50 protein-coding genes are annotated in these 56,981 nt (G+C 70.6%); 19 read left to right on the forward strand and 31 right to left on the reverse strand.

The genetic code is table 11. From position 1 onward, the window contains the following. The 6 genes from G5C60_RS03615 to G5C60_RS03640 all read right to left on the reverse strand — a co-directional run. Positions 1–1,630: DUF2264 domain-containing protein (locus tag G5C60_RS03615; RefSeq protein ID WP_165254697.1), on the reverse strand; the 1,630-nt coding region annotated here is incomplete at its 3' end. A gap of 34 nt (positions 1,631–1,664) precedes the next feature. After that, the gene (locus G5C60_RS03620; RefSeq protein ID WP_165254698.1) at positions 1,665–2,735 is read right to left on the reverse strand and encodes a LacI family DNA-binding transcriptional regulator; all 1,071 of its coding nucleotides are present in this window, start codon (positions 2,733–2,735) and stop codon (positions 1,665–1,667) included. 47 nt (positions 2,736–2,782) lie between these two features. Beyond that, a complete protein-coding gene (locus G5C60_RS03625; protein ID WP_165254699.1) occupies positions 2,783–4,432 on the reverse strand; it encodes a type 2 periplasmic-binding domain-containing protein in 1,650 nt (549 codons plus the stop codon). Positions 4,433–4,500: 68 nt separating this feature from the next. Beyond that, entirely contained in the window at positions 4,501–5,388 is an 888-nt protein-coding gene (locus tag G5C60_RS03630; RefSeq protein WP_165254700.1) for an ABC transporter permease subunit, read from the reverse strand. After that, complete coding sequence (locus G5C60_RS03635) at positions 5,385–6,239, reverse strand: ABC transporter permease (protein ID WP_165254790.1); 855 nt, start codon at positions 6,237–6,239, stop codon at positions 5,385–5,387. The genes G5C60_RS03630 and G5C60_RS03635 overlap by 4 nt, the downstream gene beginning before the upstream one ends. 262 nt (positions 6,240–6,501) lie before the next feature. After that, complete coding sequence (locus G5C60_RS03640) at positions 6,502–7,215, reverse strand: MerR family transcriptional regulator (RefSeq protein ID WP_165254701.1); 714 nt, start codon at positions 7,213–7,215, stop codon at positions 6,502–6,504. A 151-nt stretch (positions 7,216–7,366) separates the two neighbouring features. On the opposite strand from G5C60_RS03640, the gene G5C60_RS03645 reads away from it, so the two are divergent. Beyond that, complete coding sequence (locus G5C60_RS03645) at positions 7,367–7,558, forward strand: hypothetical protein (protein ID WP_165254702.1); 192 nt, start codon at positions 7,367–7,369, stop codon at positions 7,556–7,558. Positions 7,559–7,755: 197 nt separating this feature from the next. On the opposite strand, the gene G5C60_RS03650 is transcribed toward G5C60_RS03645, so the two are convergent. After that, the gene (locus G5C60_RS03650; RefSeq protein WP_165254703.1) at positions 7,756–8,208 is read right to left on the reverse strand and encodes a protease inhibitor; all 453 of its coding nucleotides are present in this window, start codon (positions 8,206–8,208) and stop codon (positions 7,756–7,758) included. Between the two features lie 333 nt (positions 8,209–8,541). Between G5C60_RS03650 and G5C60_RS03655 the strand changes: the two genes are divergently transcribed. After that, positions 8,542–9,117, forward strand: a complete 576-nt coding sequence (locus G5C60_RS03655; protein ID WP_165254704.1) for a hypothetical protein — start codon at positions 8,542–8,544, stop codon at positions 9,115–9,117. Between the two features lie 58 nt (positions 9,118–9,175). Here G5C60_RS03655 and G5C60_RS03660 read toward each other — a convergent pair whose 3' ends face one another. The 3 genes from G5C60_RS03660 to G5C60_RS03670 form a co-directional block, all read right to left on the reverse strand. Further along, positions 9,176–10,798: a ricin-type beta-trefoil lectin domain protein gene (locus tag G5C60_RS03660; protein WP_165254705.1), complete on the reverse strand. Its 1,623-nt coding sequence runs from the start codon at positions 10,796–10,798 to the stop codon at positions 9,176–9,178. 350 nt (positions 10,799–11,148) lie between these two features. Further along, positions 11,149–11,526, reverse strand: a complete 378-nt coding sequence (locus G5C60_RS03665) for a toxin Doc (RefSeq protein WP_165254706.1) — start codon at positions 11,524–11,526, stop codon at positions 11,149–11,151. A gap of 3 nt (positions 11,527–11,529) precedes the next feature. Further along, positions 11,530–11,775, reverse strand: a complete 246-nt coding sequence (locus G5C60_RS03670) for a hypothetical protein (RefSeq protein ID WP_055617648.1) — start codon at positions 11,773–11,775, stop codon at positions 11,530–11,532. A gap of 186 nt (positions 11,776–11,961) precedes the next feature. Here G5C60_RS03670 and G5C60_RS03675 point away from each other — a divergent pair, with 186 nt between their 5' ends. From G5C60_RS03675 to qcrB, 4 genes are all read left to right on the forward strand, one after another. Next, entirely contained in the window at positions 11,962–12,474 is a 513-nt protein-coding gene (locus G5C60_RS03675; protein ID WP_165254707.1) for a methylated-DNA--[protein]-cysteine S-methyltransferase, read from the forward strand. Positions 12,475–12,564: 90 nt separating this feature from the next. Beyond that, positions 12,565–13,287 carry a 2OG-Fe(II) oxygenase gene (locus G5C60_RS03680; RefSeq protein ID WP_165254708.1) on the forward strand — a complete coding sequence of 241 codons (723 nt, stop codon included), beginning with the start codon at positions 12,565–12,567 and terminating at the stop codon, positions 13,285–13,287. A 144-nt stretch (positions 13,288–13,431) separates the two neighbouring features. Beyond that, positions 13,432–14,403 carry an RNA polymerase sigma factor SigJ gene (gene sigJ / locus G5C60_RS03685; RefSeq protein ID WP_165254709.1) on the forward strand — a complete coding sequence of 324 codons (972 nt, stop codon included), beginning with the start codon at positions 13,432–13,434 and terminating at the stop codon, positions 14,401–14,403. Further along, on the forward strand, positions 14,400–16,109 hold the full coding sequence (gene qcrB / locus G5C60_RS03690) for a cytochrome bc1 complex cytochrome b subunit (protein ID WP_165254710.1): 1,710 nt from the start codon (positions 14,400–14,402) through the stop codon (positions 16,107–16,109). Before sigJ ends, qcrB begins: the two co-directional genes overlap by 4 nt. Here the strand turns inward: qcrB and G5C60_RS03695 are convergent. Beyond that, on the reverse strand, positions 16,081–19,173 hold the full coding sequence (locus tag G5C60_RS03695) for a glycoside hydrolase family 2 TIM barrel-domain containing protein (RefSeq protein ID WP_165254711.1): 3,093 nt from the start codon (positions 19,171–19,173) through the stop codon (positions 16,081–16,083). The genes qcrB and G5C60_RS03695 overlap by 29 nt on opposite strands. A 274-nt stretch (positions 19,174–19,447) precedes the next feature. Between G5C60_RS03695 and G5C60_RS03700 the strand changes: the two genes are divergently transcribed. Next, positions 19,448–21,859 (forward strand): SpoIIE family protein phosphatase, encoded by a 2,412-nt coding sequence (locus tag G5C60_RS03700; protein WP_165254712.1) that lies wholly within the window; start codon positions 19,448–19,450, stop codon positions 21,857–21,859. A gap of 43 nt (positions 21,860–21,902) precedes the next feature. On the opposite strand, the gene G5C60_RS03705 is transcribed toward G5C60_RS03700, so the two are convergent. Next, positions 21,903–23,822 carry a ricin-type beta-trefoil lectin domain protein gene (locus tag G5C60_RS03705; RefSeq protein ID WP_165254713.1) on the reverse strand — a complete coding sequence of 640 codons (1,920 nt, stop codon included), beginning with the start codon at positions 23,820–23,822 and terminating at the stop codon, positions 21,903–21,905. A 304-nt stretch (positions 23,823–24,126) separates the two neighbouring features. Next, the gene (locus tag G5C60_RS03710) at positions 24,127–25,059 is read right to left on the reverse strand and encodes a helix-turn-helix domain-containing protein (protein ID WP_165254714.1); all 933 of its coding nucleotides are present in this window, start codon (positions 25,057–25,059) and stop codon (positions 24,127–24,129) included. A 64-nt stretch (positions 25,060–25,123) separates the two neighbouring features. Between G5C60_RS03710 and G5C60_RS03715 the strand changes: the two genes are divergently transcribed. Beyond that, a complete protein-coding gene (locus G5C60_RS03715; RefSeq protein ID WP_165254715.1) occupies positions 25,124–25,954 on the forward strand; it encodes a phytanoyl-CoA dioxygenase family protein in 831 nt (276 codons plus the stop codon). A gap of 139 nt (positions 25,955–26,093) precedes the next feature. Here G5C60_RS03715 and G5C60_RS03720 read toward each other — a convergent pair whose 3' ends face one another. From G5C60_RS03720 to G5C60_RS03735, 4 genes are all read right to left on the reverse strand, one after another. Continuing rightward, the gene (locus G5C60_RS03720; RefSeq protein ID WP_165254716.1) at positions 26,094–26,741 is read right to left on the reverse strand and encodes an HAD-IA family hydrolase; all 648 of its coding nucleotides are present in this window, start codon (positions 26,739–26,741) and stop codon (positions 26,094–26,096) included. A gap of 22 nt (positions 26,742–26,763) precedes the next feature. Further along, a complete protein-coding gene (locus G5C60_RS03725; RefSeq protein ID WP_165254717.1) occupies positions 26,764–27,780 on the reverse strand; it encodes an NAD(P)-dependent oxidoreductase in 1,017 nt (338 codons plus the stop codon). Between the two features lie 83 nt (positions 27,781–27,863). After that, positions 27,864–28,385 (reverse strand): flavoprotein, encoded by a 522-nt coding sequence (locus tag G5C60_RS03730; protein WP_165254718.1) that lies wholly within the window; start codon positions 28,383–28,385, stop codon positions 27,864–27,866. 48 nt (positions 28,386–28,433) lie between these two features. Further along, positions 28,434–28,892, reverse strand: a complete 459-nt coding sequence (locus G5C60_RS03735; RefSeq protein ID WP_165254719.1) for a nuclear transport factor 2 family protein — start codon at positions 28,890–28,892, stop codon at positions 28,434–28,436. Positions 28,893–29,025: 133 nt separating this feature from the next. Between G5C60_RS03735 and G5C60_RS03740 the strand changes: the two genes are divergently transcribed. From G5C60_RS03740 to G5C60_RS03755, 4 genes are all read left to right on the forward strand, one after another. After that, positions 29,026–29,595: a TetR/AcrR family transcriptional regulator gene (locus G5C60_RS03740; protein WP_165254720.1), complete on the forward strand. Its 570-nt coding sequence runs from the start codon at positions 29,026–29,028 to the stop codon at positions 29,593–29,595. Positions 29,596–29,760: 165 nt separating this feature from the next. Beyond that, complete coding sequence (locus G5C60_RS03745; protein WP_165254721.1) at positions 29,761–31,221, forward strand: aldehyde dehydrogenase family protein; 1,461 nt, start codon at positions 29,761–29,763, stop codon at positions 31,219–31,221. 213 nt (positions 31,222–31,434) lie between these two features. Beyond that, on the forward strand, positions 31,435–32,067 hold the full coding sequence (locus G5C60_RS03750) for a LysE family transporter (protein WP_338145677.1): 633 nt from the start codon (positions 31,435–31,437) through the stop codon (positions 32,065–32,067). A 134-nt stretch (positions 32,068–32,201) separates the two neighbouring features. Continuing rightward, a complete protein-coding gene (locus G5C60_RS03755) occupies positions 32,202–32,663 on the forward strand; it encodes a carboxymuconolactone decarboxylase family protein (RefSeq protein ID WP_165254722.1) in 462 nt (153 codons plus the stop codon). On the opposite strand, the gene G5C60_RS03760 is transcribed toward G5C60_RS03755, so the two are convergent. After that, positions 32,660–33,118, reverse strand: coding sequence for a nuclear transport factor 2 family protein (locus G5C60_RS03760; protein WP_165254792.1), 459 nt, complete (start codon positions 33,116–33,118; stop codon positions 32,660–32,662). The two genes, G5C60_RS03755 and G5C60_RS03760, sit on opposite strands and share 4 nt — an antisense overlap. 324 nt (positions 33,119–33,442) lie before the next feature. On the opposite strand from G5C60_RS03760, the gene G5C60_RS03765 reads away from it, so the two are divergent. After that, entirely contained in the window at positions 33,443–33,892 is a 450-nt protein-coding gene (locus G5C60_RS03765; protein WP_165254723.1) for a nitroreductase family deazaflavin-dependent oxidoreductase, read from the forward strand. A 564-nt stretch (positions 33,893–34,456) separates the two neighbouring features. On the opposite strand, the gene G5C60_RS03770 is transcribed toward G5C60_RS03765, so the two are convergent. Next, the gene (locus G5C60_RS03770) at positions 34,457–35,449 is read right to left on the reverse strand and encodes a cation diffusion facilitator family transporter (protein WP_165254724.1); all 993 of its coding nucleotides are present in this window, start codon (positions 35,447–35,449) and stop codon (positions 34,457–34,459) included. Between the two features lie 101 nt (positions 35,450–35,550). Between G5C60_RS03770 and G5C60_RS03775 the strand changes: the two genes are divergently transcribed. The 3 genes from G5C60_RS03775 (at position 35,551) to G5C60_RS03785 (ending at position 37,471) form a co-directional block, all read left to right on the forward strand. Beyond that, the gene (locus G5C60_RS03775; protein WP_165254725.1) at positions 35,551–36,573 is read left to right on the forward strand and encodes a glutathione S-transferase family protein; all 1,023 of its coding nucleotides are present in this window, start codon (positions 35,551–35,553) and stop codon (positions 36,571–36,573) included. 70 nt (positions 36,574–36,643) lie between these two features. Next, positions 36,644–36,946 (forward strand): DUF4235 domain-containing protein, encoded by a 303-nt coding sequence (locus G5C60_RS03780; RefSeq protein ID WP_165254726.1) that lies wholly within the window; start codon positions 36,644–36,646, stop codon positions 36,944–36,946. Positions 36,947–37,009: 63 nt separating this feature from the next. Further along, complete coding sequence (locus tag G5C60_RS03785) at positions 37,010–37,471, forward strand: redoxin domain-containing protein (RefSeq protein WP_165254727.1); 462 nt, start codon at positions 37,010–37,012, stop codon at positions 37,469–37,471. Positions 37,472–37,542: 71 nt separating this feature from the next. Here G5C60_RS03785 and G5C60_RS03790 read toward each other — a convergent pair whose 3' ends face one another. Both G5C60_RS03790 and G5C60_RS03795 read right to left on the reverse strand, forming a co-directional pair. After that, the gene (locus G5C60_RS03790; protein ID WP_165254728.1) at positions 37,543–37,935 is read right to left on the reverse strand and encodes a VOC family protein; all 393 of its coding nucleotides are present in this window, start codon (positions 37,933–37,935) and stop codon (positions 37,543–37,545) included. Between the two features lie 79 nt (positions 37,936–38,014). Next, positions 38,015–38,470, reverse strand: a complete 456-nt coding sequence (locus G5C60_RS03795; protein ID WP_165254729.1) for a pyridoxamine 5'-phosphate oxidase family protein — start codon at positions 38,468–38,470, stop codon at positions 38,015–38,017. A 232-nt stretch (positions 38,471–38,702) separates the two neighbouring features. Here G5C60_RS03795 and G5C60_RS03800 point away from each other — a divergent pair, with 232 nt between their 5' ends. Continuing rightward, on the forward strand, positions 38,703–39,734 hold the full coding sequence (locus tag G5C60_RS03800; RefSeq protein WP_165254730.1) for a 7-epi-alpha-eudesmol synthase: 1,032 nt from the start codon (positions 38,703–38,705) through the stop codon (positions 39,732–39,734). Between the two features lie 116 nt (positions 39,735–39,850). Here the strand turns inward: G5C60_RS03800 and G5C60_RS03805 are convergent, their stop codons facing one another. The 9 genes from G5C60_RS03805 to G5C60_RS03845 form a co-directional block, all read right to left on the reverse strand. Then, the gene (locus G5C60_RS03805) at positions 39,851–41,092 is read right to left on the reverse strand and encodes a cytochrome P450 (protein ID WP_165254731.1); all 1,242 of its coding nucleotides are present in this window, start codon (positions 41,090–41,092) and stop codon (positions 39,851–39,853) included. After that, positions 41,089–41,709, reverse strand: coding sequence for an ATP/GTP-binding protein (locus G5C60_RS03810; protein WP_165254732.1), 621 nt, complete (start codon positions 41,707–41,709; stop codon positions 41,089–41,091). The genes G5C60_RS03805 and G5C60_RS03810 overlap by 4 nt, the downstream gene beginning before the upstream one ends. Then, positions 41,690–42,061, reverse strand: a complete 372-nt coding sequence (locus G5C60_RS03815) for a DUF742 domain-containing protein (RefSeq protein WP_165254733.1) — start codon at positions 42,059–42,061, stop codon at positions 41,690–41,692. The genes G5C60_RS03810 and G5C60_RS03815 overlap by 20 nt, the downstream gene beginning before the upstream one ends. Further along, positions 42,058–42,468 carry a roadblock/LC7 domain-containing protein gene (locus tag G5C60_RS03820; protein WP_165254734.1) on the reverse strand — a complete coding sequence of 137 codons (411 nt, stop codon included), beginning with the start codon at positions 42,466–42,468 and terminating at the stop codon, positions 42,058–42,060. The genes G5C60_RS03815 and G5C60_RS03820 overlap by 4 nt, the downstream gene beginning before the upstream one ends. A gap of 5 nt (positions 42,469–42,473) precedes the next feature. Then, positions 42,474–44,162 carry a sensor histidine kinase gene (locus G5C60_RS03825; protein ID WP_165254735.1) on the reverse strand — a complete coding sequence of 563 codons (1,689 nt, stop codon included), beginning with the start codon at positions 44,160–44,162 and terminating at the stop codon, positions 42,474–42,476. Between the two features lie 244 nt (positions 44,163–44,406). Beyond that, positions 44,407–45,699 (reverse strand): crotonyl-CoA carboxylase/reductase, encoded by a 1,293-nt coding sequence (gene ccrA / locus G5C60_RS03830; protein ID WP_165254736.1) that lies wholly within the window; start codon positions 45,697–45,699, stop codon positions 44,407–44,409. Positions 45,700–45,783: 84 nt separating this feature from the next. Further along, the gene (locus G5C60_RS03835) at positions 45,784–46,746 is read right to left on the reverse strand and encodes an alpha/beta hydrolase (RefSeq protein ID WP_338145678.1); all 963 of its coding nucleotides are present in this window, start codon (positions 46,744–46,746) and stop codon (positions 45,784–45,786) included. Positions 46,747–46,882: 136 nt separating this feature from the next. Beyond that, on the reverse strand, positions 46,883–51,136 hold the full coding sequence (locus G5C60_RS03840; protein ID WP_165254737.1) for a type I polyketide synthase: 4,254 nt from the start codon (positions 51,134–51,136) through the stop codon (positions 46,883–46,885). Next, on the reverse strand, positions 51,133–52,866 hold the full coding sequence (locus tag G5C60_RS03845; RefSeq protein ID WP_165254738.1) for a fatty acyl-AMP ligase: 1,734 nt from the start codon (positions 52,864–52,866) through the stop codon (positions 51,133–51,135). The genes G5C60_RS03840 and G5C60_RS03845 overlap by 4 nt, the downstream gene beginning before the upstream one ends. 225 nt (positions 52,867–53,091) lie before the next feature. Here G5C60_RS03845 and G5C60_RS03850 point away from each other — a divergent pair, with 225 nt between their 5' ends. Both G5C60_RS03850 and G5C60_RS03855 read left to right on the forward strand, forming a co-directional pair. Beyond that, a complete protein-coding gene (locus G5C60_RS03850; protein ID WP_165254739.1) occupies positions 53,092–54,621 on the forward strand; it encodes a DHA2 family efflux MFS transporter permease subunit in 1,530 nt (509 codons plus the stop codon). 67 nt (positions 54,622–54,688) lie between these two features. Beyond that, positions 54,689–56,005, forward strand: coding sequence for a PucR family transcriptional regulator (locus tag G5C60_RS03855; RefSeq protein WP_338145679.1), 1,317 nt, complete (start codon positions 54,689–54,691; stop codon positions 56,003–56,005). Here G5C60_RS03855 and G5C60_RS03860 read toward each other — a convergent pair. Then, complete coding sequence (locus G5C60_RS03860; protein WP_165254740.1) at positions 55,958–56,944, reverse strand: GlxA family transcriptional regulator; 987 nt, start codon at positions 56,942–56,944, stop codon at positions 55,958–55,960. The genes G5C60_RS03855 and G5C60_RS03860 overlap by 48 nt on opposite strands. Positions 56,945–56,981: the final 37 nt, after the last annotated feature.

Raw genomic sequence — 56,981 nt, forward strand, 5'->3', positions numbered from 1 at the left:
CCCCGGTCGCCTCCTCCAACGGCCCGCTGTCGTCGGCAACGGCCCACCCCCCTTCCCGTACGACCGCGCCGTGCGGCCCTTCGACGCGGTGGACCCGTACCTCCCAGGGCCCGCGCACCACGCTGGTCGTCTCGATGCGGTGTCCCTCGTCGGTGTCCGGGAGGACGGCGCGGTGCCAGGACGCCGCTTGCCGTCCGCTCGCGCCCAGGGGGTGGATCCGGCCTCGCTGGGACGCCGTCGTGCCGTCGGCCGTGAGGAGCGCGATGTGGTTGTCGGGGCCGATCCCGGGCTCGGCCGGCGGGGTCTCGGGGGCTGCCGCGCTCGCGTACGCGAACTTCGCGTAGTGCGGGCTGTCCTCGGTCTCGGCCGGGGGCGGCGGCAGTCGGTCGCTGCCGTGGTTGACCAGCCGTACGATGCCGTCGGCCGCCGTCGAGTGCAGCAGCCAGCCGGGGGCGGGCAACGCCAGACAGGCGTCGGCCGTGTCCACCGGGCCCGGCTCCTCGGGCGCCGTCCACACGGGATGGTCGGCGGGCAGCAGCAGACCCAGGAACGCCTTGCTCGCCCAGTACGGCGACGCGGGCCCCGAGTACCGCTGGGTCACCGGGAGAAAGGGCCGGTACCAGCCCAGGCTCAACAGCCCCCGCTCATCGGGGACTCCGCGCTCGGCGAAGTGCTTCAGCGCCCCGGAGGCGAGGCGCCTGGTGCGCCCCGGAGGCAACGGGGTGGCGCCGGCGAGCGCTCCGGCCCACAGCGGGGCGGCCGTGGCGAACCGGTATGTCAGGGAGCGGCCCTGGTGGACGGGCGCGCCGTCGGAGCCGAAGAAGTACTGGTGGGCCGTGAGGAACTCGCGCATGCGGGAGCGGTGGACGGCCACCCGGGCGGGGTCCGCGCGGGGTCCGGCGATACGGGCCCACAGGACCGGATACAGGTGCAGGGCGAGGGCGTTGTAGGAGTCGAACTTCCGGCCGTCTCCGTCGGTGTACCAGCCGCCGCCCCGGTACCAGTCCTCGAGCCGGGCGAGGCCGCCGTCGATGTCGGCCCGGCTGTGCGGGGCGTCCACGGAGGCGAGGAACTCCTCCGTGATCACCTGGAAGAGCCGCCAGTTGGAGTCGTTCACCCGGGCCCCGACGAACCCGCCGAGCCAGGCGGCCACCCGCTGGCGTACCCCGTCGTCGAGCCGGTCCCAGATCCATGGGCGGCTCTCGTGCAGGGCGATCGCGATGGACGCGGCCTCGACCATCGGCTGCGCCCGGTCGGTGATGGGCGGCCAGCGGTCGGGGCCCTGCGGGTCGGTGCCCGCGGTGAGCCCGGCCGCATACCGCTCGATGAGGGCCTCGGAGACCCGTCCGCCGGAGCCGGCGATGCGGAAGGCGGCGAGCAGGAAGGAGCGGGCATAGCCCTCCAGGCCGTCCGACCAGTCTCCGGAGTGACTGGCCCGGCCGGGCAGCCGGTAGTGCGCCAACTCCTTTGACGCGTAGGGCAGCAGACCCTCCAGGAGACGGTCGGCGATCGTCTCCCAGTGCGCGCGGGTCCAGCCGGTGACGGGCGAGCCGACGGGGTCGGTGGGTGGCAGATGCGGAAGGTGGGGAAGGTGCGTCGGGTCGGGAAGCGACACATGCGGCGCGGTCATACGGGGGCGGATCCTCCGTCACTTGAGGCAGCTGTCATCCGTCTGCGCGCCCCGGCGGGGGCGGCGAGACGCTGTCGCGTACGACGATGTGGGTGCCGAGCAGATGGTGGGCGCCCGCGGCGTGCTCGGGGTCGCGCAGGGCGATGCGCACCGCGGCCCGGCCGAGTTCCTCGGCGGGGGTGCGCACGGTGGTGAGCGGGGGGCTGAAGTCCTCGGCGAGCGGGATGTCGTTGTAGCCGACGACGGAGATGTCGCCGGGCACCCGCAGCCCGGCGTCGGCGATGGCCCGCAGGGCACCCGCGGCGACCATGTCGTCCCCGGCGAAGACGGCGGTGAACTCCCCCGTGGTCTTGTCCGCGGTCTTGAGGAGTTCGGTCATCGCCCGGTGACCCGCCGCACGCCCGAGGCCGCAGTCGACGACATGCGCGGCCTCGGGCGGCAGTCCGTGCTCGGCGAGCGCGGCGCGGTATCCGGCGACGCGGGCGTCGAGGGCCGTGTTGCCCGGAAGTCCGCCGAGGAAGGCGATGCGGCGGTGGCCCGCCGAGAGCAGATGGCCGGTGATGGCACGGGCCCCGGCCTCGTTGTCGAACTCGACGACCAGGGCCGGGATGTCGGGGTCGGGCGCGGGCCGTCCGCACAGCACGAGCCGCGCTCCCGACGAGTCGAGGGCCTGCGCGTAGTGCGCGACGCGCTCCCGGTAGGCGTCGTCCTCGACGACCCCGCCGACCAGGATCACCAGACCGGCGCCCTCTTCGCGCATGAGCTGCACGAAGTCCATCTCCCGCTGCGGATCCCCGCCGGTGGCACCGACCACGCAGAGCCAGCCGCGCTCGGCCGCCTCCGCCTCGACGCCCTCGGCGACCTGGGCGTAGAAGGGGCTGGTGACCTGGCGCAGCACGACGGCGACCATCTTGCGGCCCGCGCCGACCAGGGCGCGGGCGTGCGCGTTGGCGACGTAGTCGAGCGCTCGTGCCGCGTTCAGCACCCGGGTTCGGGTGGCCGGCGGGACCGGGTAGTTGCCGCTGAGCACACGCGAGACCGTGGCCACGGACACGCCCGCCCGCTCCGCCACCTCGCGGATCGTGACCCGCCCCTTTGCCGCCATGTCGTTCCCCGTTTCTCTTTGCCCGTGGCCTGTGGGTCCCTGCCGCCTCAGGTGTTGGCGGCGTAGTCCTTGGCGTATTCCTCGGCCATTCTGTCGCCGCCGCCGGAGCGCCATTTCTTGACGGCGGCGTCGTATTCCGACATCGGCGACCGTCCGGCGATCACGGCGGTGATCGTGTCCTCCATCAAGGCCTTGAGGGTGGTGCCCTGGCTGGTGTCCGTGCGGGACTGCAGCCCGTACGAAGCATCGCGGATGGCGTGCGGTACCACCTTCTGCTGCCAGGCGTGCAGGGCGCGTACGGCCTCGGGCCTGCCCGGCACGAACAGGACCTGCGGGCCTTCGGCGAGGTACTTCCACGGCAGGTTGCTGTTGTTCTCGATCTCACCCAGCTTGGTGGCGCCCGGCGAACCGTCCTTGGCACGCGTGAAGTGGGTGCCCTCAAGGCCGTAGTGGACGAGCTCCCACTCCTTGCTGCCGAAGGGCGCGGCCAGGTAGTCCAGGATGCGCAGCAGCAGCTCGATGCGCTCCTTCTTCGCCTTCTTCAGGATGGTGTAGCCGAAGGAGCGCCGGGCCGCGACGATCCCGCCGGGCGTGCCGTCCACGCTGTACGGGAGGGCGGCGGCCGGGGTCAACAGGCCCTCGGAGTCGAGGTACTTGGGCAGGTAGCCGCCGAATCCGTCCTGCAGCGAGCCGACAGTCCCGTTGAGGAAGAGGGTGTTGAGGTCGGGCTGCGAGATCGAGGTCGCGTCCGGGTGGTAGCAGCCGTTCTTGCGCAGCTGTGCCTGGTAGGCGACGGCCGCCTTGTAGCGCTCGTCCGGGAAGTTGGCGTGGAAGGTGCCGTTCTTGTCCACCGCCCAGCCGTGCGGGGCCTTGTGGGCCGCGGCGTGCACGGCGTTGCCGAAGTTCGAGCCGGTCGCGGCGCCGAGCGCGTACTTCTTGCCGCTCGTGCCCCGCTTGGCGACGGCGGCGAAGTCCTGCGAGGTCCAGCCCTCCTTCATCCCGGCATCCGTGAAGAATTCCTGGTTCACCCAGAGCGTGGAACCGGGTACCGGGCGCTCCAGCGGGACGCCGTAGATGCGGCCGCCGATGCGGCCCATGTCCCGCCAGGCGTGCGTGGGGATGCCCGCGAGGTTCGGGTAGTCCTCGATCGCGTCACCGGACAGGAACGGGGTGAGATCCTCGGCCCTGCGCTGCACGAACTGGGCCTCGCGGGGCAGCTCGAAGCCGGAGAAGACGTTGAGGATGTCGGGGAGTTCGCCGGGGTCGCCGGCCATCACCGTGGCCATCTTCTTCTGGTAGTCGGTCTGGGGGATCACCGTGTACTCGATCTTCACGCCGAGCGCCTTCTCCACGGCGGCCCAGAACTTGTTGGCCGAGGCCGGCTTGGGCGGCGTACCGAAGGTCACGGACATGACCTTGATGGTGGAGCCGTCCCCCGGGGTGCGCTTGACCGAGGTGACCAGGTCGGAGGGGTAGGAGGTGTAGCCGGGCTGCACGCCCGCGTCGGTGGGGGCGAGGTCCGGCTTCGGCCCGGCGGCCGCCCGGTAGGCGGGCCAGGGGGCGAGCTTCTTGCCCGCGCTGGAGACGTCGCCGTCGTCCGAACCGGTCGAGCACGCGGTCAGCAGACCTGGGACGGAGACTGCGGCGCCCCCCGCGGCCATGGAACGCAACAGGGTGCGTCGGGACATGCTGGGCATGGGCGAGTGACCTTTCTGAGTGCGGCTCTTGATGGGGCGTCAGCTATTGACGCGTGTGTCAGCTCGTGTCAGCTCTTGATGGCGCCGGTGAGCACGCCCTTCGTGAAGTACTTCTGCAGGAAGGGGTAGACGAGCAGGATCGGTACGGTGGCAAGGACGAGGACCGCCATCTGCACGGTCTGCGGAGCGTTGACGGTGGCCTCGCCGGTGGTCGTGTCGGTGAGGCCCGAGCCGGCGATCACATAGGTGCGCAGCACCTGCTGGAGCGGCCAGTGGTCGCTCTCCAGGTAGAGAGAGGCGAAGAACCAGGAGTTCCAGTACGCCACCGCGTAGAACAGGCCGACCACGGCGAGTGCGGCCTTCGACAGCGGAAGCACGACCGACCACAGAACGCGCCAGTCACCCGCGCCGTCCAGGCGAGCCGCTTCGTACAACTCCTCGGGGATGCCCTGGAAGAAGCCACGCAGGACGACCAGGTTGAAGACGTTCACCAGCACCGGCAGGATGAGCGAGGAGTACGAGTCGAGCAGGCCGAGTTCCTTGACCACCAGGAAGCTGGGGATCATGCCAGGCGGGAAGAGGAACGTGAACAGCACCAGCAGCAGGACGGGTTTGCCACCGAAGACGCCGGGGCGGGACAGGGCATAGGCGAGGGTCACCGTGCAGGCGAGGCTCAGCAGGGTGCCGACTACGGTCACTCCCGCGCTCACGCCGAGAGCATGGGTGACGATGCCGCCTTCGAGGATGTCCTGGTACGCCTTGAGGGTCGGGTCCTGCGGCCACAGCACCCATCCGCCGTTGGCGACCACCTCGCGCTGAGAGGCCAGCGAGGTCGACAGGATCACCAGGAACGGCACGCAGACCAGCAGGACGACCACGATGAGGGCCACCGCCTTGGCGGCCTGGGTGGCGGGCTTCGGCTTCTCCATCCAGCCGGGCCGGACGTGGGCGCTCACTTGTAGACCCCCTGTTCGCCGAGGCGGTGGGCGACCTTGTTGGCCGCGTAGACGAGCACGGCTCCGATGACGCCCTTGAACAGGCCCGCCGCCGCGGCGAACCCGTAGTCGCCGCCGATGATGCCCCGGTAGTAGACGAAGGTGTCGATGATCTCGGCGGCCTGCGGGCCGACCGCGTCGCGCTGGAGGAGCATCTGCTCGAAGCCGACGGAGAGGATGTCGCCGAGCCGCATGATGAGCAGCAGGACGATCACCGGGCGGATCGCGGGCAGGGTGACGTGCCAGAAGCGCCGCCAGGGTCCCGCGCCGTCGATGGCGGCGGCCTCGTACTGCTGCTCGTCGACCTGGGACAGCGCGGCGAGGAAGATGATCGTGCCCCAGCCTGCGTCCTTCCAGATGACCTGGGCGACGGTGAGCGGTTTGAAGGCGTCGGGGTTGCCGATGATGTCGACGGTGCTCAGCCCGGCGTCGCCGAGATAGCTGTTCACCAGGCCGGTGTCGCCGAGGACCTGCTGGAACAGGGCGACGACGATCACCCATGAGATGAAGTGCGGCAGATACGCCACCGACTGCACGAACCGCCGGACGGTGCTCCAGGTGAGGCTGTGCAGGAGCAGGGCGAGCGCCAGAGGGACCGGGAAGTAGAAGACGATCTGCAGAACCGCGATCCAGAGCGTGTTGAGGACCGCGTCCCAGAACTCGGTGTCCTGGAACATCCGCTGGAAGTTGTCCAGGCCGACCCATGGACTGCCCCAGATGCCGTCGAAGGGCACGTAGTCCTTGAACGCGATGACGTTGCCCACCAGCGCGCCGTAGTGGAACACCAGGAAGTAGCCGAGCCCGGGCAGCATCAGCAGGAACAACGTCCGGCTTCTACGGCTGTGAAAACCTTTTCGCTTCGTACGCGCATCAGGCGGACGGCGGCGAGAAGGGCTCACCGCCTCCCTGCCTGTACGCTCCCGCAACACCGCGGCCACGGAGCCTCCTCACTCTGGCTGTCGGGGTGCCGAGAAATTAAAACGTTTCCAACGCGGCGTCAACACTTCTGACATCAACGGGTGGTCGCCCGTGGTGCGGCTTGCGCTCCGACCTGCGTCGATGCCTGAAAACGTTTTAGGTGCGATGCTGGAGATGCGCATGGATGTACGCGTGGAGGGCCGCCGAGCCCCGCAGCCGGCGCAGACTCCGGCGGTTCAACTCGGCCTCACGTCTGGCGAGTTCGGCGCGAACGCGCTCAGGGCTGCCCGTGATCCGCAGCTCGGCGAGGACTGCCTCGATCGTGGCGAAGGGAACGTTGCCGCCCCTCAGGAGCGCGACGACCTGCGCCATCCGCACCTCGGACGCGGAGTAGAGCCGGTACCCGGTGGCCTTCTCGCGCGTGGGCCGCAACAGGCCGCGCGCTTCCCACAGCCGCAGGACGGGTGTCTGTACGCCGACGACGTCGGCCACCTCGCCGATACGCAGACCGCCGCGCTCAGTGGGCGCGGCCTCGTCCGCGAGCAGCGTGTCCACGGCGTCGAGGACTTCGGCGAGCCGGGTCCGTTCCCGGTGGAGTTCGGCATGGCTCTCGTCGAGGACGGCGAGCGCGGTGTCCAGTGCTCCGTCGTGCAGGGCGCGCATGATCGCGCCGGTGGTCGGCCAGCCGTGGCCGGCGGCCAGCTCGCGGGCCGCGCCCAGCGCCTCGGCGTGTGCGGTCGTGAAGACGCGATAGCCGCTGTCCGTGCGCTCGACGGGCGGCAGGATGCCCGACTCCACGTAGTTGCGGATCTGCTGCGTCGAAAGGCCCGCGGCACGCGCGAGATCGACGGCCCGCAGTCGGTCGCCCACCGTGACTCCCTGCCTCGATTTGAGGGTTTCAGGGTATGTGAGGGCGCTGAGGTGGCCCGCATCGCGCTCAAGTCTCAAAAAGCACTTCAATGAAACGATTGAAGGAGCAGCACAGCGAGTTGCACACGACAGGGAAGGGGAGGACGCCGACGTGAAGTTCGTGCTCGAGGTCGACATGGGGGACACCGGCTGGGACGGGAACGCCGTCAAGGAGCTGGGGCGGATCCTGCGGTACTGGGGCGGGAATCTCCAGCACTACGAGCTGAAGCCGGGCGACGGTTCGGTCATCTACGACTCCGAGTACCGCGAGGTCGGAGGGTGGAGCATCACCGGGGCCGAGTGAGCGGGAGGTGCGGGGGCCCGCTGATATCAGGGGTCGGCTGATGCCGGGGGGGCAGCTGATGCCGGGGGTCGGCGGGACGGCCCCACTTCCGTCGCCGCCGACCCCCGGTGCGAGATCGCGTGGCACCCGCGACAGGGCCCGCACTCCCCAACTACAGACCCTGGTCGAGGTTCACGGGCGTCGCGCGACCCCGGTCCTCAGAACGCGAAGACGGTCATCCCGTAGGAGTTCTTCACGCACTCGTTCGGGAAGGTGCGCTCGTACGAGACACGCCGGCCCTGCCAGACGCCATCGACCGTGACGACCACGGGGCGGTACTCACGGGTGCACATGCCCTTGCCTCTGCCGGCCAGCGAATCGAAGTCCCCGCCGGACATGCGCAGTTCGGCACAGGCCTGCGCCGCGGCCGGGTGCGTACCCGAGGCAGTCGGCGCACAGGTCAGGGTGACCGCGCGTTCGGGAGCGGCGGTGGTCGCCCTCTCGCCGTGGCCCACGGTGAGCACGAGGGCCGAGGGGGCGTGGAGCGAGGACGAGGACGGGGACGGGGACGGGGCAGGCTCGGGGGCGGCGAGGGCGGCTCCGGTGAGGGGTCCACAGACGGCGGTGGCCGTCAGGGTGAGGGTCGCTGCCCAGCGTGCGGTGTTCGGCATTGTGTGCATCCTTCCGCTTGGGTGACGTTCCGGAACGTTTGCGTTCCGGAACGTTCGGGGCCGGGTCCTGTGTGCCGGACCGGCGAGCGCGAGTCTGCCGAGTCCGCGGCGGAAACTCACGTCGGCCCCACGTGTTTCAGTAACGTTGTGTGTTGAATCAGTGGCGTGAAGTAACGGAATTTGAGCACACCCATGCCGTAACTGAGCGGGCGCCGCTCCGCGCAAGGGGCGGCCTGGCCGGATATGCACCGCTCAGCAATAGGCCTGAAACATTCCGCTACGAGCTGACGCGGATCCCTTGTGATCGACGCACGAGGGAGTAACTTTCATTACATGATTACATCGGAGCAGCACGAGAAACTGCGCGGCTGGTTCGCCGGCCGTCTGCCCGACGCTCTCTTCGAAAGCCTCAGTGAAGTGACGGTCGACCGCGAGGAGATCACCGTCATCGGCCGCATAGCCGAGCCCCGGCTCACCGAGGGCGCCTCGGCCGCCGAGAAGGAGGCTGCCGTCCAGTCCCGTATCCAGGAGTTCCGGGAGCGCACCCGTGACGACCGGGTCGCGGTGGCCCGCGAGGCCGAGCACCGCTTCCGCAAGAAGGTCTCGTGGGGCGTGGAGTGCGGGGGCGAGCGCGCGCTCTTCACGCATGTCGCCGCGCCCGTCATGACCCGGCTGCGGCAACCCCAGCGGCAGGTGCTGGACACCCTGATCGCCGCCGGTGTCGCCCGCAGCCGCAGCGATGCGCTCGCCTGGTGCGTACGCCTCGTCGAACGCCACACGGACGACTGGCTCGCGGAGCTCCGGGACTCCCTGGAACACGTCCAGCGGGTTCGCGCACAGGGACCCGACGCCCCGGCTCAGGAGACGGAACCGGAGGACACGCCGCGCGACGAACCGACCGACGAGTGACCGGAGTTGACCGCGCTTGCGCTCACCGTGGCCCGCATGCGCACTTCCGGCGGAGCGCTCAGCCGGTGTCGCTCACGGGTTCCGCGATCGACAGGGACTCGGGGCTCGCCGTGGAGGTGGCATCGGTCCGCCACCGCTGCTCGTCGGACCTGTCGCGGACCTTGACGACCACGTCCGCGTTCGGGTCCTTGGACGCAGGCGTGACCGCGAGGCCTTCGCGCCAGCGCGGCAGCAACTCCCCCCGCACCGTGAGGTCGTAGCGCACGTCGTCGCCCCGCTTGGAGTCGGCGTCCGCACATCCGCCCAGGACGACCACGCCGGCGTCCACGTGGGAGTCGAGGCACAGGTCGGGGTTCGCGACACTGCGCAGCAGTCCGTCCTCCTCGTAGGACCACTGCTGGGTCTGGACGGAGGAGCACACCGCCAGCTTGCCCGCGGCACCGGACTTCGCCTTGCCGTCCTTGATGTCGAGACAGAGATCCGCGGCAAGATTGCGCAGCCGGGTCTGCACGGGAGGCGTGGCGACTCCGGGAGGCGGGGACGTCGACCCGGCCGGCGGGGCCTGAGGGCCGGGGCTCGCGCTCTGTCCGGGGCCGGTGGTGCCGGAGGCGGAGGGGTCGCCGGCGCCGTCGTCCTGGGACCAGAGGGTGGTGATCAGGACGGTCGCCAGCAGTGCCCCGGAAACCACTCCCGCTCCGGTGAGCAGGGCCTTCGAGTTCATCCTGCCCTGCGGGGACCGTCGGCTCCCGGTGGGGAACTGGGGCAGCAGGCGTTGGCGATGGCGGCCGCCGCCCTGCCGCCTGCCGCCGGAACGGCCCGACCGCGCCACGGACTGGCCCCGGCCCGGACGTGAGTCGAGATAGCGGCGGGCACCCCAGCCGAGCACCGATTCGGCGAGCAGCACACCAAGACCGCTCTGGCCGCCCTCGAAATGGCTGAGCTGCTCGGCCGCGTAACGGCAGAAGCGGCACTCCAGCAGATGCTGCTGGACATCGGGAAGCAAGGCGCCGCCGCGCCGAATCGGGACGTCCAGGAGACGGTTGTAGTAGCGACAATCCTTGTTCGGTGCGAGTTCACGATGGGCCCGTACGCAGCCCTCGCGGAATTGCTCACGCGCCTGGTCAAGGGCAGCCGAGGCGATACCGACATCCATTCCCAACAGACCGGCGGGTACGGATATGTGCTCGGCCTCGACCTCGGTGTGCCACAGCACGCACTGGGCGAGTCCCGGGAGAGCCTGGAAAGAGCGTTCGGCGAGCTTGCGATTTTCCGGCGTCATCGACTTCGTGGCGCGCATGCCACGGCCTCCGGCGGGTTTCCGGAGTTCCGGCAGAACGCCGGATATATGGTCCGCGGCGGACCATGTCGTGACCGTGTCCCGTACGGTCACGAGGAGTTGGGGACGCAGCGCGGCAGCGGACCCGGCGCGCCTGAGGCGGTCGAGGACCTGCTGGAAGGCGGCAGCGGTCACCATCGAGGAGACATCCGTCGAGGTGGCGAGGCAGATGACCGCGTAGTCGTGCGCCGGCTGCCAGTGCCGCGCCATCAACAGCGCGATCGAGTGGGTGAGTTCGCCCTCCGGCTGCGCCCGCAGGAGGGCGGCGAGGCTCTCGTCCGACACCCCGGAAGCGGCTCCGGGGCCGGGGGCATAGGTGGGACGAGGTGGGTGGGGGGTGTGCACTGAGCGGGGTCCTTCCAAGGCACAAGATGGCACACAGAAGTTATGGCCGCCGAAAAGGTGCTCCTGATTGGTGCATACCTTTCTGGCTTGGCGCCTGGAAAGCAGCCGGACGGTGACCGGTCGTGCCGTCGGCCGACAGCCTTTTGAGCAAAATCGGCAGAACTAAAACCCGGACATCGAATCAGACCCGGCCATTAACCATGCGCGAGGAAGTTCACCCTTGCACAAATCTCTCACACCCAACAAGCCACTTGGGCGACTTCAGCAACATCCGAGGTCTGAAGGAAAGTCAAGGCTGGTCAGGCCAAGTGGCCACGCTCGCACCGATTTTCGAGAATGCCGAGAGGTCTTCAGATCTGCCAGGAGCGCAGGCGGTCGGCCGCCCCGAAGACGTCCGCCTTTCCGGACATCAGGTCACGCGCGAGGTCCACGAGAGCCCCGTAGGGCGGGTCGATTCCGACACCGCTGACGAACATGTACGAGACCGCCGTCGCGCAGGCGAAGCGGGCGTTGGCGGACGGCAGGGGCTTGAGCATGGCCAGGGTGTGCAGCAGCGCGGCGGCGCGCCAGGCCGGGTCCGAGTCCACGCCGAGCCGGGGCGGATCCACGCGGTGCCTGGCCACCGCGGCCACGAGTGCGGAGAAGTCGTTCACCGTGGGCTGGTCGGGCAGCACCTCTTCGTGGCGCTGGAGCAGCCACGGAACGTCGATATGAATGACGGGGGCCATGGGTCAGGCGGCCCGCCCCTCGCCCTTGGTGGGTGGTTCGTCGTCGGGGAAGGCCGCGGCGAACTCGTCGGCGTGCGCCGCGAAGAACCGGCGGAAAACGTCCGCGCCTTCCTGCAGTGCGCGGTGCCGCACGATGTCGGCCGCCGCCGCTTCGCGTACCAGGGCCTTCATCGACGTACCGCGCTCCTTGGCGATCTGCCGCAGATCCTCGAGCTCGCGCTCGCTGAATTCCACGTTGAGAGCTGGCATACCCTCACGGTACCGCGCGGGTACTTACTCGTAAATAGCCGCAGGTCAAGTACGGTGCTCGGCGGTACCTGGCGGGTGGGAGCGCGATGTCCGATTCCCGCCGGTGATACGGCGCTCGCGGCACCAGACTCGTACGTGCCGAAAGAACGTGCCGAAAGATACGTGTTGAGGGAAAGGAATGGATCCATGCCGACGTACACGACCATCCACAGCCCATTGGGCGAGCTGCTCCTCGTGGGCGAGGAGTCGGCCACGGCACCGGGCGGCATCGCTCTCGCCTCGCTGTCCGTCCCGGGACAGAAGAACGCCCCGGTCGTCGGGAAGGACTGGCGGCGCGACGATGCCGCGTTCGGCGAGGCGGCCCGCCAGTTGTCCACATACTTTGCGGGGCAACTCCACGCGTTCGAGCTGGAGTTCGCCGACACCGGGACCGAGTTCCAGCGGCGGGTCTGGCGGGCGCTCGAGGACATTCCCTACGGCGCCACGACCACGTACGGCGCGCTCGCCGAGCGGCTCGGCGCGCCGAGGGCCGAGGTCCGTGCGCTGGGCGCGGCGATCGGGGCCAATCCCCTGCTCGTCGTACGCCCCTGCCATCGCGTGATCGGCGCGGACGGCTCGATGCGCGGGTACGCGGGCGGCGTCGAGCGCAAGGTACAGCTGCTGACGCTCGAGGGCGCGCTGCAGCCGATGCTGGCCTGACCCACAAGCCACTGACCCACAAGTCACTGACCTATGAATCCCTGACCTATAAGTCGCTGACCCAGCCCTGATCACCACGGAGGGACGCTGATGACCCCCACCCCGGCTCAGGCCCGCCGCCGCGTGGACGCCGCCGACTGGCCTGCCCTGACCGAGGAGCTGGACGCGTTCGGCTGCGCGCTCACTCCCCCGTTGCTGACGCCCGCCGAGTGCCGTGAGCTGGCCGCGCTGTACGAGAAGCCGGAGCTGTTCCGCACGACCGTCGACATGGCCCGGCACCGCTTCGGCTCCGGCGAGTACCGGTACTTCACCCACCAACTGCCTCCGCCCGTGGCCGCGTTGCGCGCTGCCCTCTACCCGCGGCTGCTGGCGGTCGCCCGCGACTGGGCCGACCGCCTCGGCCGCCCGGCGCCCTGGCCGGACACCCTGGAGGAGTGGCTGTCCCTGTGCCACGAGGCGGGACAGGACCGCTCGGCGCAGATCCTGCTGCGCTACGGGAAGGGCGACTGGAACGCCCTGCACCGCGACGTCTTCGGCGACATGCTCTTCCCGCTCCAGGTCGTCATCGGCCTGGACGAGTACGGCAGCGACTACACGGGCGGCGAGTTCCTGCTCGTCGAGCAGCGCCCGCGCGCCCAGTCCCGGGGCACGTCGACCGTGCTGCGGCAGGGGCACGGCCTGATCTTCACGACACGTGACCGGCCCGTACGTACGAAGCGCGGCTGGTCCGCGGGCGCCATGCGGCACGGCGTGAGCACCGTCCGCTCGGGCCGTCGGCACGCGCTGGGCCTGGTCTTCCACGACGCTTCCTGACGGCTCGCGGCAACGGCGACACGGTCCGCCCGACACGTACGACACATACGCCGCTGAGACGTACGTCACATTGCCCTGCCGGATGTCACATTCCGGACCCCCGGAGCCCTCGAAGTAGTGAGGCGCGCTACGGGAGGCACAGGCATGTCCGAAAGTCCGGCACTGGAGACCCACAAGGCCCTGAACACGGCGACCCACGTGTTCATGGACCATCGCGAGCTGCTGTTCGCGATCGTCTACAACATGCTCGGCAGCGTCGCCGATACCGAGGACGTGCTGCAGGAGACCTGGCTGTCCTGGTCCGGCAGCCGCAGCCGGTCACCGCTGAAGGAGATCGGCAACCCGCGCGCGTATCTCGTGCGCATCGCGGTGAACCACGCGCTGAAGCGCCGGGCCGTGCTCAGCCGACGCCGTGAGACCTACGTCGGCCCGTGGCTGCCCGAGCCGCTCGTCGCGGAGGCCGTCGACGAGCCGCCGCCGGATGCCGCCGACCGCACCCTGCGCGCCGAGTCCGTCTCGATGGCGATGCTGGTGGTCCTGGAGTCGCTGACCCCGCTGGAGCGGGCGGTGTTCGTCCTGAACGAGGTGTTCGGCTACGCCCACACCGAGATCGCCGACGTCATCGACCGCAGTCCCGCTGCCGTACGCCAGCTCGCGCACCGTGCCCGGCAGCATGTGCACGCCCGGCGCCCGCTGTACGAGGCGCATCCGCGGGTGCGGAGGGAGGCGACCGAGCGGTTCGTGGAGGCCGCGCTCGGCGGTGACATCGGTGCGCTGATGGAGATTCTCGCGCCGGACGTCACGGTGTGGTCGGACGGCGGCGGCAAGACCCGCGGGGCGGGGCTGCGGCCGGTGCGGGGCCGGGACAAGGTCGTACGGCTCCTCACCGCGAACGCGTCGCGGGGCAGGGCGGGCCTCGACATCAGCTACCGGCGCGTCAATGGCGACGACGCGGCCGTGCTGTTCGACGGCGATTCCCCGTACGCGGTGATGGTCATGGACCTCACGCCGGAGGGCGACCAGGTGTCCGGCGTCTACATCGTCGGCAACCCCGACAAGCTCACGCACGTGCGCAAGTACGACAAGGGCGGGGCGACGGAGGGCAAGGGCGTATGACCACGTTCGAGAAGACATCGCCCGGCCGGCCGGGAGCCGACAAGGCCTCCTCCGGGCAGCGCGTGGCCGACTGGTTCGACGGCCGCCTGGGCACCCACAGCCTCGGCAAGAAGTATCTGCGCAAGGTCTTCCCCGACCACTGGTCGTTCCTGCTCGGGGAGATCTGCCTGTGGAGCTTCGTCGTACTGATCCTCACGGGCGTCTATCTGACGCTGTTCTTCCATCCGTCGATGAACGAGGTGACGTACCAAGGCAGTTACGTCCCGCTGAAGGGCGTGCGGATGTCGGAGGCGTACGCCTCGACGCTGGACATCAGCTTCGACGTACGGGGCGGTCTGCTGATCCGGCAGATGCACCACTGGGCGGCGCTGATCTTCATCGCCGGGATGCTCATGCACATGATGCGGCACTTCTTCACGGGCTCGTTCCGCAAGCCCCGTGAGGTCAACTGGCTGTTCGGCTGGACGCTGCTGTTCCTCGGCCTGTTCGAGGGGCTCTTCGGCTACTCGCTGCCCGACGATCTGCTGTCCGGCACCGGGATGCGGTTCGTGGAGGGCGCGACCCTGTCGGTGCCGGTCGTCGGGACGTATCTGTCGTTCTTCCTGTTCGGCGGCGAGTTCCCGGGGGACGACATCGTCGCCCGCTTCTATTCGCTGCACGTCCTGCTGATACCCGGCATCATGGCGGCGCTGGTGGTCGCCCATCTGATCCTGGTCTTCTACCACAAGCACACGCAGTTCCCGGGGGCCGGGAAGACCGAACGGAACGTCGTGGGCGCGCCGTTCATGCCGGTCTACATGGCGAAGGCGGGCGGATTCTTCTTCCTGGTGTTCGGGGCGATCACGCTCATCGCGGGGATCGCGACGATCAACCCGGTCTGGGCGTACGGGCCCTACCGCTCCGACCAGGTGTCCACGGGAGCCCAGCCGGACTGGTATCTGGGCTTCGCGGAGGGCCTGGTGCGCATCATGCCGGGCTGGGAGATCAACATGGCCGGACACACGCTGGTCCTGGGCGTGCTGATCCCGATCGTCGTCTTCCCCCTCCTCCTGATCTTCATCGGCGTCTATCCGTTCCTGGAGTCCTGGGTCACGGGCGACAAACGCGAGCACCATCTGCTGGACCGCCCGCGCAACCGGCCGATCCGCACCTCCATCGGCACGGCGTGGATCAGTCTCTATCTCATCCTGCTCGCGGCGGGCGGCAACGACATCGTGGCCACCCGCCTCCATCTGTCGATCAACACGGTCACCTGGGCCGCCCGGATCGCCGTGTTCGTCGTGCCCGTACTGGTCTTCATCGCCACCCGGCGCATCTGTCTGGGGCTGCAACGCCGGGACCGCGACCTCGTCCTGCACGGTCGCGAGACCGGCGTCATCAAGCGCCTCCCGCACGGCGAGTTCGTCGAGCTGCACCAGCCGCTCTCCCCCGCCGAACTGCACGTCCTGACCCAGCACGAGCAGCCTCGGCCGCTCGAACCCGGCCCCGCCCAGGACGCGAACGGCGTGCCGAGTCCGAACGGCTCGAAGCTGCGGCTTCGGGCCCTGCTGTCCCGCGGTCTGTACGGCGCCGGTACGCAGGTGCCGAAGCCGACGGCCGAGGAGCACGGCAAGGCCCATGCGGTCGAAACAGTCGAAGCGGCAGAAGCGGTCGAGGAGCCGCAGGCAGCCCCCGCGGTCAGCGAGGCGGGACCTCCAGACGGCTGATCCGCTGGGCGCCCCGGGCCTCGCCCGGATGGCGGCTCGCCATGGTGAGCCGGAGCCGGCTGCTCCGTACCGCGTCGAAGGTGATCACCGTCGGCGCGTCGGACGCGGTGGCCCAGTCGACTTCGGCTCCCTTCACGGGCACGTAGCGGTGGCCGTCCCAGTGGGCGACCTCGACCGTGGCGGGCAGGGTGTGCGTCGCGTCGACGGAGAAGGAGACCTCGACGCGGTCGATGGTGCGGGTGCGTCCCACGTCGACCGAGACCCAGTCCTGCGGGCGGGCGCCGTTGAAGGCGGGCAGCAGTGCGGTGGGCGCCTTGTGGAAGGCGTTCGACCAGCCGGTGGCCGGATCGCCGTCGAGCATCGCGGCGGGCAGGGTGTCCGGACGGCCGGAGTAACTGGCGTCCGCCACAGGGGAGTTCGGGGCGCCGGGACCTGGGTCGGGCTTGAACTCCGGCGCCGGGGTCAGGATCTTCGCGTTCGCGGGCGTCGTGCGTACGGTGACGGTGGCGCTCCGCAGCCCCTCCGCGCGCGCCCGGACCGTGAGGCGCCCGGCCCGGCTGCCGGAGCGGACGATCGCCAGGGCCTTTCCGTGGAAGGCGGTGCGGGTACTGGCCTGATAGCGCTCGGCGCTCTCCTCGCGTCCGTTGTCGAGCCCGGCCAGGGAGCCGCCCTCGACGTCGAAGGCCAGCAGGTGCTCGGCGCCCGGCACCACCACACCGCGGGCGTCCACCACCTCCGCGGTCACGAAGCACAGCGAACGGCCGTCCGCCGGAAGGGACTTGCGGTCCGCAGTGAGGCGCACGGCCTGCGGCTTCCCGGCGGTGCGCAGCACGTCGGTGGCGATGGTCCGGCCGTCGCGGCGGGCCACCGCCTTGAGCTCACCGGGCGCGAAAGGCACCTTCCAGGTGAGGTGGAGCTTGCCCGCGCTGCCGTTGGGGCTGGTGTAACTGCCGGGCCAGGGACCGCCGGTGACGGTCTTGTCGTCTCCGGTCGCCTCGGTCGTCTCCAGGTAGGTGCGTCCGTCGGTGGTCTTCTTCTCGTCGAACTTCCTTGTGCCCAGCGACTTTCCGTTGAGGAAGAGCTCGACGGTGTCCACGTTCGAGTAGGCCCAGACCTCGACAGTCTCGCCCTCCTCGTGGTTCCAGCTCATCGGCACCAGATGGACCATGGGCTCGTCGGTCCACTGGCTCTTGAAGAGGTGGTACACGTCCTTCGGGAACCCGGCCGTGTCGGCGGCCCCGAAGAACGACGCCTTCACCGGGAACACGTCGTACGGCGTGGGCTCCCCGATGTAGTCGATGCCCGACCACAGGAACTCCCCCGTGAACCACTTCCGGTCCCGGTCCTTCTTCAGCCCGTACTCGCCGCTCATCGTCCAGGACGCGAGGTTGTTGTCGTACGAGGAGGTCGCGCGCTTGCCGGGGGTGTAGTTCTCGCCCGTGTTGAGGTGCTCCGGCTCCTGGTACGTGCCGCGTGTGGAGGTCGAGGACGAGGACTCCGACTCGAAGAGGAAGAGGTTCGGATAGCGGGCGTGCAGGGCGTCGACGGAGGCGGCGGTGTTGTAGTTGAGGCCGAGCCCGTCCAGCTTGGCGAGCATCAGGTCGGCCGGCGAGCCGACGGCGGGCAGGCCCCGGTACTTGTCGGAGCCGATCACGATCGGGCGGGTGTCGTCGAGCTTCTTGATGCCGTCGATGAGCCGGTCCGCCATGGCCAGTCCGGCGGTTGTGGTCGAGTCGGGGACTTCGTTGCCGATGGACCACATCAGGACGGCGGGCGAGTTGCGGGCCGCGAGGACCATCTCGGTGATGTCCGCGTCACTGTGCTCGTCGAAGAAACGGCCGTAGTCGTACGGGTTCTTGCCGCGCCGCCAGCAGTCGAACGCCTCCACCATCATCACGATGCCGAGCCGCTCGCAGGCCTCGATCACCTCGGGCGCGGGCGGATTGTGCGAGGTGCGCAGGGCGTTGATCCCCATGTCCTGCATGATCTTCAGCTGCCGCTCGACGGCGTCCGCGTCGACGGCGGCGCCGAGTGCGCCCAGGTCGTGGTGGAGGTTGACGCCGCGGATCTTGGTGGGGACGCCGTTCAGGGTCATTCCGTCGACGGGGTCGAAGATGGCGCGCCGTATGCCGAAGGGGGTGCGGTAGGTGTCGGTGATCTCACCGTCGACACGGAGTTCGGTGAGCAGGGTGTACCGGTCCGGGTTGTCGGAGGACCACAACCTGGGCTTGTTCACCGTCAGTTGCTGAGTCTCGGTGGCCGATTTCCCGACCTTGAGCGTCGAGGTCTCGCGGGCCACCGTACGGCCGTCGGGGTCGACGACTCTCGATCTGACCTCGACCAGTCTGACGGCGCCCGAGGCGTTCTCGACGCTGGTCTCCACCCGTACGAGCGCGTGCCCCTCCTCGATCTCGGGCGTGGTCACATACGTCCCCCACCGCCGGACGTGCACCGGCTCCGTGACGACGAGGCGGGCCTCGCGGTAGATCCCGCTGCCGGAGTACCAGCGGCTGCTGGGCAGTTGGTTCTGGACCTTGACGGCGATGACGTTCGCGGTCTTGCCGTCCGTGTGCAGCAGATCGGTGAGGTCGAGGGCGAACCCCGTGTAGCCGTAGGGGTGTTGGCCGACGAGCTTGCCGTTGCAGTAGACGGACGAGTCCATGTAGACGCCGTCGAACTCGACGGAGACACGCTTGCCCGCGTACGCGGACGGCAGGGTGAAGGAGATGCGGTACCAGCCGAGGCCGCCGGGAAGGAAGCCGGTGCCGCTGGTGGTGCCGTGCTCGGTGGTGGGGGTCTGCTCGATGCTCCAGTCGTGCGGCACGGCGACGTGCCGCCAGTCCGAGTCGTCGTAGCCGGGCTCGGCGGCCCGGGCGTACGCGCCGGTGGGGTCGGTGATGCCGGACGGGTTGACCAGCGCGAAGCGCCAGCCGTCACGTAACGGGACGGTCCGCCCTCCGACGGCGGTGCGGGCCCGGGGTGCGGCCTGTGCATCGGTGGCCCCCGCAAGGACCACGGGTGTCGCCGTTCCTGCGATCAGTACCGATCTGCGCGTCACCGTCATGACAGGTTCCCTTTCGCCAAGCGCTCACAATTGCTCATAACTGCTCGCGAACAAACAGATTCTGACGGTGCGACACTCAGGACCGTCAAGACTCCGGCAGCCCTCTTCTGTCCGTCACGTCACATCGGCCTGAAACCCCCGGTGGCGGGACGGCCTGGAACGACGGCCGGTGCCGGTGGGCCGCAGGCCGTGTGCGGACCCCCTGCACGGACTACTCTGGGACCCGAGTGACGCATCTGATCACTGTCAGTGTCCGCAATGGAGAGTGGCGACGATGAGGAGCCACGACGACACACCGCCGGACGGTCCGGACTACCCGTTCGACGAGACCGCCACGGCACGGGCTGTCCTCGACGCGGACGGCATCCTCGTCCAGTGGAACGAGGGCGCCCGTCGCCTGCTCGGCCATGCCCCGGCCGACGTACTGGGCCGCCCCGCCGTGGACCTGGTGGCCCCGGGCGGCGAGGTCGGACGGCCCGAGCCGACGAGCCGGCGCTGGAGCGGCCGCCTCACGCTGCGCCACCAGGACGGCAGCCCCCGGAACGTATGGCTGCTCGCCCATCGGCTACGGCCCGAGCGGGGCGACCGCAGCGACTGGCTGGTCGTCTCCCCTCTCACCGCCATGGACCCGCTGTCCGACGACGACCCCCTGACGACCGCGCTCCTGGACCACGCACCCTGCGCCACGGCGATCTACGACGAGCGGCTGCGGCTGCGCCGGATCAACGAGGCGATGGCCGACAACATCGGTCTCCCCGAGGAGCGGATCCGCGGGCTGCGGCTTTCCGAGATCGGGGCCAGGCCGCAGAGCGAGGACCTCGAGCGGCACATGCTCCGGGTGCTTCTGTCCGGGCGACCGGAGGAAGTGCAGACGTACATGCGGGCCGGCAGCGAGGAACAGCCGCACGCCTGGCTGGCGCGGATCGCGCCGCTCACGGACACCGAGGGCAGGGTACGCGGCGTCTGTCTGGCCGCACACGACTTCACCGAGCAGTACCTGGCCCGCGAGCGCCTCCAGCTCGTCAACGAGGCGAGCATCCGCATCGGCACCACCCTCGACGTCAGACGCACGGCCCAGGAGCTGGCCGACGTGTGCGTGCCCGCGCTCGCCGACTTCGTGAGCATCGATCTCATGGACCCGCTGGACCAGGGCGGCGAACCGTACTCCGGGCGTCTGTCCGCCCCCGTCAGCCTGCGCCGCGCCGCCCACCGGTCGGTGCACCCCGGCACCCCCGAGGCCGTGGTCAAGCCGGGCCAGGTCGACGTCTATCCGGCGTCCTCGCCCCAGGCCGACTCCCTGGTGGCCGGCCGGCCCATCGTGGCCTCGGACCTGGCGTCCACGCTGTCGGAGTGGCTCGCCTGGGACCGGCCGCGCTTCGAACGCGTCAAGGAGTACGGCATCCACTCGACGATGTCGGTACCCATCCAGGCCCGCGGCACGACCCTGGGCGTCGCCGTCTTCACCCGGTTCCGGCGGCCCGACCCCTTCACGCCCGACGACGTCCTGCTGGCCGAGGAGGTCACGGCCAGGGCGGCCGTCTGCATCGACAACGCCCGCCGCTACACCCGCGAACGCGCGACCGCGCTCGCCCTGCAGCGCAGCCTGCTGCCGCGGACGCTGCCGCGCACGGCAGCCCTCGAAGCGGCGTCGAGTTATCTGCCCGCGGCGCAGGCCGGGGTCGGCGGCGACTGGTTCGACGTGATCCCGCTGTCGGGCATGCGGGCCGCCATGGTCGTCGGGGACGTCGTCGGCCACGGAGTCCAGGCGTCGGCCACGATGGGGCGGCTGCGGACGGCGGTACGCACGCTCGCCGACATCGACCTGGCGCCGGACGAGCTGCTGACCCACCTCGACGACCTGGTCGTCCGGCTCTCCGAGGAGGCGGGCAGCGACGGCACGACGGGCGAGGTCGGGGCCACCTGCCTGTACGCCGTGTACGACCCGGTCAGCCGCCGCTGCACCCTGGCGCGGGCCGGCCATCCGCCACCGGTGATGCTCCCGCCGGACGGCCCGCCCGAGGAGATCGACGTACCGCCCGGGCCTCCCCTGGGCGTCGGCGGGCTGCCGTTCGAGTCCGTCGAGCTCACGCTCTCCGAAGGCACCGTGCTCGCCCTGTACACCGACGGCCTGATCGAGAGCCGCGACCGGGACCTCGACGTCAGTCACCGGATGCTGTACCAGGCACTGGCCCGGCCCTCGAGCTCCCTGGACGACACCTGCCACCACATCCTCCAGTCGCTGCTCCCACCGACCGGCGTTCCCGACGACGTGGCCCTGCTCCTCGCCCGTATGCGCGGACTTCCGGCCTCTCAGGTCGCGACCTGGGACATCCCCGCCGATCCAGCCCTCGTCGGCCCGGTCCGCAAGCAGGTCGTCCAGCAGCTGGGCACCTGGCAGCTGGATGAGGCGGCGTTCACGACCGAGCTCGTGGTCAGCGAGCTCGTCACCAACGCCATCCGGTACGGCGACCGTCCCATCCGGCTACGCCTCATCCATGACTCCGCGACGCTGATCTGCGAGGTGTCGGACGCCAGCCACACCGCCCCGCACCTGCGCCGCGCCAAGACCTTCGACGAGGGCGGGCGCGGCCTGCTCCTGGTCGCCCAGCTCACCCAGCGCTGGGGCAGCCGGCACACGCCCGAGGGGAAGACGATCTGGGCGGAGCTGACCCTGGACGGGGAATGACCTCCGGCAGCTCGTTTCGTGACCTCCGGCCGCGCGCTTCGGTTCAGCGTCGGTCGCCGAACCCGCCGCCTCCGGACCAGCCGCCGGACCAGCCGCCGCCCGACCAGCCGCCTTCGTAACCGCCGCCGGAGCCGTCGTGCCCGCCGTCCCAGCAGTAGTAGCCGTAGCACGCCTGGCCGCGGTCGGGCGTGGGGATCGCCGGCGGTGGAGCCGAGGACGACTCGGGCGGTGCGGGCTTCGGTGTGGGGGACGGTGTGCGGGTGGGCGTGGGAGTGGCGCCGCGTGTCGGCTTCGGTGAATCGCCGTCCGTGTAGGCGTTGATCCACTCCATCTGGAGCGAGTCCACCGAGGAGTCGAACTGCCAGCGCTGGGATTCGCTGTCGTCCCGGGTCTTGAGGACGAGGGCCGTCTCACCCTCTGGCGCGGCGGGTGTCAGGGCCAGTTCCTGGCGCGCGAGCGGCACCAGGTTGTCCTGGAGGGTGAAGTCGTACCGCACGTTCTTGGTGTCTCGCACGGTGCTGCCCTTGCACGGGCCCAGCCGGACCGACGAGGCGAGGCGGGAGTCGAGGCACAGCTCGGGGGCGTCCAGGCTGCGGAGCGACCCGTCGCTCTCGTACGACCATTGCTGCCGGGCGGAGGAGGTGCAGGTGGTGAGCACGGCCTCCGCGCCTTTGACCGCCTCGCTGCCGGCGATACCGACGCACAGATCGTTCGCGGCATTGCGCAGCCGGCCGCGCGGTGTGCCGGACGACGAGTCGCCCGAGCCGGCCCTGGACGGCCCGGCACTGGGTGTCCTGCCGTCGGGCGTCCTGGACGCCGTTCCGGTGCCGGCGTCGGAGGGGGACTTCGCGCCGTCCCTGGCGCCGGCCCACAGGAGGAGCGGTACGACGACGCACGCGCTTACTGTGAGCACGGCCAGGGCGAGGGTTCTCCGGCCGCGCGAGCGCCTTCTGGGCTCCGCGGGGTCGCGCTCCACGGGGGGCAGGTCGGGGTACGCGGGGATGTTGTCGGGGTACGGGAGGCGGTTGTCGAGGTGCGTGGGGGCTTGCGCCTCATGGCGGTGGGCGTCATGGGGATGGGCGTCATGGGGATGGGCGTCACCCGCCGGGGCGGCGGTCCAGGATTCACCCGAGGTCGCGGCCACGACCGGGCCCGTGTGTGCGTCGCCCACGATTGGGCCTGTGGGCGCCTGGGCCACGACCGGGCGAGCCTGCGCCTCCTCGATCCGGGCGCGGCGGCCGGGCCGGGAGTCGAGATAGGTCCGTGCTCCCCAGCCGAGCACCGCCTCGGCCAGCAGCACGGGCAGCCGGCCGCCGGACTGGTCCAGTTGGTCGGCCGCGTACCGGCAGTACCCGCACTGGTCCATGTGCCGTTGCAGATCGCGCGAGGTCTTGGTGCTGCTGTGCCGGAGCGACGCGTCCAGCAGTCGGTTGTAGCGACGGCACTCGTCCCTGGGCGCGAGTGCGCTGTGCGCCTCCAGACAGCCCGCGCGTAAGAGTTCACGAGCCCGCTGCAGCTGGAGGGGAGCGTCCTCGGCGGTCAGGCCGATCAGGCCGGCCGGTATCGCGAGGTCCTCCGCCTCGACTTCCACGTGCCACAGAATGCAGCGGGCGTTCTCCGGCAGGTCCTGGAAAGCGCGGGACACCAGGCGCCTGTTCTCCGGCGGAAGAAGCCGTTCCACGGCGCGGTCACCGTCGTCGGGGCCGGACTGCAGTTCGGGGTGAAGCTGTGATCGCCGTTTGTCCGCGTCCCATTCCGCCGCGATACGGCGCACGGTGACCAGCAGCCGTGGCCGCCATGCCGCTGTCGATCCCGTCCGCCGTTCGTATTCCCCGAAGAGCCGGGTGAATGCGGCGGTGGTGAGCATCCCGGCGTACTGCGCACCGTTCGTACAGAGCCGCGCGTACGAGTGGACCGCTGCCCAGTGCCGCGCCAGCAGTTGCTCGTCGGTGGCGTCGCTCACGTGCACTTTCCTCCAAAAGCCGTGCGGAATGAGCCCGTACCATTGGGTACGGAATTGTCCACACGCTGACAAGCGCACCCTTGCACAGCGCATCGGTCCCGTTCAAGTGAATCCCCTCAATGCCCGTTTCTGTCCGGGTACTTGGAGGTGACAAACTGTCAGCAAATGTAGTTCGCAAAGTCATTCGGATTTCGTCTCCCGAACTTACCTGAAGTAAGTACCGATTTGCCGTGCAGAAATGGGAGTCCGCTCATCGCCGCGTCGGCACTCCGCGCGGGAGATCGGGCTGCTGTGTAACTGACTATCAGCGCCGCAGCCCCGCCCTGTACGCGCCGGGAGGCGTCCCATAGCGCTGCCGGAAGACCCGGTTGAAGTGGAATGGGCTGGTGAAGCCGGAGGCCGCCGCCACCCGTTCCACCGGCAGGTCGGTGGCTTCCAGGAGCCGGGCGGCGTGCAGCAGCCGCGCGGCGAGCAGCGCCCGCATCGGGGACTGGCCGAGCTGCTGGCTGAAGAGGTGCGCGAACCGGGAGGGCGAGAGCGAGACGCCCGCGGCCAGCGACTCCACGGTGTGCGGCGCGCCCGGGTCGGCGGCGATCAGCGCCTCGGCCCGGCGGACGCGTACGTCGACACCGGACCGCTGCGGCTCCGGGCGCGCGGTGGCGGCCGCGAGCAGGACGATCGATTCCAGGGAGCAGAGGGCCAGTTCGCGGGCGGCCGTTCCGTGGGCGACGGCCACCTGGCCGTCCTCGGAGGTGCCCGGCGCGGCGATCCGGCCGGGCGGGGCGCCCTCCCCCGTCCACCGCGCGTCGGCCAGCATCCGCCGGAACGCCGACTCCACGCGTTCGTGGACGCTGCCGGGGACCGGCGTGACGGCGTACAGCCGGTCACCCCGTGCGTACGGCCGCAGCCAGCCGGCCCAGGACGGCCTGGCCTGGCAGTGCACCCACCAGAACGCCCAGTGCCGCGCGCCCGGCGCGACCGCGTAGCGGTGGGGAACGTCAGGTCCGAGGACCACCAGATCGCCCGCGCCCGCGCGCGTTTCGACGGCACCCTGGCTCAGTCGCCCGCTCCCGCCCGTGGTCCAGGTGAACAGCCAACTGTCCGCGCCGTGTGGCCGGTTGACGCTGTAGCCGGGCCGCTCGTCGAATCGGCCGACGGTGACAAGACCCGGCGGCGGGGACGGAGCGGCAGGCTCCGGGGCAGCAGGCTCGGGCAATCCCTCAGCGTTCACGGGCATCCTCCCGATATCCGCGGCGGCCTAGCGTGGCAGGTACGGAGCTTCCGTCTGAAGGGGTGAACGCATGACAGTCACGGACATCGGCGCCTCCCGTGAGCCCATCCTGCCCGAGGCCGGCCACCGCCAGTTCGAGGAGGAGGGCTTCACGGTGCTGCGCGGCCTGTTCGGCCGGGACGAGGTCGACGGGCTGAACGCGGAGTTCACGGCCCTGCACGCCGCCGGTCCGGTGCCCGGCCACTTCGAGCCGCGCGCCTCGGAGACCCACGGTCCCGCCGATCCGCTGCACCGCTACCCCCGTGTGATGCATCCGCACCGCATCAACGACCTGGCGCTGCGTTTCCTCCTCGACCCACGCCTGCGCGGCGTTCTGGAGACGTTGTTCGGCGAGGAGGTCCTGGCGGCCCAGAGCATGTTCTACTTCAAGCCGCCGGGCGCCCGGGGCCAGGCCCTGCACCAGGACAACTTCTATCTCCGGGTGGAGCCCGGCACCTGTGTGGCCGCGTGGATCGCCTGCGACGTGATCGACCGGGACAACGGCGGCCTGGAGGTCGTTCCCGGCACGCACCGCATGGACCTGTTCTGCCCCGAGGAGGCGGACGCCGGGGTGTCCTTCGCGCGGGAGTACGTACCGCCGCCGCCCGGCCTGGCCGCCGTGCCGGTCGACATGGAGCCGGGCGACGTCCTGTTCTTCAACGGCACCCTGGTCCACGGCTCGCAGCCGAACCACAGCGCCGACCGTTTCCGGCGTTCGTACATCGCCCACTACGTGGGCCGGTCGGCCGAGCGCATCGGAAGCCACTACCGCACTCTGTCGATGAGCGGTGATCCCGTTCCGCTGCGGGAGAGCGAGGGTGCGGGGCCTTGCGGCACGGAGTTCGCGCCGGGCCCGCACTAGCGCTCCGCTGGAAGTGCGGTGCTGCTGAGGGTTCGTTGGACGCTGCGGGTCCGTTGTGGCTGGTCGCGCAGTTCCCCGCGCCCCTAAAAAGGGGCGCGGTGTACCGCACCCGACTTCGGCAGGTCCACTTACGTAGGGCTCAGGACCGCATGAGCCGCGCCCCGGTGAGGTCGAGTACACCCTCGTGCCAGGTCAGTCCCCGCAGATCAGGTACGACGACAGGGGCGTCGGTGGCCAGGCCCCGTTGTCCGACCCCGATGACGTACGCGCCTGCCGCCGCCCCCGCCTTCGCCCCGGCGACGCTGTCCTCGAAGACCACGGCCGTCGCGGGGTCGATCCCGAGTTTCCCGGCTGCCGCGCGGTAGCCGTCGGGGGCCGGTTTGCCGTGGCTGACGTCGTCCGCGGTGATGAGCACGGGCGGCAGCGGCAGGCCGGCGGCGGCGAGGCGGGCCCGGGCGAGTGCGGTGACGCCGGAGGTGACGACGGCCCACTTTCCTTGCGGCAGGCTCGTGAGGAGTTCGAGCGCGCCGGGCAGCGCGGTCGTGAGGGCGGCGGCCTCGATCTCCAGGCGGTCGATCTCGGCGAGCGCCGCGGGCCGCTCCGCGGGGTCGGCGACGAGCAGCGCGACGGTGTCGGCCGAGCGCCGCCCGTGCACCATCGCGGTGACCTCCTCGGCCGGCAGGCCCCGGTCGCGGGCCCATCGGCTCCATGCCTGGTCGACGCCCGGATCGGAGTCGACCAGGACGCCGTCGTTGTCGAAGAGGAGGCCCTGGCAGGGAATGTTCATTCGGGATCCTTCTCGGGATCGTTCAGGTGACGGGGCGGTTGCGGTAGCGGCCGACGAGTTCGCGTGCGGCGACCTGCATACGGGTGGGCGGCAGGCCCCGGGCGATCAGCGTCAGGTCGTCGACCACCATGTCACCGATGGTCAGGAATGCCTCCGGGATGCCGCCCGCGCGGTGGGCGGAGAGCACCAGTCCCTCCAGGCCGCGAGCGCGGTCGTCGGCGGCGACGGGCTCGTCGGGCCAGACGTCGATCGCCGCCAGCAGACGGCCCTGGGCGACTCTCGCGAGGAGCGCCGGGAAGTCGACGACGGGGGCGCGGCTGACGAACACCAGCCGGGCGCCGTCGGGCAGCAGGCCGAGTTCGCGCTCGCCGAGCAGATGACGGTTTTCGGCGGTGGCGGTGGCGAGCACGAAGACGAACCGGCTGTGGGCGAGGGTCTCGTCCAGCGTGGCCGGCACGAGACCCTGTTCGCGCAGGACGGCGTCCGGCAGCCAAGGGTCATGGACCCGGAGGGTGGGACGGAAGGGTGCCAGCAGCGGGTGGAGGGCGCGGCCGAGGTTCCCGAAGCCGATCAGGCCGATGTCCGAGCCCCGCAGCAGTACGGCGTCCGCGTTGCCCTCCCACACATACCGCTCCCGTCCGGCACGGAAGGCACGGTCCTCACGGCTGATGCCGCGCGCCAGGTCGAGGGCGAGCCCGAGCGCGTACTCGGCGACGGCCTGGGCGTACGCGGGCCCGCAGTTCAGGACGTGGATGCCGCGCTCGAAGCAGACGTCATAGTCGACGTACGGATAGAAGTTGCCCTCGACGTTGAGCACGGCCCTCAACTCCTGTGCTCGCGCGAGGCGTTCGGCGGGCAGGTCGGGCTGGCCGACGACGGCGAAGGCGTCGGGCAGGGCCTGGTCGAGGGCTGCTTCGGAGTCGGGTTCCACGACGGTGAAACGGTCGTGGAGCCGGGCCAGCGTGGCCGGGGCGAAGATGCGGTCGGTGGGGTGCGGGGCGGGGCGCAGGATCACGAGCGGCTTGTGCGGGGTGCTCACGGCTCTCCTTTGACACTCTGTGCATCTGACACTCTGTGCATCGTGCGCCGGGATGTGCCGGCGTCGACGCCGGGCAGCGCGGGCTACGTCCGCGAGTGAGCCACCAGGTCCAGGGCCTGCTCCCAGCGAAACCCGTCGTCCGGGCCGCCGAAGGCGGGTTCGCCGAACTGGACGCCCATCCCGCGCAACCGTTTCAGGCTCTCCTGGTACGCGGGGTGGGCCGTCAACGCCTCGCCCACGCACGGGAGTACGGCGATCGGCACACCGAGGCCGTACGCCTCGCACAGGGTGCCGAGGGCCAAGGTGTCGGCGATCCCGGCCGCCCACTTGTTGATGGTGTTGAACGTCGCGGGCGCCACGACGACGGCGTCCGGGTCGGGGAAGGGGCGCGGGTCGCCCGGGGACCGCCAGGCCGAGCGGATCACCCGCCCGGTCTGCGCCTCGACCGCCACGGTGTCGAAGAAGCCCGTCGCGGGCGGCGTCGCGATGACACCGACCTCCCAGTTCCGCTCCTGCGCCAGGGTGATCAACTCGCCGACGTGCTCGGCGACTCCGGCGGCGCAGACGACGACGTAGAGGAAGGGTTTCCGGCCCTGTTCGGTCACCCGGAAACCCTACTCAACACGGCCCATCGAGGCCCATGAAAGAGGAGCCTACTGAAGAGGAAAGGAGTCCCCGCGCTCCGAGTCCGGGCGCGGACCGAGGATCCGGCGCTCCTTCTCCTCGATCGGTACGTCGTTGATGCTCGCCTCGCGCCGGGTCATCAGTCCGTGCTCGTCGAACTCCCAGAGCTCGTTCCCGTACGAGCGCCACCACTGGCCGTCGGCGTCGTGGGACTCGTACTGGAAGCGGACGGCGATGCGGTTGCCGTCGAAGGCCCAGAGGTCCTTGCGCAGGGCGTACTCCCGCTCGCGCCGCCACTTTTCCGTGAGCAGTTCCGCGATCTGGGCGCGGCCGGTCACGAAGGTGTCGCGGTTGCGCCAGACCGAGTCCTCCGAGTAGGCGAGCGCGACCTTCTGGGGGTCGCGGGTGTTCCAGGCGTCCTCGGCCGCCTGGACCTTCTGGGCCGCGGTCTCCCGGGTGAAGGGCGGCAGGGGCGGGCAGTCGGTCATGACGGCTCCCTCTCGACTGCGGTGATCCGATAGGGAGAACGTACGTTCTCCATCGCGACCGCTAACGTAGAGAACGACGGTTCTCCCGTCAAGACATTCAAGACGCCCAAGACATCGAGGAGTGGACTGGTCCATGGACAGCGCGGTCGCCAGGGAGCGGGCACTGGACGCGGCGGAGAGACTGTTCTACGGGCGCGGCATACAGTCCGTCGGCATGGACGACGTGCGCGGCGCGTCGGGGGTCTCGCTCAAGCGGCTGTACCAGCTGTTCCCCGCCAAGGAGCAACTGGTGGTGGCGTACCTGGAGCGGCGTGACGTCCGCTGGCGTCAGCGGCTCGCCGAGTACGTCGACGGCCACGAGGACCCCGGGCGGCGGATCACGGCGGTCTTCGAGTGGCTGGGACAGTGGTTCCGCGAGCCGGATTTCCGCGGTTGCGCCTGGATCAACTCGTACGGCGAACTCGGCGCCACGTCCGAACCGATCGCCGCCCAGGTCCGCGCCCACAAGCAGGCCTTCAAGGACTACCTGACCGGCCTCGTGAGCGAGGCCGGGCTGCCGACACCCCTGGCCGACCAGCTTTATCTGCTGGCCGAGGGCGCCATGGTCACCGCGGCCATCGAGCAGGGCGCGGAGCCCGCCGAACAGGCCGGGCGCGCGGCCGAGTCGCTCATCGGGGCGTATCGCGCGGCTGTCGCGTCCTGACTTCGCTCATGGTGCCGTCGAGGCTCGGTTGATCACGACCGTCATTGACTGCGCCCTCGTCACGTTGCAGACTGTTCCAATATTCAACGAAGAATCGTTCACCAGGCGGACAAGCGACTGGCCTCGGGCGTGTCGCACTGTCTCGCACGACGGGAAGAGCCGCGCATGACCCTCCATCGTGACCTGCTGATCGGCGGCAAGGACCTGCCCGCCGCCTCCGGCCGCACCGCTGAGGACGTGAATCCGTACAGCTCGGAGGTGTACGCCACGGTCGCGGCGGCGGGTGTCGAAGACGTCACGCGGGCCGTGGACGCCGCGGATGCCGCGTTCGCCGGCTGGGCGGCGACCAGCCCGGTCGCCCGGCGCAAGATCCTCCTCGCCGCGGCCGACCTCCTGGAGGCCCGCACCGAAGACGCCGTACGGACGATGGCGGGCGAGGTCGGCGGGACCCGGCCGTGGGCGATGTTCAACGTCGGTCTCGCCGCGAACATGCTCCGCGAGGCCGCCGCCGCGGTGACCGCCCCGCGCGGCGAGGTGCTGAGCGCCCAGGAGGCGGGCGCGCTCGGGCTCGCGGTGCGGGAGCCGGTCGGCGTCGTGGCGGCGTTCTCGCCGTGGAACGCCCCGGTCATCCTCGGCGTCCGTGCCGTCGCCGCCCCGCTCGCCGCGGGCAACACCGTGGTGATGAAGCCGAGCGAGGACGCGCCGTTCGCCTGCGGTCTGTTCGTCGCGGACGTACTGCGTGACGCGGGCCTGCCCGACGGCGTGCTCAACGTGATCACCAACGCCCCTGAGGACGCGCCCGCCGTCGCCGAGGCGCTGATCGCCGACACGCGCGTGCGGGCCGTCAACTTCACGGGCTCCACCGAGGTCGGCCGCATCATCGGCGTCCACGCGGCGCGTCACCTCAAGCCCGCGCTCCTCGAACTCGGCGGCAAGAACTCCGTGATCGTGCTGGCGGACGCCGACGTCGACTACGCGGTCGACGCCGCCGTCTTCTCCGTGTTCATGAACTCCGGCCAGATCTGCATGTCGGCAGACCGGCTCCTCGTCCACGAGAGCCTCGCCGAGGAGTTCACGGCCAAGTTCGTCGCGAAGACCGAGTCGCTCGCGGCCGGCAATCCGGCCGACGATCACACGGTGGTCGGCCCGCTCGTCACCCCGGACGCCGCCCGCCGGGTCGCGGCGCTGGTCGAGGACGCCGTCGCCAAGGGCGCCACCGTGCTGACCGGCGGTACGGCTCCCGAGGGTGCCGTACACCCGGCGACCGTGCTCACCGACCTGCCCGAGAGCGCCGAGCTGTACCACGGCGAGGCCTTCGGGCCGGTCGCCGTGATCAGCACGTTCAGCACGGACGACGAGGCCGTCGACTTCGCCAACTCCACCGAGCACGGGCTGACTTGCGGCATCATCACCGAGAACGGCACGCACGGGCTGACGGTCGCCCGTCGGATCCGTACCGGCATCGTCCACGTCAACGACCAGTCCGTCGCGGACGAACCGAACGCCCCCTTCGGCGGGTTCAAGGGCAGCGGATACGGCCGGTTCGGCGGGCGCTGGGGCATCGAGGCGTTCAGCAACACCCGCTGGGTGACGCTGGCGACGCAGCACGCGCACTACCCGTTCTGAGGGGTTCCGGGCGGCACAACCGGCGTACGCCGTTACGGCGTACGCCGCTGCCGCCCCGGGCGCCGTATATGAGTTGCTCCGGCCGTGGCATGGCCCCAGCATCGTGGCCATGACCACCTACGAAGCCCTTCTGCCGCTGATGTCCGCCACCGCTCGTCCGGTGCGGTTCCAGCAGCAGTCCGGCCGACTCTGGAGGCCCACGCTTCCGCGGTCGTGACCGCCGCGCTCGTCGCGGGGCTTCTCGCGGGTCTTGGCATCGCCATGCCCGTCGGAGCGGTCGCGACCTACCTCGTCTCACTCACCGCCCGTACGTCCCTGCGGATCGGCATATGCGCCGCGCTCGGCGTGGCCACGGCCGACGGGCTCTATGCCCTGGTGGCCACGCTCAGCGGCTCCGCGCTCGCCGCCGCGCTGCAACCGGTGCTGGTGCCGCTGCGCTGGGCCTCGGGCCTGGTGCTGGTCGCACTGGCGGTACGCGGCGGCCTCACCGCGCTCCGCCAGTACCGGAACCGGCACCTCGCCACCCGCTCCGGCCGGACTCCGATGAACCCCGGCCGCGCGTATCTGGCACTGCTGGGGATCACGATGCTCAATCCCACCACGGTGATCTACTTCGCGGCGCTGGTCCTCGGCAGCGGTACGGCCGCCGCCGCGGATCCTCTGGAGCAGGGCGTCTTCGTCGTCGCCGCCTTCGCCGCGTCGGCCGGCTGGCAGCTGCTGCTCGCGGGTGGGGGTGCGTTGCTGGGCCGGGCACTGACGGGCCGCCTGGGGCGGCTCGTGACGGCGCTCGTGTCCGGCGTGGTGATCCTGGCGCTGGCCGTACGCATGCTGGTCGTGCCGTCGTGACACCTGTACGCCGGCCTCCCTCGACGACCTGCCCGACGGCCGGCTGGAGAATGTTCTCCGCCGGCTCGTCACACTTCCGCGTCGCGTTCCGTCAGTGCGGTGACAGACACTTTCGGAACTCCTGAGGAGCAGTCATGCAGGCACGGATGAAGAACCCCGCAATGATCCTTCCCGACGCGATGCAGGCCGTCCAGGGGCTGTTCAAGGCCGTCCACAAGGGCGGTGTCCCCCAGCAGACCATGGAACTCGTGCATCTGCGGGCCAGCCAGATCAACGGGTGCAGCACCTGCGTCTACGGGGGCAACCACAGCGCCCGGAAGGCGGGGGTGACCGACGAGCGCCTGTGGACGGTGGCGGCCTGGCGCGAGGCCCCGTACTTCTCGGACGCCGAACGGGCCGCCCTCGCCCTGGCCGAGGCGATGACCCGCCTCGGCGACCGCTCCGGCGAGGCCGTGCCGGACGAGCTGTGGGACGAGGTCGCCGACCACTACGACGAGCAGCAGGTCGCCGCGCTCGTCCTGTGGATCGCCACGACCAACTTCTTCAACCGGATCAACGCCACGATCAAGGAGCCTGCGGGCGCCACCTGGGCCTAGGCCCGGTTCGAGAGGCGCCTGGGCTGGAAGGCCCGGGCGACGGCGAGGCTGTCCTCGTACACGTGATGCCGTACGACCAGGCCGTTCGCGACCGTGAGGTGCAGGGCGAACCGGGCGCGGTAGGCGCGTCCGGTGGACTTCGCGGTCTGCCGGATCTCGCCGAATACGACCGCCTCGTCGCCGTCGACGAGGACGCGCTCGACCTCGGTGTCCGCCTGCCCGGTGACGTGGTGCTCGGCCAGCTCCCGGAAGTGGGCGGCGGCATCGGCGCCGCCGCTGAACCGCTGCCGGATCCACGGCGTGTCGGCACGCCCGTGCTCGTCCTGCGGCCAGCTCAGCTTCCAGTCGACCCGGTCCGCGTACATTTCGGCGATCCGCTCGGGGTCGCCCTCGGCGAAGCGGCGCAGCAGTTCCTCGACGACGGTGCGGGGTGTGGCGGTCGTCGTCGTGGTCATGGTCGTGGTCGTGGTCGTGGTCTTCGTACTGGTCATGGTGGTCATGGCGGCTCCCGGTCTCGGCCCCGTGCCGTTCGGCCGGGGGGGTTCCCACCCTGCCGATCTTCCCGACGGTCGACAATTACCTGCCGGGTAAGGCCAGTTCACGACCTCAGCCGGTCCTGCAGAGGGCTGGCTGAGACCGGGCGGGGCTGGGTTGGGCTCTGCGGGGTAGCGGGTTATGTGTTGAATCTTGGATGGGCGGATGTACCTCGGGGAGACCCGGGGTGCCGGCACCCCGCTGAGTGACCGACCCGACAAGCACACGACGATGGGAACGATGGCATGCCTCTTGAGGGCGAGTACGAGCCCAGCCCTGCGAAGTGGGTACGTGATCAGGTGGAGTTGATCGAGAGCTCCGGCGGAACCAAGGGGATGACGCATCAGGACACGGGACTGCCCGTGATCCTGCTGACCACCCGAGGTGCCAAGAGCGGCAAGCTACGCAAGACCCCGCTCATGCGTGTGGAGCACGAGGGCACTTACGCCGTCGTTGCCTCGCTGGGCGGCGCACCCAAGCACCCGGTCTGGTATTACAACGTCAAGGCCAACCCCGAGGTCGAACTCCAGGACGGCACGGCGCGCAAGGACATGACGGCACGCGAAGTGACCGGCGAGGAAAAGGCGTTGTGGTGGGAGCGCGCCGTAGCGGCATACCCGCCGTACGCCGACTACCAGAAGAAGACCAGCCGAGAAATCCCGGTCTTCGTCCTGGAACCGACCGACGCCCCCTGATCCGGCGACCTCCGCCCACCGAGCCAGACGAGACGGTCACCGGAAACCGTGCCGCCCGTGACGCCGCGGGGCTCCCGTGCACGGCAACGGTCCTCGGCAGACCGGAGAGGCCCGACAGTCCGCCTGCGCCGCGGGGCGAGCCGGCCCCGGCCGACAGATCGGCACGGCAGCGCTCCGCGGGAAGTGCAGTACGAAAGGTGCGGGCCGTCCGTGGCTGGTCGCGCAGTTCCCCGCGCCCCTTACGGGGCGCGGTATCGCACCGGGCTTGACCAAGGCCGCTTAGCAGGCCCCGCGGGTCCGGCCGGGCTGGCACGGGAAAGCCGTTCCGGAAGGTTGACACGGTGGACACGGTCAGCCGATCCGGCAGACCAGTACCGGATGGAGAAGCGGCACGGACAGCCCGTACGGCAGCTCCGGCAGGAGCGGGACGGTGCAGTTCAAGCCGTTCGGTGGATCCGGTAGGAATGAACCGTCGTGCGCCGGGCACACGAGTCTCAGGCCCCGCCGCGCTCCCCCGTCGCGGCGGGGTCGCCCGCTGTCCGGCCCGGGAGGCAGACCCGCAGGTCAGCCGCCGCGCGGCTCGCGTCGGCCGGCCCGCTTCGCGGTCGCCGCGTCCGTTACGTCGAGAAAGATCTGCTCGGCTTCCGGGATCGCGTGGGACACGGAGCGCTTGATGCGTTCGGCGACCAGTTCGACCTCTTCGCTGTCCAGGCCGGGGGTGAGGTCGACGCGGGCGGCCACCAGGGTCGAGTCCAGGCCGAGCTTCATGGTCAGCAGGGACTCCACGGAGTCGATCTCCGGCTGCGCCTCCAGCATCGCGCGGATACGGCGGCTGTGCTCGGGGTCGGTGGCACGGCCGATCAGCTGGTCGCGTGCGTCACGGCCCAGCCGGTACGCCACGTACACGAGCAGCGCCCCGATGGCGAGCGAGGCCAGTGCCTCCCAGACGACCTGTCCGGTGGTCATGTGGAGCGCCATCCCGGCGATCGCGAGGGTCACGCCGAGCACGGCGGTGCCGTCCTCGGCGACGACCGTCCGCAGGGCCGGGTCACGGGCTCGGGAGGCGCCACCCTGTGTGCGCACCTGGTGCAGGGCGCGCAGCAGGGAGATCCCCTCGGAGACCAGGGCGACCCCGAGTACCACGAGCCCCGCCACATAGCCTTCGTACGACTCCGAAGCCCCTCTGCGCAGGGCCTCGAAGCCCTGGAAGAAGGAGAAGCAGCCGCCCATCACGAAGATGCCGACGGCTGCCAGGAGCGACCAGAAGAAGCGTTCCTTGCCGTAGCCGAAGGGGTGCCGGCTGTCGGCGGGACGGCGGCTGCGGCGCAGGGCGGCCAGGAGGAAGACCTCGTTCATGCTGTCGGCCACGGAGTGCGCCGCCTCCGAGAGCAGCGCGGGCGAGCCCGCGACCAGGCCGCCGACCGTCTTGGCCACGGCGATCACGACGTTCGCGGTCAGCGCCACCAGCACGGTGACACGGGTCCTGCGGTCCTCGCGGAGCGAGCTGGGGTTCCCCGCGGCCGGAGGCTGGGCAAGGGTCGGCGGCTTACCGTTCACCTGGGCCGACTGCCCCGGTCGGGCGCCCTCACACGGAGGTGAGTGCGGATTTCCGGGGAACTCCTCTCACCAGGGCACACCTCAGGAAGGAGTCAGGCGCTATGAACGCCACCGCCGGCAACGATGCGTACGGGAGGAAGTCGTTCAAGCGGTCCAAGAGCCACTTCGCGGACCGCATCACGACGGACGGCCGGGACGGCTGGCCGGTCGAGGCCGGCCGCTACCGGCTGGTCGTCAGCCGGGCCTGCCCCTGGGCGAGCCGCGCGGTGATCTCGCGGCGGCTGCTGGGGCTCGAGGACGCCCTGTCGCTGGCCATCGCCGATCCCATCCAGGACGACCGCAGCTGGCGCTTCACGCTGGATCCGGACGGCCGCGATCCGGTACTCGGCATCCGGTTCCTCAGCGAGGCGTACGACGCGCGCGAGACGGACTATCCGGGCGGCGTCAGTGTGCCCGCGATCGTGGACGTCCCCAGCGGCCGACTGGTCACCAACGACTTCCAGCAGATCACCCTGGACCTGGCCACCGAGTGGACGGCCCTGCACCGGGACGGGGCACCCGACCTCTACCCCGCCCGGCTGCGCGACGAGATCGACGAGGTCATGAGGGAGGTGTACGAGGACGTCAACAACGGGGTGTACCGGGCCGGGTTCGCCACCGACCAGGAGGAGTACGCGGAGGCCTGTCGGCGGCTCTTCCGGCGGCTGGAGTTCCTGTCGCAGCGGCTCAGCCGCCGGCGCTACCTGGTCGGCGACACGATCACGGAGGCGGACATCCGACTGTTCACCACGCTGGTCCGCTTCGACGCCGTCTACCACGGCCACTTCAAGTGCAACCGCTGGAAGTTGACGGAGGATCAGGTGCTGTGGGCGTACGTCCGCGACCTCTACCAGACACCCGGCTTCGGGGACACCGTCGACTTCGACCACATCAAGCGGCACTACTACCAGGTCCACACGGGCATCAACCCGACCGGCATCGTGCCGCTCGGACCCGATCTGTCCGGCTGGCTGACGCCTCACAGCCGTGAGGAGCTCGGCGGCCGACCGTTCGGCGACGGGAGTCCGCCGGGGCCCGTGCCGGAGAACGAGCGGGTCCCGGCAGCCGGCCGGCCCCACACATGAGGCCCCACACATGAGCCCCTCACATAAGCCCTGCTAAGCCCTGATATGCCCTGCGCATAAGGAGACAGCGATGCCGAAGAAGAAAAAGATGAAGCTGCCCCTCGCCTACAAGCCCCTCGGGTTCGTGCTCGGCTGGACGAGCGGGGCGCTCGCCGGGCTGGCCTTCCAGAAGACATGGAAGGTGATACGGCATGAGGAGGACGCGCCCGACGCACTGGACAAGGACCGGAGTTGGGGCGAGATCCTGCTGGCCGCGGCCGTCCAGGGCGCCATCTTCGCCGTCGTCCGCAGTGCCGTGGACCGTTCGGGGGCCGCGTTCGTCGAGCGCAAGACCGGAGTGTGGCCGTCCGGCGACAAGGAGGGCCGCGACTGAACTCCCTTACCGTCCCGTAAGGTTGGCTTCCGGATCGGCGGCCGGAAGGCAGGGGAACAAACTGTGAAGAACCAGCCAGAAGTGGGCGACACCGTCGAGGACTTCACGCTGCCCGACGAGACCGGCGCCTCCCGGAAGCTGTCGGATCTCTTGGCCGAGGGTCCCGTCGTCCTCTTCTTCTATCCGGCCGCCCTCACACCCGGCTGCACCGCCGAGGCGTGCCACTTCCGTGATCTGGCCGCCGAGTTCGCCGCCGCCGGGGCGCGGCCGGTGGGGATCAGTGGTGATCCGGTCGACCGGCAGCAGGAGTTCGCGGGGAAGCACACCCTCGGGTTTCCGCTGCTGTCCGACCCGGAGGGCGTGATCCGTGAGCGGTTCGGTGTGAAGCGCGGCTTCTCGATGGCCCCCACGAAGCGGGTCACCTTCGTCATCTCCGAGGACCGGAAGGTACTCGAGGTGGTGCGCAGCGAGTTCAAGATGAGCGCGCACGCCGACCGCGCCCTGGCGGCACTGCGCTCGGCCTGACCCGGCTGCGCTCGGCCTGACCCGGCTGCTCTGAGCCCGACTTGGGTGCGCTCAGCCCGACGTGGGTGTACTCAGCCCGACTTGGGCGCCGTGGCACGGGTACGGCGCAGGGTGAAGGAGTGGCCGGCCGGATCGGCGTATCCCCGCTCCTCGAACGGGCCGGACGCCTCCTTGGTGTCCAGCGGCCGCCCGCCGAGTGCCACGACCCTGCGCTCCGCCTCGTCGAGATCGTCCACATGGAAGTCCAGGTGGACCTGCAGGGAGTTCTCGGGGCGCGGCCAGCTCGGCGGAGTGGCCGTCATGTCCCGGCGGAACGCCATGCGGGTCCCCTCGGCGCCCCTGATCTCCACGCGGTTCGCGGTCGCGTCCGTCTGCTCGGCCTCCAGCAGTTCCTTGTAGAACAAGGCGAGTTTCTCGGGTTCGGCACAGTCCAGTACCACGACGCCTGCCACCACCAGTGCCATGTCTCCTCCGTACGGGGCCCGAACGCGGCGGCGTTCCCGCCCGCCGCCCCGTCGTCTCCGGGTACCCCGCGCCCCGGAATCAGTCGTCCACGAGCCACCGACCGTCCCGCATGAGATCCCGGCCGACGAGCTCGTCCTCCTCACGCCAGGCCTGCACGCGCTGCGGGTGGATGCGAAAGTAGAGGTAGGCGGTGGTGAGTCGGCGCGGATCGAACCCCGTCTTGGTGGCGAAGGCGTCGCCCACTCCCTCGGGCAGCTCGTCGGGGGTCAGGGTTTCCACCGTGCCGTCGACGAGGATCACGTCACGGGTCTCGCCGATACCCAGGCGGGCCTTGCCGGTCGCCCGCAGATTGCGTCCGGTGGGGCTCGCGGCCGGGGTGGCGAGAAGCAGGGATGTGCCGTCCCAGAGGAAGGAGAGCGGTACCAGATACGGCGTTCCGTCCCCGGCCGTGGACACCCAGGTGTCGACGTCGTTCTCCAGCCGGTTCAGGGTGTCCTGTTTGCGCTGCTTCGGGGTGCGGGCGGGCGCGGTCATCGCGGCAAGGCCTCCTACGTGCGAATTTCGCCAAGGTCGTCTGAAGAGTAACGAAGGTCACGAAGAAGTCACGATGGTCACGGCATAGATCATTTACGATCAGGGCAGTCTCGAAGCGTAATCGAGTCAACTTTCGCCTCGGGAAACGCAGTTCGAGCCCTGGCGGGCGTCATGTCCGACGCTCGCTCGCAGGGTGGGGGGCCCTGTGAATCGTCTCCAAGAGAGGATGCGAATGCCGCAGGACGTCAGATTCGACCTCCCCTTCACCACCCCCATCAGCGAGCATCTCGAGTACGCCCGGGCGCGTCATCTGCGCTGGGTCTGGGACCGGCGACTGGTCCGCAGCAAGGAAGGTTTCGAGGAGTACCGGTCCTGGGACCTGCCCCAGGCCGCCGCCCGTACGTATCCGCACGCTTCGGCCGAGGACATGGTCGTCCTCATGAACTGGTTCTCGCTGGCCTTCCTGTTCGACGACCAGTTCGACGCCGCCAGGCCGGACCGCGCCGACCGCATAGCGGAGGTCGCGCGCGAGCTCATCGTCACACCGCTGCGCCCCGCGGGCAGCACGCCCCGGGTGGACTGCCCGATCACGGTGGCCTGGGCGGAGGTCTGGGCGCACCTTTCGGAAGGCATGTCGCTGACGTGGCGTACGCGGTTCGCGGCCTCCTGGGGCCGGTTCCTCGTGGCGCACACCGAGGAGGTCGACCTGGCGGCCCGGGGCCTGGAGGGCACGCTCGGCCTTGAGGAGTACGCCGAGTTCCGTCGCCGTACGGTCGGCATTCACCACAGCATCGACGCCGGTGAGCGCAGCCGCGGCTTCGAGGTTCCGGCGCAGGTGCAGGCCCATCCGCTGATGATCAGGATGCGGGATCTGGCCGCGGACACCATCGGGTTCATGAACGACATCCATTCCTTCGAGCGCGAGAAACGCAGAGGGGACGGACACAACCTGATAGCCGTCCTGCACCGGGAGCGCCGGTGCTCGTGGCAGGAGGCGGCCGACGAGGCGTTCCGGATGACCACGGACTGTCTCGACCGGTATCTCGAACTGGAGGCCCAGGTACCGAAGATGTGCGACGAACTGGACCTGGCAGAGGAAGAGCGCGGTCAGGTGCGGATGGGCGTCGAGGCCATCCAGCACTGGATCAACGGCAACTACGAGTGGGCGCTGACCTCGGGCCGGTACGCCGCCGACAAGGAAAGCCCGGCGGCCGCCGCCGAGTTGGCGGGCCGTGGATCGCTGGACGACCTGCTTGCGGTCTGACGCAGAGCACTTAGCAGAGCAATTAGTAGAGCACTTACAGGTAGGTACAAAACCATTCGGCCGGCCACCCCCATGGGTGACCGGCCGAAGCAACTCCTGAGCCGCCGTGCGGACTTCTACGCGGCGAACTCCACCGGCAGCCGGTCCAGTCGCGCCTCCCATGTGGACGCCGTCGAGGTGAGTTCCTCCGGTGCCACCGCGAGGCGCAGGCCCGGCAGGCGGTGCAGCAGGACGTCGACGGCCGTCTCGATGATGGCCTGGCCGATGTTCTGCCCCGGGCACTCGTGCGGGCCGCCGCTGAACGCGAGATGCGACTGGTTGCCGTGCACGGAGACGCCGACGTCGGGCCGGATCTCCGGGTCGACGTTGCCCGCGGTCAGGCCGAGGACCAGCAGGTCGCCCTCCTGGATGCGGTGTCCGCCCAGTTCGAGGTCGGCGGTGGCGAACCGGCCCGGCAGGACGGCCAGCGGCGGGGTGTTCCACATCACCTCCTCGACGACCGCGGAGATGTTCAGCTGCCCGCTGACCAGGCCGGCGAGCCGCGTGGTGTCGGTGAGGATCAGTTGCAGCACCCTGGCGAGGAGGTTGCTGGTGGTGGTGTGCGCGGCGATCAGCACCAGGCGCAGATGCTGGAGGATCTCGTCGTCGTCGAGGCCGGCGTGGTGTTCGAGCAGCCCGGTGGTGAAGTCGGAGCCCGGCTCCAGGCGCTTGCGCTCGGCGAGTTCGCCGAGGATCCGCAGGATGCGGTCGTTGTGGACGAGGGCTTCCGCACCGCCCTTGATCACCTGGGCGCAGGACTCGGCGAGCGTACGCCCCTCGCCCTGCGGGAGACCGAACAGCCGGGTCAGCACGAGCATCGGCAGATGCTCGGCGTACTCGGCCACGAGATCGGCGCTGCCCTCGTTCGCGAAGGCGTCGATCTGCTGGTTCGCGAAGTGCGTGACATGGCGACGGATGCCGCGGCTCGCCACGGCCTGAAGGTTGTCGGTGACGGCGCCGCGCAGCCTGCGGTGCGGTTCGCCGTCCTGGGACACGCAGTCGGGGCGCCAGCCCACCATCTGGAGCAGCGGTGAGGCCGTGTCGACGCGGCCCTCGGTCCAGTCCCGCCAGATCCGCGAATCGCGGGTGAACTGGCGGGGGTTGTCGAGCACCCGCCGGTTCTCCCGGTAGCCGAGGACCAGCCACGCGGGTACGTCGCCTTCGAGCAGTACCGGCGCGACGGGTCCGTGCTCCTTGCGCAGCCGGGCGTAGATGCCGTGCGGGTCGACCGCCGCCTCGGGCCCGTAGAGGCGGGTGACGTCGGCTGCTCCGCCGTGTGCGACGGGGCAGCCCTTGGGAGCGTCGGGTTGGTCGGTCATCGGGACTCCAGGGCGACGGCGGAGCGTTCCTTGAGGTGCCGTATCAGGGCGATGAGCACGTCACGGCTGGATGTCCGGTCGCGGGCGTCGCAGGCCACGATCGGGGTGTGCGGGGAGATGTCCAGGGCGTCCCTGATCTCTTCGATCGGGTGGTCCTTGGAGTCGGGGAAGACGTTCAGGGCGATGACGAAGGGGACGTTCTGCCGCTCCATCTCCTCGATGGCCCGGAAACTGGAGGCCAGCCGCCGTGTGTCGACCAGGACCACGGCGCCGAGCGCACCCTTGAACAAGCCGTTCCACAGGAACCAGAACCGTTCCTGGCCCGGCGTCCCGAACAGGTACAGCACCAGCCGGTCGTTGATGCCGATCTTCCCGAAGTCGAGGCTGACGGTGGTCTCCTGCTTGTCCGCCACCCCGATGAGGTTGTCGACGTCGACGCTGGCCTGGGTCAGCGTCTCCTCGGTGGTGAGCGGCTTGATGTCGCTGACCGAGCGGACCATGGTGGTCTTTCCGGTGCCGAATCCGCCGGCGATCATCACCTTCACCGAGCGGGCGCCGGCCGGCATGGTGCCGCCGGCCGGCTGCCGGTCGGGATGGTCAAAGCCTTTCAAGTCCACTGAGTACCTCCTCAAGGAGCGCGAGGTCGGGCCCGCGACCGGCGCCGGACGCCGGGATGGGATCACGGGCTTCGATACGGCCTGCGTCCAGCAGATCGGCCAGGAGCACCGCGAGAATGTTGAACGGCAATCCGAGGTGGGCGCCGAGTTCGGCCACCGACAACGGATCGCGGCAGCGCCGGAGGATCTCCTCGTGCTCGTGCTGCATGCCGGGGACGGCGGCGGCGCGGGAGATGATGAGGGTCGCCACGTCAAGGCTCGACGCCGAACCGCCCGGTCCGCTGCGGCCGCCCGTGAGGACGTAGTAGCGCTCCAGACCGGACGGGTTCAGGGGTCGGCTGGGACCACTCATCCAGAGTGCTCCTCCAGGCGCGGAGTGGTGCCGAGGAGCTCACCCATCCTGCGGGCCAGATCCCTCATCTGATGGCCGAGCAGGCCCTGGTCGAGGCCTTCCCTGGCGAGGACTCCGAGGTATGTCTCCAGGCCGGCCCGCACCACGAAGAGGTGGCCGCCGTCGACCTCGATCATCGCCAGGCGCAGCTGCCCCGCGTACTTGGGGAACTGCTCGGCCACGGGCTGGGCCAGCGCCTGCAGTCCCGCGACCACGGCGGCGAAACGGTCCACGTCGTCGGGGTCGTCGGCACCGTACGAGGTGATGGCCTTGCCGTCGCTGGAGGCGACGAGGGCGAAGCGGATCTCCTTGATGCTCTCGACCAGATCGCGCAGCGCCCAGCTCACGTCGGTTCCCTGTTGCGTCATGTGGACTAGTCGCTCTCTTCAGTGCGGTGCTCGGTGGACTCGCGTCCGGTGTCGGACTCACGTCCCGCGGTGGACCCGAGTCCGTCGGAGGGCTCGCGCCCGGCCGTGGCGAAGGCGGCCAGACCGGAGAAGGACGCGTCCGGCGGCACGGCGTGCGAGGCCGTGTCCGTGGACGTCATGGCCTCGTCGTCGCGTACGACCGGCTTCGGCCGTCCTCCCGGCTGCGTTCCCGACTCCGCGCGCCTGCGGCGCCTGGGCAGACCGCCCGGTGTCGTGTCCCCGGCCTCCCCCGCACCCCCGGTCTCGCCGGCTTCTTCGGCCGGAGCGTGAGCGGGCTCGGCCGGAGCTGCCGCGGTGCTCTCCGCCACGGCCGCGGCGGAGACCTCGGCGGCCGGAGCGGGAGCCGTGACCGTTGCGGGCAGTGCGGTGAAGTACTTGTGCGGTACGACCACGACCACCGAGGTGCCGAGCCAGGGCGAGTCCGCGAAGGTGACCCTGATGCCGTAGCGGCGGGCCAGGGCCCCCACCACGCGCAGACCGAGGTGGGCGTCCTCGGACACACCGCCGAGACCGGGGCCTGCGGCCGTGCCGTCGAGGGCCTGGAGGGCCTCCCGCTTCTTCTCCTCGTTCAGTCCCTTGCCCGAGTCCTGGATCTCGATACCGACACCGTTCGGCACCTCCTTGCCGGAGACGACCACGGGCTCGGTGGGCGGCGAGTAGCGCGCCGCGTTGTCCAGGAGGTGGGCGAAGATCAGCGTGAGGTGGTCCACCAGGCCGCCGTCGACGCCGAGTTCGGGCAGACGGCGGACCTGGACACGGTCGAAGTCCCTGATCCGGCCGATGCCGCCGCGGACCACGCTGAGCAGGCGCTGCGGCTCCTGCCACTGCCGGCCGGGCCGGTCCGAGCCGCCGAGTACGCCGATGCTCGCGGCCAGACAGTCGGCGGGGCCGATCTCCTGGTCCAGTTCCATCAGGCCCTGGGCCACGGCGGGCAGCCTGCCGTGCTCGCCCTGCATCTCGTGCAGCCGGCCGCGCAGCTTGCTGGTGAGTACGTGGATACGGCTGCCGACGCTGATGACGGCGCGCTCGGCCGAGGTGGAGCGGTTGAACTCCTCCTCCACGCCGATCAGCGCGGTCCGCAGGATCTTGCGCAGCTGGGCCCGTAGATCGGGGCTGACCTCCGCGCACTGGTTGACCGTGGGCAGGACGTCGTCGATGGCCTCACCGGCCCGCAGCCGCTTCAGCGCGTCGGGCAGCTGCTCTTCGGCGAGCAGGGCGACCGCGGCCTCCTGGCGGTCCAGCTGCTCCTGCCAGGCCTGGGCCTGCTCGACGATCCGCGCCTCGTACGCCTGGGCCTGCTCGGCCAGCTGCGCGTCATGGGCCGAGCGCTCGGCGGCGTACTTCCGCTCGAGGCCGGCCACATGCTGCTGCCACTGCTGCGAGTGCTCGGCCTGCGACGTCCTGAACTCGCCCGCGCTACTGCGCAGCTGACGCTGGGAGCGAACGAGTAAACGTACACAGAAGGCACTTGCCGTCGTCGCCACGACGCCGACGACGATCGCGGGTATTCGGGTCTGATCGGATCCCGCGGCCGCGGTGACGACGGTTCCGGCGCCCAGAGTCAGGGGCAGCAGCCACCAGCTGTACCAGGAGACCGGAGCCCGCGCCGCCGGTGGCGGAGTGGCAAGTTCCATCTGCATCCTTCGAAGCAACATGGTCGAACAGGGGGGAGAAGCTCGGGGACGCACTCGTCGCACGGCGGTCGACCGCGCGGCGGGCATGCGTGGGCGGCGAGCGACAACTGAGTGCTAGGGCGTCAACTCGCCGCGCCACAAGGAACCTTATCGGGTTTGATCTCCTCGGAATCAACCTCCCGGCCCACATCCCCACGGCTTTCACCGCGCTCCGACCTGCGCCGTTGGAGTCGACAAATAACTTTTACCGGCGTTCGGAGGCCGTGCCGCCGAGGCCCGGAGCGGGGGCCAGGGAGAGGACGCCGACCTTGCCGAGGTGCTCGTTGTTCTGGACCAGGCGGGCGGCCTCCGCCGTGGCGGTGAGGGGGTAGGTCGCGGTGAGCGCCGGGGCGAGGTGGCCGAGGTCGAGGAGGCGGCCGACGGCGGCCTGTTCCTGGAGGTTGGAGCCGTGGCTGCCGATGATGCGCTTGAGCCGCATCCAGAGGTAGCGGTTGTCGAACTCGTGCTGGTAGCCGGTGCTGGAGCCGCAGGTCACGACCGTGCCACCGCGGCGGACGACGTAGACGGAGACACCGAAGGTGGCCCGGCCGACGTGCTCGAAGACGATATGCGGGTCCTCGCCGGTCGCGGCCCGGATCAGCTTGCCGAGCCGCTTGCCGACCACGGCGGGATCCGCGGGCGCCTCGCTGCCGCTGAGGCCGATCTCCTCCCGGTTGATCACGTGGTGGCATCCCAGACGGCGGGCGTACTCCGCCTTCCGCTCGCTGCTGACGACGCCGACGGCGATCCCGCCGCCGTTGCGGACGAGCTGGACCGCGTACGCGCCGAGACCGCCCGCCGCTCCCCAGATCAGGACGACGTCGCCCTGTGTCATCCGGGCACCCCGGTCGCTGACGAGCATGCGGTAGGCCGTGCCCGCGCACAACGGGTTCGACGCCGCCTCCTCCCAGGTCAGGTGGGCCGGCTTGGGCAGGAGTTGGCTGGTGCGGGCGACGGTGTAGTGGGCCAGCCCTCCGTAGTTGGTCTCGAAGCCCCACGCGAGCATGCCCGTGCCCAGCATGCCGTCGGCGTGGGTCGCCGGGTCCTCCTCGTCGACGTACACCGGACTGACCACGACCCGGTCGCCGACCCGCCACCGGCGGACGCCCGATCCGGTGCGCACGACGACCCCGGACGCGTCGGATCCGATGACGTGGAAGGGCCGGTCGTGCCGGGCCGCCCACCGGTCCTGGCGGCCGAAGTGCTTGAGGAACGTGAAGGTCGGAATGGGTTCGAACATCGCCGACCACACCGTGTTGTAGTTGATGCCGCTCGCCATGACGGCCACCAGCACCTCGTTCGGGGCGAGTTCGGGCATCGGTACGGAGCCGATGTGGATGGACTTGCGGACGTCCTTGTCGTCGGCTTCGGTGAATCCGGTGAAACTGTCCACGTCCTCCGCCCGCAGATGGGCGGCGGTGAAGTGACCGGGCAGGGGAAGCTGCTCCAGTTCGGCCGGGGCGGCTCCCGCCACCACGGCCTCGGCCAGGGCGTCCATGGCTGCCTCCTTGAGGGGGGACTTGAAGGACCTTGAGGACCTTGAGGGGCTTGCGGGACTTGCGGGACTTGAGAGGTCAGCGCGTCAACTCAGACCGAGGCCCGCTGCGAGCGTCGGCCACGAGGCCTTGAACTCCTGCCGCCAGTTCGGCCAGTCGTGCACTCCCCCGTTGTAGAAGTGCACCTGGGCCGGAATGTCCAGGGCCTCCAACTGCCGTGCGAATCGGCGCGCTTGCGACCACAGCACGCCTTCGAGCACCGCGCCTTCGAGGTTGCCGAAGTCACTGGAGGGCAGGCCGCTGCCCTGGGAGACGTACAACTCGGTGCCCTTGAGGTGGCGCGCCTGGGCGTAGGGGTTGTGCCGGGTCCAGTTGTCCCGCTGGAACAGCGGGCTGCCCCACAGCGTCAGCGGCAGCAACTGCTCCCGGGCGACGATCGCGTTGAGGACGGTGGGCATGCCGAGGGCGGTGGTGTCGAGGATCCCGCTGTACGAGGCCGCCGCCCCGAAGGTTCCTGGGTGCCGTGCGGCGAAGGCGAGGGCCCCATAGCCACCGGTGGAGACGCCCGCGACGGCACGCTTCGTGCCCGCCCTGAACTTCTGCGCCAACAGCCCCATCAGCTCGTCCACTTGGAACGTCTCGTAGTCCGGCGCGTCGGCACTTCCGTAGTTCCACCAGTCGGTCGGGATGCCGGTGGGGCCCGAGGCCGGCATCACGGTGAGGACGTCCTTGTCCGCCAGGAAGTCGGCGACGTCCGTCTCCCGGGTCCAGGACGTGTAGTCGTCGTGGGCGCCCTGGAGGAGGTAGAGGACGGGCCAGGTGCGGTCGGGGTTCGCGGCATAACCGGTCGGCAGGATCACGCGTACGGGCAGGGCGGCGCCGACCGCCGGGGAGTCGATCGTGAGGTCGACGGTGCGGGCGTCCAGCCACTTCTCCCCCACGATGGTGGCCCCGCGCTCGGCTCGCACGGTGGCCGCCATGGGTGCGGCCGCCGAGGGCGAGGCGAGCACGACTCCCGTGCCGAGCAGGGACGTCGCGACGGCGATCACGGCGGCACATCTGCCCTGCGCGCGGAGCTTCGGGCGCGGCTTCCGGTGCGGCTTCGGACTCGGACTCGGACTCGGACTCGGGCTCGGACTCGGGCTCGGCTTGGGGCGCGGCCTCTGAGGCATCGGTGAAGTCCCTTCAGGAGTCCCGCAGATCGCGTGTCAGCAGTTCGGCCAGTACGTCGACGACCGGTGGGTCGAGCAGTGACAGATGGTGGCCGGGCAGCGGGACGACGGTGAGGTCGGTGCAGTGGGCGTCCCAGCCGAGCGACGCGTCGTCTCGCTCGTAGCGGGGGTCGCGGACCGTGTGCGGGGCGGGCTCGCTCGCCCGGTACAGCAGCGTGCGGCCCGTGTGGCGGCCGGGTGTGTGGCGTTCGCCGCTGCGCAGGTCCAGATATGAGGTGCGCTGATGTTCGAGCACGGAGTCCGGCAGCTCGACGGTCTCCCTCAGTACCTTGATGACGAGGTCGATCCTGCCCGTGTCGTCGAGAGCGGCCAGTTCGTCGTACGGCAGGTCGAGGCGGGTGCCGTAGGTGCGTTCCACGTACGCGGCGAAGTCCTGGAAATGGCGCAGGGCCAGGTCGGCGGCGGTGAGGCCGGTCGGCAGCGGCAGCGGCAGGACCGAGTCGAGCAGGACCAGGGCGGAGACGGTGCCGTGCGGGGAGAGGAGCCGGGCCGTCTCCTGGGCGACGACACCGCCGTACGACCAACCGCCCACCATCCAGGGGCCGTTGGGGATCACCTCGCGTATGCGCCGGGCGAACTCCGCTGCTCGTGCCGGCACGTCGTCGGGGTCCGGCGAGCGGTCGAAGCCGTGCACCGGGCGGTCATGGTCGAGGCGCGCGGCCAACTGGGCGTAGACGTCGGAGGATCCGCCCGCGGCGTGGGCCAGGAAGAGGGGTGTGTGGGGGCCAGTGGCGGGAAAGGCACGGAGGCGATCCGGTGCGGTGGGCCGGGTGGGCTGCTCGCGTACGGGGACGCCCGGGGCCACGGCCGCGTCACCTGATGCAGTACCTGTTTCAGTCCCCAGGAGTTGGGCGACGCCCCTCAACGTCCCCTGTTTCAGCAGCACGCCCGGCTCGACCACAACGTCGAACTCCCGCTCCACGACGCCCCGTATGCGCACGGCCGTGAGCGAGTCCAGGCCGAGGTCGGTCAACGGCGTGTCGGGGTCGAGGTGTTCGGGGCTGTACCCCATCACCGCGGCCACGCACAGCCGAAGCCGCTCCACGGGACTCGCGCCGCGGTCGGTGGACTCGGCCGGAGCCGAGTCCACCGCCGCCTCCTCCCCCACCCAGAACCGGCGGTGCCGCCAACGGGGCGACGGGACGTCCATGATGCGTCCCTCGGGGTGCAGGTGCTCCCGTGGCCGGTCCATCCGCACGCCGTGCACGATCAGGGTCGCCAGCGAGGTGCGGAAGGTGAGCGCGTCGTCGGTGTCGCGGCGCAGGGTGGGCACGACCAGGAAGTCCTCGGCACCGGCGGCGCGCAAGGTCTCCGTCAGGGGGTGCAACTGCGTTGCGTGGGGGGCCACTTCGACGAAGACGCGGTGTCCGTCCTCGGCTGCCGCGCGCACGGCCTGCGTGAAGCGCACGGGGTTGCGCAGATTGGCCGCCCAGTACGCAGTGTCGGCGGGCGCGGCCTCGCGGGGATCGCCCAGCACGGTGGAGTAGCGGCGGCAGCGGGGCGCGGTGGGCCGGATCTCACCCAGCTCACGGGTGAACTCCCCCAGCAGCGGCTCGACTTCGGGCGAGTGCCCGGCTCCGGACACACCCAGCGCGCGGGCGAAGCCGCCGTCGCCGTTCACCCGGGCGACAAGGCCGGCCACGTCCTCGGCCGAGCCCGTGACCACACACTGCACCGGAGAGGCGTGCACGGCGACGCCGAGCGTGCGGAACTCCCTTGCCAGCAGGGCGATCTCAGCGGCCGGGAGGTCCACGACGGCCATGGATCCGCCGGTCAGCCGGTCCAGCAGCCGGGAGCGTACGGCGATGATGCGTGCGCCGGTTGCCTCGTCCAGGGCTCCGGAGACGACCGCCGCGGCGATCTCGCCGAGGGAGTGGCCGATGACGGCGGCGGGTTCGAGTCCGTACGAGCGCCACAGCTCGGCGAGGGCGACCTGGATGCCGTACAGGATGGGCATGACGGTGGCGGGGCTCGACAGCGCGGCGTCGGGTTGGAGTCCGGCGCGCAGGGAGACTCCCGCATGGTCGCGCAGCAGTGGTTCCAGTCGGTCGACGGCGGCCGTGAACGCCCCTTCCGTGTCGAGGAGTTGGCTGCCCATGCCGGGCCACTGGGAGCCGTAGCCGGAGAAGACCCAGACGGGGCCGGAGTCGCCGGGTGTTCCTTCCCCCGTGACCAGGTGCGGGGACGGATCGCCCGCGGCGAGGCGTGTGAGCGCGGTGACGGTCTCCGCGCGGTCGCGGGTGACGAGGGCCGCGCGGTGGCGGCCACGGCCGAGGCGGCCCGCGAGGGTGCGGGCGAGGTCGGTGTCGCGTACGCGCCGGCTGTCGGAGGTGGTCAGCCAGGCGGCGAGCTCACCGGCGTACGACCGCACTCGTTCTCTTGTGGGCCCGTCGAGCAGAAGCAGCCGGGGGCGCTCCGGGAAACCGCTCGCCCGACGGGCCGGCCGGTGTTCGGCGAGTACGGCATGGGCGTTCGTGCCGCCGAAGCCGAAGGCCGAGACGCCCGCGGTCGCCGTGCCCGAGTAGCGGGGCCAGGGCTCCGGCCGGGTGACCACGCGCAGGCCGAGTGCGTCGAGGTCGGCGTGCGGTCCCTGGCGGGTGAAGTGCAGTTGGCCGGGGATCTCGCCGTGGTGCAGCGCCAGCACCGTCTTGATCAGGCCCGCGATGCCGGCGGCCGCCTCCAGGTGGCCGAGGTTCGTCTTGGCCGAGCCGATCAGCAGGGGCTGGTCCATGGGGCGGGCTCGGCCGAGTACGGCGCCGAGGGCGCTCGCTTCGATGGGGTCGCCGAGGGCGGTGCCGGTGCCGTGCGCCTCGACGTAGTCCACGGCCGTGGGGGTGTCGTGGGCCTCGGCGAGGAGGGCGCGCTGGGCCTCGGCGTTGGGGGCGGTCAGCCCGTTGGAGCGGCCGTCCGAATTGACGGCCGTCGCGTGGATCACCGCCAGGACGCGGTCGCCGTCGCGTTCGGCGTCCGCGAGGCGCTTCAGTACGACGACACCGCACCCCTCGCCGCGTACGATCCCGTCGGCGTCCGCGTCGAACGCCTTGCACCGGCCGTCCGGGGCGAGCGCGCCCGTGCGCTGGAAGCCGAGGGTCACCGCGGGGCTCAGCAGCAGGTTCACCCCTGCGGCGAGGGCCGTGTCGCTCTCGCCCGTCGTCAGGCTGCGCACCGCGTGATGCACGGCGACCAGCGACGACGAGCACGCCGTGTCGACGGACAGGCTGGGACCGCGCAGGTCGAGGGCGTACGACAGACGGCCCGCGGCGATGCTCAGGGCCGCGCCCGTGGCCGTCCAGGCGTCCACGGCGCCGGGGTCGGCCGTGGTGAGGTGGGCGTATTCGTTGCCGCTGATGCCGACGAAGACGCCGGTACGGGTGCCGGCGAGCGCGGGCGCGGGGAGGGCCGCGTGGTCGAGGGCCTCACGGGTGACTTCCAGAAGCATGCGGTGCTGAGGGTCCATGGCGGCGGCCTCGTGCGCGGCGATACCGAAGAACTCGGCGTCGAACCCGGCGATGTCATCGAGCCCACCGAGAAAGGCACCGTACCGACTCACGTCGTCCGGCAGCCGCGCCGCGTCCCGCACGAAGGGATCCCAGCGCCCCGGCGGGAGCGTACCGACGGCGTCCCGCCCCTCGGCGAGGAGCCGCCAGTACGCCTCGGGCGAGCCGACCCCGCCGGGAAGGCGACAGCCGAGGCCGACGACGGCGACGGAGCTCGGGGCCCCGCCGCCGCCCGCGGCACGCGGAGCGTGAGCCGCCACGCCGGGTACACGGTCGTCGGCCACCGCGCCAGGCACATGGCTGTCGACCGGTACGCCCGGCGCGCGACCGTCGGCCACCGCGCCCGCCGCAGGACCGTCCGCTGCCGCGAGTGGCGCCTCGGCCGTCGGAGGCCCGCCCTTCGTGGGTGGCACTTCGGCTTCAACTCCGCCGACGCCGAACGCGGCCTCCTCCTCCAGTCGTGTCACCAGCGCATCGATCGTCGGGACCTCCCACAGCAGCGTGTCCGGTAGGCGGTGGCCTGCCAGTTCGCTCAGTGAGGCCGTCAGGGCCACCGCGTCCCTCGAGGTCAGGCCGAGCTCCGCGAGGGGACGGTCGTCGAGGAGGTCGGCCGGGTCGAGGCCGTACCAGGCGTGGAGCCGTTCACCGATCCGCCGCCGGATCTCCGTGCGCGAGGCATGCGGTGCGTACGGCGTATGTGACGCGCTCATCGGGCGCCGAACCCTCCCTCCAGGAAGCGTGCGCGGGCCGCCGCGCGGGACACCTTGCCGCTGCTCGTGCGGGGCACGGAGCCGGGCGGGACGAGCAGCAGGGCACCGAGACGCAGTCCGTGGCGGGCGGAGACGGCGGCGCGCACGGTGCGTTCGGCCTGCCAGGCGTCCTCGTCCGTCGGTTCGGTGTCACGTCGGTGCTCCGCGACCACGACGAGTTCCTCGCCCGTGCGGTCCGGCCGGGTCACACCGAACGCCGCGAGCCGGTCGCGACGGACCAGAGAGGCGGCCGTCTGTACGGTCTCCTCGATGTCCTGGGGGTAGTGGTTGCGCCCGTCCACGATGATCACGTCCTTGAGCCGGCCGGTGACCAGGAGCCGCCCCTCGTGCACGGCTCCGAGGTCGCCGGTACGCAGCCAGTCGCCCGTCGCGCCGAAGCCGAAGGTCTCGGCGGAGAGCTCGGCGCGCTTCCAGTAGCCGAGCCCGATGTTGGGCCCGCGCAACTGGATCTCACCGACCCGCCCTTCCGGCAGCACGGCACCGTCCGCGTCCACGATCCGCACCTCCTGCCCCACGGGCGCCCCGCACGGGACGAGCACGGCCGCCTCCGCGTCCGGCGACTCCTCCACGCGTCCTCGCGCGAGCGCGTCGGCGTCGCAGGCGACGGTCGAGGGCGGTACGTCCGGCGAGTCCGCGGTCACGAACACGGTGGCCTCCGCCAGTCCGTACGCCGCACAGTGCGCGGCCGGATCGAGTCCGGCGGGCGCGAACCTGGTGCGGAAGCGGTCCACCGTCCCCGCGCGCACCGGCTCGCTGCCGTTGATGAGCACCCGTACGCGTTCCAGGTCCAGTTCGTCGACGAGCGCGGGATCGGTGCGGGCCACGCAGTAGTCGTACGCGAAGTTCGGGGCGGCGCTGACGGTCCCCTCGTACGAGCCGAGGAGGCGCAGCCAGCGGGAGGGGTCCTGGAGGAAGGCGACGGGGTCCATGAGGACGGACGGGAAGCCGCCCACGACGGGGGCGGCGATGCTGAGGACCAGGCCCATGTCGTGGAAGAGCGGCAGCCAGCCGACCGTCGTGGCGGCCCGCGGATCGGCGACGAACGCGTCGATGGCCTGGCGGGCGTTGGCGACGACGTTGGCGTGGCTGATCATCACGCCGGCCGGACTGCGGGTGGAGCCGGAGGTGTACTGGAGGTACGCGATGTCTCCGGGCTCGGGCCGCGGTCCCGGCCCGTCGGCGCCGCCGGATTCGGTGCGCCGGCCGGTGAGTTGATCGACGGGGACGACCGGTACGTCCGGCAGGCCGCGGTCCCGTACGAAGGCTCGTACGGAGGATGCGGTGGTCGTGTCGGCGAGCAGGCAGGCCGGTTCGCAGTCGGCGAGGACGGCCGCGAGTCTTCCTTCGTGGCCCGGGAGCCCGGGGCCGAAGAGGGGTACGGCGATCACGCGGGCGTACAGGCAGCCGAGGAATCCGGCCGCGTAGTCGAGCCCCTGGGGCAGCACGAGGGCGGCCCGTTCGCCGGGTGAGGCGACCGTGACGAGGCGGTCGGCGACGGCTCTGGCGCGGGCGTCGAGGGCGCGCCAGCCGAGGCTGCGGTGCCGTCCCGTGGAGTCGCCGCCGGGGAAGTCGACGTGGCTGAAGGCGCGTTGCTGCGGCCGGTGTCGGGCCCAGTGCCGCAGGTGGTCCGTCATCAGTGGGGCGTCGACAGCAGGCTGGGCGAGGGGCATGGCGACTCCAACTGGTCCAACTGTGAGGGGGGCGGCGCGTGTTGAGCCGAGCGGTGCACCAGGTTCCGCCTCCGGGCGCGCGTGGGTTAGACGACGTGCTGACAGTTCGTCTGCCGCGTTCTGTCAGTCCGTTGACAAAGGCGGGCCGCCGATTCCATACCGTGGGCCAGAGCCAGTGCGACGCTCCGCCGCCGACAATCCGGGCGACGGCGGAAGGAGCGACTCGTGGGACGTGCACGGCTGTTCGCGCTGTTTTCCCTGCTCACCCTGACCGGGTTCATCACGACGCTCGACAACACGGTCATCAATGTGGCCCTGCCGACCGTGCAACGCGAACTGGGGCTGAGCGTCACGGACTTGGAGTGGGTGGCCAGCAGTTATGTGCTCAGTTTCGGCGCGCTGCTGCTGCCCGGCGGGCGGCTGACCGATCTGTTCGGGCGCCGGCCCGTGCTGACGGTCGGGGTCGTGGTCTTCACGGCGGCGTCGGCGGCGGCCGCCCTCGCGGACAGCGGTGGCACGCTGATCGCGGCTCGTACGGTGCAGGGGGTCGGGGCCGCGCTGGTCATCCCGGCGTCCCTTGCGGTGGTCGCCGCCGATCTGCCCGCGCGGTGGCGGTCGCTGGCCGTCGGCCTGTGGACGGCGGCGCTCGCCGTGGCGCTGGCGCTCGGACCCGTGGTCGGCGGCTTCGTCACGCAGCAGTGGAGCTGGGGCTGGGTGTTCGCGCTGAACGTGCCCTTCGGACTGATCGCTCTGCTGCTGATGCCGGCGGTGCCCGCCAAGCCGAAGGGGTCCGCTTCCCGCCGCGGCGGGCTCGATCTGCCGGGTGTGCTGTTCTCCGTCCTCGCGCTCTATCTGCTGACATACGGTCTTGTGCGGGGCGGAGAACACGGGTTCGGCGCCGCGCCCGTGCCACTGTGCCTGGGCGTTTCGGCGGTCGCCGCCTGTGTGTTCCTCGTCGTGGAGACCCGGGCCGCCCGGCCGCTCGTCGAACTCGGGCTGCTGCGTGACCGGTTCCTCACCGGCGGGGTCGTCGCGCAGGTGCTGTGGGGCATCGGCGTCAACGGCGTCTTCTTCTTCACGGCCCTCTACCTTCAACAGGTGCTCGGCTTCTCACCGACCAGAGCGGGGCTGGCCTTTCTGCCGCTGGCGGGGGCGCTGCTGCTCTGCACGCCGCTGGCCGAGCGGGCGGCTCGTGTGCTGGGTGCCCATGTGTCGATCGCGGTGGGGCTCGGCGTGGTGGCGGCCGGTCTGCTGTACGTCTCGGGGACGGGCGCGCACGCCGGCTACTGGGACCTGCAGCCGGGGCTGCTGATGATCGGCGCGGGCTCGGCGCTCACCACTCCCCTGACGGTGCGCTGCCTCGCCCAGGTCCCGGACGCCCGGACGGGCATGGCGACCGGTCTTGTGAGCGCGGCGCGCGAGGTCTCGGGAGTGTTCGGGGTGGTGCTGGTGGGTGTCGTCCTCACCCGGCGTGAGCGCTCGGAGCTGCGGGCCGGTGCCGATCCGCGCAGTGCCTTTCTCGACGGGTACGACATCGGGCTGCGGCTCGCGGCGTGCTGTGTGCTGGCGGGCGCGTTCGTGACGCTGGTGACGCTGCGCCGCCGGGGGCGCCATCGGCGGGTACGGCAGCGTCGGATGTGGCCGCCTCGGACAGGGCCGCGTCGGGTGGCGGCGCGGAGCACAACTCCCCTTGTGCGGAACTCCTCTTGTCATGAGGTGACAAGCCCGGCCCCCATCCCTGTCAGTCGCCGATGACCCTCGGCAGAATCTCTGCGGATATCGTCACCGTGCCCCACTTCCCGTGCGCAGGAGGAGCCGCTGCGTGAACGGATTCCGCACCTTGGAGAGCTCGGCGAGCAAGGCCGCGAACGCCACGGCGACAATGGACGCCGTGGCGACGGACGAGGAACCGGACGGCCCGTTCAAGGCGTTCCCCTCCGGTCTGCACCACGACCTCAGACCCTTCTTCGCCGACATCACGGAAGAGGTCGTGCAGGCGATCAGAACCGAGATCCCGGAGTACGCGCGTCCGACGGACGACACGTACATGCATGTCGTGCACCAGGGCGTGGAGCACGCCTTGCAGGGGTTCCTGGAGCGGATGGCGAAGCCGGACACCGACTGGGAACCGGTGAAGGCGACGTACCAGCGCATCGGGCGCGGCGAGGCGGACGAGGGGCGCAGCCTGGACTCCTTCCAGTCGGCGTTGCGCCTCGGCGCCCGGGTGACCTGGCGCCGGATCAACGCGCTGGTCGACGCCGATCTGCTGCCGCGCAATGTGCTGGCCGCGTTCGGAGAGGCGATGTTCCTGCACCTGGACGAGATGGCTGCCGCGACGACCGCGGGCTACACGGAGGCGCGGCTGCACGCGGCCGGTGAGCTCCAGCAGCGGCGTACGCGGCTGATCGATCTGCTGACCGTGGACCCGCCCGCATCCGCCGAGGCCATCAGCGAGCTCGCGCACGCCGCGCAGTGGCCGGTGCCCCGGACCCTGGCCGTGGTCGTCATCGACCACGGGGCGCAGGGGACGGCGGCGCGGCCGATCCTGCCGCCGGGGTTCCTCGCGCGGTTCGACGTGCGGCCGGCCGTGCTGGTCGTGCCCGATCCGGAGGGTCCGGGGCAGTCGCGTGCCGTCGCCGGGGCGCTGCGCGGGCTGCGGGCCGCCATGGGGCTGACGGTGGGGCTTCAGGAGGGGGCGAGGTCGCTGCGCTGGGCGGCCGAGGCGCTGGATCTGGCCCGGCAGGGTGTCCTGCCGGACACGGAACTGGTCTGCTGCCAGGACCACTTGGCGACTCTTCTGCTGTTCCGCGACGAGGCCCTGGTGAAGGCGATGGCCGACCGTCACCTGCGCCCGCTGGAGGCCGTCCGCCCGCCCCAGCGCGATCGCCTCGCCGAGACGCTCCTCAGCTGGCTCCAGTGCGGCCACAACGCCAGCGAGGTCGCCCACCGGCTCGCCGTCCACCCTCAGACGGTCCGCTACCGCATGCGCCAGCTCGACGAACTCTTCGGCGACCGGCTCCACGACGCCGCGGTCCAGTTCGAGATGCAGCTGGCCTTACGGGCTCTCAACCTCCGCCGCTCGGCACGCCGTTCAGCTTCGGCGGTCGGTCTGGAACGTGCGGCGGTAGGCCTGCGGTGACACGCCGATCGCCGTGTGCAGGTGCTGCCGCAGCGACGTGCCCGTCGCGAAGCCGACCTCGCCCGCGATCTGGTCCACCGTCAGATCGCTGGCTTCGAGCAACTGGCGTGCCCGGGCGACGCGTTGCTGGATGAGCCAGCGGCCGGGGCTCATGCCGACCTCGTCGTTGAAGCGGCGGGCGAAGGTGCGCAGGCTCATGCGGGCGTGGGCGGCGAGATCGGCCAGGGTCAGCGGCTCGCCCAGGTGTTCCAGGGCCCACTGTCGCGTGGCCGCCGTGCCCGCCGTCGAGGGCTCCGGCACGGGCTGCTCGATGTACTGCGCCTGACCGCCGTCCCGCCACGGCGGCACCACGCAGCAGCGCGCCACCCGGTTGGCCAGCTCGCTGCCGTGGTCCTTGCGGACGAGGTGCAGGCAGATGTCGACGCCGGAGGCGGCTCCCGCCGAGGTCAGGATCGAGCCCTCGTCGACGAACAGCACGTCCGGGTCAAGATCGACGTCCGGGAACAGCTTCCTGAACAGTCCGGCGAGCTGCCAGTGCGTCGTGGCCCGCCGCCCGTCGAGCAGCCCGGCCGCCGCCAGGACGAAGGCGCCCGTGCAGATGGAGACGATCCGGGCGCCGGGCGGGGTCTGCCGGAGCGCGGCGGCCACCGGCTCGGGCACTTCGGCGCTGATGTGCGACAGCTCGTAGGGCGGGATCACCACGGTGTCGGCCGTACGCAGCGCCTCCGGGCCGTGCTCCACGGTGATGGAGAAGTCCGCGTTGGTGCGCACCGGCCGACCGTCGGCGGTGCAGGTGACCACCTCGTACCGCCCCTCGGCCGAGCCGAAGACCCGTGTGGGGATGCCGAGTTCGAAGGAGTAGACGCCGTCGAGCGCCAGCACCACGACCCGTTCCACGTGCCCGTCGTACTCCCCGTATCCACAGCGCGTCTGCCCCATGGCACGATCCTATCGAACAATGGCAATCATGCCATTT

This window comes from Streptomyces scabichelini, from assembly GCF_011045015.1.
GTDB lineage: Bacteria > Actinomycetota > Actinomycetes > Streptomycetales > Streptomycetaceae > Streptomyces > Streptomyces scabichelini.

What these genes read in the sequence shown, in the direction of transcription:
- G5C60_RS03775 (WP_165254725.1), top strand. Translation starts at nt 35,551, where the DNA reads ATGAACGCCACCGCCGGCAACGATGCGTACGGGAGGAAGTCGTTCAAG.
- G5C60_RS03665 (WP_165254706.1), bottom strand. Translation starts at nt 11,526, where the DNA reads ATGGCCCCCGTCATTCATATCGACGTTCCGTGGCTGCTCCAGCGCCAC.
- G5C60_RS03700 (WP_165254712.1), top strand. Translation starts at nt 19,448, where the DNA reads ATGAGGAGCCACGACGACACACCGCCGGACGGTCCGGACTACCCGTTC.
- G5C60_RS03805 (WP_165254731.1), bottom strand. Translation starts at nt 41,092, where the DNA reads ATGACCGACCAACCCGACGCTCCCAAGGGCTGCCCCGTCGCACACGGC.
- G5C60_RS03800 (WP_165254730.1), top strand. Translation starts at nt 38,703, where the DNA reads ATGCCGCAGGACGTCAGATTCGACCTCCCCTTCACCACCCCCATCAGC.
- G5C60_RS03815 (WP_165254733.1), bottom strand. Translation starts at nt 42,061, where the DNA reads ATGAGTGGTCCCAGCCGACCCCTGAACCCGTCCGGTCTGGAGCGCTAC.
- G5C60_RS03675 (WP_165254707.1), top strand. Translation starts at nt 11,962, where the DNA reads ATGCCGACGTACACGACCATCCACAGCCCATTGGGCGAGCTGCTCCTC.
- G5C60_RS03760 (WP_165254792.1), bottom strand. Translation starts at nt 33,118, where the DNA reads ATGACCACGACGACGACCGCCACACCCCGCACCGTCGTCGAGGAACTG.
- G5C60_RS03825 (WP_165254735.1), bottom strand. Translation starts at nt 44,162, where the DNA reads ATGGAACTTGCCACTCCGCCACCGGCGGCGCGGGCTCCGGTCTCCTGG.
- G5C60_RS03745 (WP_165254721.1), top strand. Translation starts at nt 29,761, where the DNA reads ATGACCCTCCATCGTGACCTGCTGATCGGCGGCAAGGACCTGCCCGCC.
- G5C60_RS03620 (WP_165254698.1), bottom strand. Translation starts at nt 2,735, where the DNA reads ATGGCGGCAAAGGGGCGGGTCACGATCCGCGAGGTGGCGGAGCGGGCG.
- G5C60_RS03655 (WP_165254704.1), top strand. Translation starts at nt 8,542, where the DNA reads ATGATTACATCGGAGCAGCACGAGAAACTGCGCGGCTGGTTCGCCGGC.
- G5C60_RS03720 (WP_165254716.1), bottom strand. Translation starts at nt 26,741, where the DNA reads ATGAACATTCCCTGCCAGGGCCTCCTCTTCGACAACGACGGCGTCCTG.
- G5C60_RS03680 (WP_165254708.1), top strand. Translation starts at nt 12,565, where the DNA reads ATGACCCCCACCCCGGCTCAGGCCCGCCGCCGCGTGGACGCCGCCGAC.
- G5C60_RS03790 (WP_165254728.1), bottom strand. Translation starts at nt 37,935, where the DNA reads ATGGCACTGGTGGTGGCAGGCGTCGTGGTACTGGACTGTGCCGAACCC.
- G5C60_RS03795 (WP_165254729.1), bottom strand. Translation starts at nt 38,470, where the DNA reads ATGACCGCGCCCGCCCGCACCCCGAAGCAGCGCAAACAGGACACCCTG.
- qcrB (WP_165254710.1), top strand. Translation starts at nt 14,400, where the DNA reads ATGACCACGTTCGAGAAGACATCGCCCGGCCGGCCGGGAGCCGACAAG.
- G5C60_RS03650 (WP_165254703.1), bottom strand. Translation starts at nt 8,208, where the DNA reads ATGCCGAACACCGCACGCTGGGCAGCGACCCTCACCCTGACGGCCACC.
- G5C60_RS03740 (WP_165254720.1), top strand. Translation starts at nt 29,026, where the DNA reads ATGGACAGCGCGGTCGCCAGGGAGCGGGCACTGGACGCGGCGGAGAGA.
- G5C60_RS03765 (WP_165254723.1), top strand. Translation starts at nt 33,443, where the DNA reads ATGCCTCTTGAGGGCGAGTACGAGCCCAGCCCTGCGAAGTGGGTACGT.
- G5C60_RS03755 (WP_165254722.1), top strand. Translation starts at nt 32,202, where the DNA reads ATGCAGGCACGGATGAAGAACCCCGCAATGATCCTTCCCGACGCGATG.
- G5C60_RS03820 (WP_165254734.1), bottom strand. Translation starts at nt 42,468, where the DNA reads ATGACGCAACAGGGAACCGACGTGAGCTGGGCGCTGCGCGATCTGGTC.
- G5C60_RS03710 (WP_165254714.1), bottom strand. Translation starts at nt 25,059, where the DNA reads ATGCCCGTGAACGCTGAGGGATTGCCCGAGCCTGCTGCCCCGGAGCCT.
- G5C60_RS03635 (WP_165254790.1), bottom strand. Translation starts at nt 6,239, where the DNA reads ATGCTGCCCGGGCTCGGCTACTTCCTGGTGTTCCACTACGGCGCGCTG.
- G5C60_RS03780 (WP_165254726.1), top strand. Translation starts at nt 36,644, where the DNA reads ATGCCGAAGAAGAAAAAGATGAAGCTGCCCCTCGCCTACAAGCCCCTC.
- G5C60_RS03670 (WP_055617648.1), bottom strand. Translation starts at nt 11,775, where the DNA reads ATGCCAGCTCTCAACGTGGAATTCAGCGAGCGCGAGCTCGAGGATCTG.
- G5C60_RS03840 (WP_165254737.1), bottom strand. Translation starts at nt 51,136, where the DNA reads ATGAGCGCGTCACATACGCCGTACGCACCGCATGCCTCGCGCACGGAG.
- G5C60_RS03860 (WP_165254740.1), bottom strand. Translation starts at nt 56,944, where the DNA reads ATGGGGCAGACGCGCTGTGGATACGGGGAGTACGACGGGCACGTGGAA.
- G5C60_RS03845 (WP_165254738.1), bottom strand. Translation starts at nt 52,866, where the DNA reads ATGCCCCTCGCCCAGCCTGCTGTCGACGCCCCACTGATGACGGACCAC.
- ccrA (WP_165254736.1), bottom strand. Translation starts at nt 45,699, where the DNA reads ATGGACGCCCTGGCCGAGGCCGTGGTGGCGGGAGCCGCCCCGGCCGAA.
- G5C60_RS03735 (WP_165254719.1), bottom strand. Translation starts at nt 28,892, where the DNA reads ATGACCGACTGCCCGCCCCTGCCGCCCTTCACCCGGGAGACCGCGGCC.
- sigJ (WP_165254709.1), top strand. Translation starts at nt 13,432, where the DNA reads ATGTCCGAAAGTCCGGCACTGGAGACCCACAAGGCCCTGAACACGGCG.
- G5C60_RS03715 (WP_165254715.1), top strand. Translation starts at nt 25,124, where the DNA reads ATGACAGTCACGGACATCGGCGCCTCCCGTGAGCCCATCCTGCCCGAG.
- G5C60_RS03695 (WP_165254711.1), bottom strand. Translation starts at nt 19,173, where the DNA reads ATGACGGTGACGCGCAGATCGGTACTGATCGCAGGAACGGCGACACCC.
- G5C60_RS03625 (WP_165254699.1), bottom strand. Translation starts at nt 4,432, where the DNA reads ATGCCCAGCATGTCCCGACGCACCCTGTTGCGTTCCATGGCCGCGGGG.